The organism is Streptomyces rubellus, assembly GCF_036323805.1.
GTDB lineage: Bacteria > Actinomycetota > Actinomycetes > Streptomycetales > Streptomycetaceae > Streptomyces.
Genome location: NZ_JAZDCX010000027.1, coordinates 1 through 53177, shown reverse-complemented (window position 1 = coordinate 53177; position 53177 = coordinate 1). Strand labels below are relative to the sequence as shown.

The 53177-nt window shown below is 73.8% G+C and carries 61 protein-coding genes (1 of these 61 running past the window's edge); 22 read left to right on the top strand and 39 right to left on the bottom strand.

What is annotated here, in order from left to right; translation table 11 throughout:
* Window positions 1-203 carry the 5' portion of a winged helix-turn-helix domain-containing protein gene (locus V1L54_RS25305; RefSeq protein ID WP_330120440.1) on the bottom strand. It extends 685 nt beyond the left edge of the window, so 203 of the gene's 888 nt are visible here — the first part of the coding sequence; it begins with the start codon at window positions 201-203; its stop codon lies beyond the left edge, outside the window.
* 220 nt (window positions 204-423) lie between these two features.
* Between V1L54_RS25305 and V1L54_RS25300 the strand changes: the two genes are divergently transcribed.
* The gene (locus tag V1L54_RS25300; protein WP_330120439.1) at window positions 424-594 is read left to right on the top strand and encodes a hypothetical protein; all 171 of its coding nucleotides are present in this window, start codon (window positions 424-426) and stop codon (window positions 592-594) included.
* A gap of 71 nt (window positions 595-665) precedes the next feature.
* On the opposite strand, the gene V1L54_RS25295 is transcribed toward V1L54_RS25300, so the two are convergent.
* Genes V1L54_RS25295 through V1L54_RS25285 form a run of 3 tightly spaced genes read right to left on the bottom strand, consistent with a single transcriptional unit; the run spans window position 666 to window position 3648 of the window.
* Window positions 666-1934 carry a GNAT family N-acetyltransferase gene (locus tag V1L54_RS25295; protein ID WP_330120438.1) on the bottom strand — a complete coding sequence of 423 codons (1269 nt, stop codon included), beginning with the start codon at window positions 1932-1934 and terminating at the stop codon, window positions 666-668.
* Window positions 1935-1959: 25 nt separating this feature from the next.
* Entirely contained in the window at window positions 1960-2943 is a 984-nt protein-coding gene (locus V1L54_RS25290) for an asparaginase (RefSeq protein WP_330120437.1), read from the bottom strand.
* A gap of 45 nt (window positions 2944-2988) precedes the next feature.
* Window positions 2989-3648 (bottom strand): RsiG family protein, encoded by a 660-nt coding sequence (locus tag V1L54_RS25285; RefSeq protein WP_330120436.1) that lies wholly within the window; start codon window positions 3646-3648, stop codon window positions 2989-2991.
* Window positions 3649-3911: 263 nt separating this feature from the next.
* Here V1L54_RS25285 and dtd point away from each other — a divergent pair, with 263 nt between their 5' ends.
* Window positions 3912-4355, top strand: coding sequence for a D-aminoacyl-tRNA deacylase (gene dtd, locus V1L54_RS25280; RefSeq protein ID WP_330120435.1), 444 nt, complete (start codon window positions 3912-3914; stop codon window positions 4353-4355).
* Window positions 4356-4451: 96 nt separating this feature from the next.
* On the opposite strand, the gene V1L54_RS25275 is transcribed toward dtd, so the two are convergent.
* From V1L54_RS25275 to V1L54_RS25255, 5 genes are all read right to left on the bottom strand, one after another.
* The gene (locus V1L54_RS25275; protein ID WP_330120434.1) at window positions 4452-5465 is read right to left on the bottom strand and encodes a carbohydrate ABC transporter permease; all 1014 of its coding nucleotides are present in this window, start codon (window positions 5463-5465) and stop codon (window positions 4452-4454) included.
* Window positions 5462-6883, bottom strand: coding sequence for a carbohydrate ABC transporter permease (locus V1L54_RS25270; RefSeq protein ID WP_330120433.1), 1422 nt, complete (start codon window positions 6881-6883; stop codon window positions 5462-5464). Before V1L54_RS25270 ends, V1L54_RS25275 begins: the two co-directional genes overlap by 4 nt.
* A gap of 13 nt (window positions 6884-6896) precedes the next feature.
* Window positions 6897-8297 carry an ABC transporter substrate-binding protein gene (locus tag V1L54_RS25265; RefSeq protein WP_330120432.1) on the bottom strand — a complete coding sequence of 467 codons (1401 nt, stop codon included), beginning with the start codon at window positions 8295-8297 and terminating at the stop codon, window positions 6897-6899.
* Between the two features lie 76 nt (window positions 8298-8373).
* Window positions 8374-10077: a glycoside hydrolase family 13 protein gene (locus V1L54_RS25260; protein ID WP_330120431.1), complete on the bottom strand. Its 1704-nt coding sequence runs from the start codon at window positions 10075-10077 to the stop codon at window positions 8374-8376.
* Between the two features lie 234 nt (window positions 10078-10311).
* Window positions 10312-11589 (bottom strand): ABC transporter substrate-binding protein, encoded by a 1278-nt coding sequence (locus V1L54_RS25255; protein WP_330120430.1) that lies wholly within the window; start codon window positions 11587-11589, stop codon window positions 10312-10314.
* Window positions 11590-11749: 160 nt separating this feature from the next.
* Here V1L54_RS25255 and V1L54_RS25250 point away from each other — a divergent pair, with 160 nt between their 5' ends.
* The 3 genes from V1L54_RS25250 (at window position 11750) to V1L54_RS25240 (ending at window position 15489) form a co-directional block, all read left to right on the top strand.
* Window positions 11750-12256, top strand: a complete 507-nt coding sequence (locus V1L54_RS25250) for a PadR family transcriptional regulator (protein ID WP_330120429.1) — start codon at window positions 11750-11752, stop codon at window positions 12254-12256.
* 83 nt (window positions 12257-12339) lie between these two features.
* Window positions 12340-13107, top strand: coding sequence for an ABC transporter ATP-binding protein (locus tag V1L54_RS25245; RefSeq protein WP_330120480.1), 768 nt, complete (start codon window positions 12340-12342; stop codon window positions 13105-13107).
* A 6-nt stretch (window positions 13108-13113) separates the two neighbouring features.
* A complete protein-coding gene (locus tag V1L54_RS25240) occupies window positions 13114-15489 on the top strand; it encodes an FtsX-like permease family protein (protein ID WP_330120428.1) in 2376 nt (791 codons plus the stop codon).
* 57 nt (window positions 15490-15546) lie between these two features.
* On the opposite strand, the gene V1L54_RS25235 is transcribed toward V1L54_RS25240, so the two are convergent.
* The 6 genes from V1L54_RS25235 to V1L54_RS25210 all read right to left on the bottom strand — a co-directional run bounded on the left by V1L54_RS25235 (window position 15547) and on the right by V1L54_RS25210 (window position 19236).
* The gene (locus V1L54_RS25235; protein ID WP_330120427.1) at window positions 15547-16989 is read right to left on the bottom strand and encodes a TraB/GumN family protein; all 1443 of its coding nucleotides are present in this window, start codon (window positions 16987-16989) and stop codon (window positions 15547-15549) included.
* Between the two features lie 186 nt (window positions 16990-17175).
* On the bottom strand, window positions 17176-17676 hold the full coding sequence (locus tag V1L54_RS25230; protein WP_330120426.1) for a lamin tail domain-containing protein: 501 nt from the start codon (window positions 17674-17676) through the stop codon (window positions 17176-17178).
* A gap of 122 nt (window positions 17677-17798) precedes the next feature.
* Window positions 17799-18317, bottom strand: coding sequence for a DUF6924 domain-containing protein (locus V1L54_RS25225; RefSeq protein WP_330120425.1), 519 nt, complete (start codon window positions 18315-18317; stop codon window positions 17799-17801).
* A 180-nt stretch (window positions 18318-18497) separates the two neighbouring features.
* A complete protein-coding gene (locus tag V1L54_RS25220; RefSeq protein ID WP_330120424.1) occupies window positions 18498-18632 on the bottom strand; it encodes a hypothetical protein in 135 nt (44 codons plus the stop codon).
* Window positions 18629-18958, bottom strand: a complete 330-nt coding sequence (locus V1L54_RS25215; protein WP_330120423.1) for a hypothetical protein — start codon at window positions 18956-18958, stop codon at window positions 18629-18631. Before V1L54_RS25215 ends, V1L54_RS25220 begins: the two co-directional genes overlap by 4 nt.
* Entirely contained in the window at window positions 18955-19236 is a 282-nt protein-coding gene (locus V1L54_RS25210; RefSeq protein WP_330120422.1) for a DUF7848 domain-containing protein, read from the bottom strand. The genes V1L54_RS25215 and V1L54_RS25210 overlap by 4 nt, the downstream gene beginning before the upstream one ends.
* 222 nt (window positions 19237-19458) lie before the next feature.
* Between V1L54_RS25210 and V1L54_RS25205 the strand changes: the two genes are divergently transcribed.
* The gene (locus V1L54_RS25205) at window positions 19459-20289 is read left to right on the top strand and encodes a helix-turn-helix domain-containing protein (RefSeq protein ID WP_330120421.1); all 831 of its coding nucleotides are present in this window, start codon (window positions 19459-19461) and stop codon (window positions 20287-20289) included.
* The gene (locus V1L54_RS25200; RefSeq protein WP_330120420.1) at window positions 20286-20501 is read left to right on the top strand and encodes a DUF397 domain-containing protein; all 216 of its coding nucleotides are present in this window, start codon (window positions 20286-20288) and stop codon (window positions 20499-20501) included. The genes V1L54_RS25205 and V1L54_RS25200 overlap by 4 nt, the downstream gene beginning before the upstream one ends.
* Window positions 20502-20887: 386 nt before the next feature.
* On the opposite strand, the gene V1L54_RS25195 is transcribed toward V1L54_RS25200, so the two are convergent.
* Window positions 20888-21109: a hypothetical protein gene (locus tag V1L54_RS25195; protein ID WP_100202043.1), complete on the bottom strand. Its 222-nt coding sequence runs from the start codon at window positions 21107-21109 to the stop codon at window positions 20888-20890.
* Window positions 21110-21280: 171 nt separating this feature from the next.
* Between V1L54_RS25195 and V1L54_RS25190 the strand changes: the two genes are divergently transcribed.
* Entirely contained in the window at window positions 21281-21988 is a 708-nt protein-coding gene (locus V1L54_RS25190) for an AAA family ATPase (RefSeq protein WP_330120419.1), read from the top strand.
* A 17-nt stretch (window positions 21989-22005) separates the two neighbouring features.
* On the opposite strand, the gene V1L54_RS25185 is transcribed toward V1L54_RS25190, so the two are convergent.
* Entirely contained in the window at window positions 22006-23949 is a 1944-nt protein-coding gene (locus tag V1L54_RS25185; RefSeq protein WP_330120418.1) for a tetratricopeptide repeat protein, read from the bottom strand.
* A gap of 253 nt (window positions 23950-24202) precedes the next feature.
* Here V1L54_RS25185 and V1L54_RS25180 point away from each other — a divergent pair, with 253 nt between their 5' ends.
* From V1L54_RS25180 to V1L54_RS25170, 3 genes are read left to right on the top strand one after another with little or no spacing between them, the layout of a single operon-like run.
* Entirely contained in the window at window positions 24203-24577 is a 375-nt protein-coding gene (locus V1L54_RS25180; protein ID WP_330120417.1) for a PadR family transcriptional regulator, read from the top strand.
* Window positions 24574-25227, top strand: coding sequence for a hypothetical protein (locus tag V1L54_RS25175; protein ID WP_330120416.1), 654 nt, complete (start codon window positions 24574-24576; stop codon window positions 25225-25227). The genes V1L54_RS25180 and V1L54_RS25175 overlap by 4 nt, the downstream gene beginning before the upstream one ends.
* Window positions 25224-25637, top strand: a complete 414-nt coding sequence (locus V1L54_RS25170; protein ID WP_330120415.1) for a hypothetical protein — start codon at window positions 25224-25226, stop codon at window positions 25635-25637. Before V1L54_RS25175 ends, V1L54_RS25170 begins: the two co-directional genes overlap by 4 nt.
* Here V1L54_RS25170 and V1L54_RS29560 read toward each other — a convergent pair.
* The 4 genes from V1L54_RS29560 to V1L54_RS25155 form a co-directional block, all read right to left on the bottom strand.
* Entirely contained in the window at window positions 25564-25839 is a 276-nt protein-coding gene (locus V1L54_RS29560; RefSeq protein WP_443076784.1) for a WCX domain-containing protein, read from the bottom strand. The two genes, V1L54_RS25170 and V1L54_RS29560, sit on opposite strands and share 74 nt — an antisense overlap.
* A gap of 563 nt (window positions 25840-26402) precedes the next feature.
* Window positions 26403-27485, bottom strand: coding sequence for a sporulation-delaying protein SdpB family protein (locus V1L54_RS25165; RefSeq protein WP_330120414.1), 1083 nt, complete (start codon window positions 27483-27485; stop codon window positions 26403-26405).
* Window positions 27482-28027: an SdpA family antimicrobial peptide system protein gene (locus V1L54_RS25160; RefSeq protein WP_330120413.1), complete on the bottom strand. Its 546-nt coding sequence runs from the start codon at window positions 28025-28027 to the stop codon at window positions 27482-27484. Before V1L54_RS25160 ends, V1L54_RS25165 begins: the two co-directional genes overlap by 4 nt.
* 188 nt (window positions 28028-28215) lie before the next feature.
* Window positions 28216-28803, bottom strand: coding sequence for a sporulation delaying protein family toxin (locus tag V1L54_RS25155; RefSeq protein ID WP_330120412.1), 588 nt, complete (start codon window positions 28801-28803; stop codon window positions 28216-28218).
* Between the two features lie 357 nt (window positions 28804-29160).
* On the opposite strand from V1L54_RS25155, the gene V1L54_RS25150 reads away from it, so the two are divergent.
* Genes V1L54_RS25150 through V1L54_RS25140 form a run of 3 tightly spaced genes read left to right on the top strand, consistent with a single transcriptional unit; the run spans window position 29161 to window position 30450 of the window.
* On the top strand, window positions 29161-29598 hold the full coding sequence (locus V1L54_RS25150; protein ID WP_330120411.1) for a DUF1648 domain-containing protein: 438 nt from the start codon (window positions 29161-29163) through the stop codon (window positions 29596-29598).
* Window positions 29595-30098 (top strand): hypothetical protein, encoded by a 504-nt coding sequence (locus tag V1L54_RS25145; RefSeq protein ID WP_330120410.1) that lies wholly within the window; start codon window positions 29595-29597, stop codon window positions 30096-30098. The genes V1L54_RS25150 and V1L54_RS25145 overlap by 4 nt, the downstream gene beginning before the upstream one ends.
* A 1-nt stretch (window position 30099) precedes the next feature.
* The gene (locus tag V1L54_RS25140) at window positions 30100-30450 is read left to right on the top strand and encodes a GntR family transcriptional regulator (RefSeq protein WP_330120409.1); all 351 of its coding nucleotides are present in this window, start codon (window positions 30100-30102) and stop codon (window positions 30448-30450) included.
* 45 nt (window positions 30451-30495) lie between these two features.
* Here the strand turns inward: V1L54_RS25140 and ygfZ are convergent, their stop codons facing one another.
* From ygfZ to V1L54_RS25110, 6 genes are all read right to left on the bottom strand, one after another.
* Window positions 30496-31467 carry a CAF17-like 4Fe-4S cluster assembly/insertion protein YgfZ gene (gene ygfZ, locus V1L54_RS25135; RefSeq protein ID WP_330120408.1) on the bottom strand — a complete coding sequence of 324 codons (972 nt, stop codon included), beginning with the start codon at window positions 31465-31467 and terminating at the stop codon, window positions 30496-30498.
* Window positions 31468-31476: 9 nt separating this feature from the next.
* Window positions 31477-31977: a Fur family transcriptional regulator gene (locus tag V1L54_RS25130; protein WP_330120407.1), complete on the bottom strand. Its 501-nt coding sequence runs from the start codon at window positions 31975-31977 to the stop codon at window positions 31477-31479.
* Between the two features lie 43 nt (window positions 31978-32020).
* Window positions 32021-32584: a heme-binding beta-barrel domain-containing protein gene (locus tag V1L54_RS25125; protein ID WP_100202030.1), complete on the bottom strand. Its 564-nt coding sequence runs from the start codon at window positions 32582-32584 to the stop codon at window positions 32021-32023.
* A 305-nt stretch (window positions 32585-32889) separates the two neighbouring features.
* Entirely contained in the window at window positions 32890-33870 is a 981-nt protein-coding gene (locus tag V1L54_RS25120) for a hypothetical protein (RefSeq protein ID WP_330120406.1), read from the bottom strand.
* Entirely contained in the window at window positions 33867-34640 is a 774-nt protein-coding gene (locus V1L54_RS25115) for a hypothetical protein (RefSeq protein ID WP_330120405.1), read from the bottom strand. Before V1L54_RS25115 ends, V1L54_RS25120 begins: the two co-directional genes overlap by 4 nt.
* Window positions 34637-35470 carry a hypothetical protein gene (locus tag V1L54_RS25110; RefSeq protein ID WP_330120404.1) on the bottom strand — a complete coding sequence of 278 codons (834 nt, stop codon included), beginning with the start codon at window positions 35468-35470 and terminating at the stop codon, window positions 34637-34639. The genes V1L54_RS25115 and V1L54_RS25110 overlap by 4 nt, the downstream gene beginning before the upstream one ends.
* 128 nt (window positions 35471-35598) lie before the next feature.
* On the opposite strand from V1L54_RS25110, the gene V1L54_RS25105 reads away from it, so the two are divergent.
* Entirely contained in the window at window positions 35599-35970 is a 372-nt protein-coding gene (locus V1L54_RS25105; RefSeq protein ID WP_330120479.1) for a DsrE family protein, read from the top strand.
* 114 nt (window positions 35971-36084) lie between these two features.
* On the opposite strand, the gene V1L54_RS25100 is transcribed toward V1L54_RS25105, so the two are convergent.
* The 6 genes from V1L54_RS25100 to V1L54_RS25075 all read right to left on the bottom strand — a co-directional run bounded on the left by V1L54_RS25100 (window position 36085) and on the right by V1L54_RS25075 (window position 40912).
* Window positions 36085-36372: a DUF1416 domain-containing protein gene (locus V1L54_RS25100; RefSeq protein ID WP_330120403.1), complete on the bottom strand. Its 288-nt coding sequence runs from the start codon at window positions 36370-36372 to the stop codon at window positions 36085-36087.
* A 57-nt stretch (window positions 36373-36429) separates the two neighbouring features.
* Window positions 36430-37272, bottom strand: a complete 843-nt coding sequence (locus V1L54_RS25095; protein ID WP_330120402.1) for a sulfurtransferase — start codon at window positions 37270-37272, stop codon at window positions 36430-36432.
* A 495-nt stretch (window positions 37273-37767) separates the two neighbouring features.
* Entirely contained in the window at window positions 37768-38454 is a 687-nt protein-coding gene (locus V1L54_RS25090) for an LmeA family phospholipid-binding protein (protein ID WP_330120401.1), read from the bottom strand.
* Window positions 38455-38608: 154 nt separating this feature from the next.
* Window positions 38609-39634 carry a hypothetical protein gene (locus V1L54_RS25085; RefSeq protein WP_330120400.1) on the bottom strand — a complete coding sequence of 342 codons (1026 nt, stop codon included), beginning with the start codon at window positions 39632-39634 and terminating at the stop codon, window positions 38609-38611.
* The gene (locus V1L54_RS25080; RefSeq protein ID WP_503676906.1) at window positions 39631-39936 is read right to left on the bottom strand and encodes a MoaD/ThiS family protein; all 306 of its coding nucleotides are present in this window, start codon (window positions 39934-39936) and stop codon (window positions 39631-39633) included. Before V1L54_RS25080 ends, V1L54_RS25085 begins: the two co-directional genes overlap by 4 nt.
* Window positions 39911-40912 carry an alpha/beta hydrolase gene (locus V1L54_RS25075; RefSeq protein WP_330120398.1) on the bottom strand — a complete coding sequence of 334 codons (1002 nt, stop codon included), beginning with the start codon at window positions 40910-40912 and terminating at the stop codon, window positions 39911-39913. Before V1L54_RS25075 ends, V1L54_RS25080 begins: the two co-directional genes overlap by 26 nt.
* Before the next feature lie 131 nt (window positions 40913-41043).
* Here V1L54_RS25075 and V1L54_RS25070 point away from each other — a divergent pair, with 131 nt between their 5' ends.
* The 5 genes from V1L54_RS25070 (at window position 41044) to V1L54_RS25050 (ending at window position 46372) form a co-directional block, all read left to right on the top strand.
* Window positions 41044-41886, top strand: a complete 843-nt coding sequence (locus V1L54_RS25070) for a response regulator transcription factor (protein WP_330120397.1) — start codon at window positions 41044-41046, stop codon at window positions 41884-41886.
* 134 nt (window positions 41887-42020) lie between these two features.
* Complete coding sequence (locus V1L54_RS25065; RefSeq protein WP_330120396.1) at window positions 42021-43046, top strand: LacI family DNA-binding transcriptional regulator; 1026 nt, start codon at window positions 42021-42023, stop codon at window positions 43044-43046.
* Between the two features lie 71 nt (window positions 43047-43117).
* Window positions 43118-44122, top strand: coding sequence for a S1C family serine protease (locus tag V1L54_RS25060; protein ID WP_330120395.1), 1005 nt, complete (start codon window positions 43118-43120; stop codon window positions 44120-44122).
* A 22-nt stretch (window positions 44123-44144) separates the two neighbouring features.
* On the top strand, window positions 44145-44882 hold the full coding sequence (locus V1L54_RS25055; protein ID WP_330120394.1) for a response regulator transcription factor: 738 nt from the start codon (window positions 44145-44147) through the stop codon (window positions 44880-44882).
* A 23-nt stretch (window positions 44883-44905) separates the two neighbouring features.
* Complete coding sequence (locus tag V1L54_RS25050; protein ID WP_330120393.1) at window positions 44906-46372, top strand: sensor histidine kinase; 1467 nt, start codon at window positions 44906-44908, stop codon at window positions 46370-46372.
* A gap of 51 nt (window positions 46373-46423) precedes the next feature.
* Here V1L54_RS25050 and V1L54_RS25045 read toward each other — a convergent pair whose 3' ends face one another.
* Window positions 46424-46873, bottom strand: coding sequence for a hypothetical protein (locus tag V1L54_RS25045; RefSeq protein ID WP_330120392.1), 450 nt, complete (start codon window positions 46871-46873; stop codon window positions 46424-46426).
* 68 nt (window positions 46874-46941) lie between these two features.
* Window positions 46942-47484: a hypothetical protein gene (locus tag V1L54_RS25040; protein ID WP_330120391.1), complete on the bottom strand. Its 543-nt coding sequence runs from the start codon at window positions 47482-47484 to the stop codon at window positions 46942-46944.
* A gap of 359 nt (window positions 47485-47843) precedes the next feature.
* Between V1L54_RS25040 and V1L54_RS25035 the strand changes: the two genes are divergently transcribed.
* A complete protein-coding gene (locus V1L54_RS25035; protein WP_330120390.1) occupies window positions 47844-48548 on the top strand; it encodes a hypothetical protein in 705 nt (234 codons plus the stop codon).
* A gap of 12 nt (window positions 48549-48560) precedes the next feature.
* On the opposite strand, the gene V1L54_RS25030 is transcribed toward V1L54_RS25035, so the two are convergent.
* From V1L54_RS25030 to V1L54_RS25020, 3 genes are all read right to left on the bottom strand, one after another.
* On the bottom strand, window positions 48561-49130 hold the full coding sequence (locus V1L54_RS25030) for a hypothetical protein (RefSeq protein ID WP_330120389.1): 570 nt from the start codon (window positions 49128-49130) through the stop codon (window positions 48561-48563).
* Window positions 49131-49260: 130 nt separating this feature from the next.
* Complete coding sequence (locus V1L54_RS25025) at window positions 49261-49833, bottom strand: hypothetical protein (RefSeq protein WP_330120388.1); 573 nt, start codon at window positions 49831-49833, stop codon at window positions 49261-49263.
* Between the two features lie 73 nt (window positions 49834-49906).
* Window positions 49907-51754, bottom strand: a complete 1848-nt coding sequence (locus V1L54_RS25020; protein ID WP_330120387.1) for a bifunctional metallophosphatase/5'-nucleotidase — start codon at window positions 51752-51754, stop codon at window positions 49907-49909.
* Between the two features lie 138 nt (window positions 51755-51892).
* On the opposite strand from V1L54_RS25020, the gene mshD reads away from it, so the two are divergent.
* On the top strand, window positions 51893-52804 hold the full coding sequence (gene mshD, locus V1L54_RS25015) for a mycothiol synthase (RefSeq protein ID WP_330120386.1): 912 nt from the start codon (window positions 51893-51895) through the stop codon (window positions 52802-52804).
* Between the two features lie 24 nt (window positions 52805-52828).
* On the opposite strand, the gene V1L54_RS25010 is transcribed toward mshD, so the two are convergent.
* The gene (locus V1L54_RS25010) at window positions 52829-53074 is read right to left on the bottom strand and encodes a hypothetical protein (RefSeq protein ID WP_330120385.1); all 246 of its coding nucleotides are present in this window, start codon (window positions 53072-53074) and stop codon (window positions 52829-52831) included.
* Between the last annotated feature and the right edge of the window lie 103 nt (window positions 53075-53177).

Sequence of the window (53177 nt, the reverse complement as noted above, 5' to 3'; positions counted from 1 at the left end):
AGCAGGCCCTCGTGGCGGAGGAGGTCCAGGGCCTGCCGGACGGCGGTGCGGTTGGTCCCGAACTCCTCGGCCAGCTCGTGCTGGGTCGGCAGCCGGGCGCCCGGGGGGAGATCGCCGGACAGTATGCGGTCACGCAGCGTGTCGGCCACGTGGTCGCGTGACGGGGGCTGGGTGCCGTGCGGGGCGGAGCTGTCGTGACTCACGGTGGGACCGTACAACTTCTGGCCAATGAGTGGGAGTTGGCGGACATCTGTTTTGGAGTTTGGTTGAACAGGGAAGAACTTAGGCAGAGTTGGAGACCAACTTTATCATGTTGGTTACGGGGGACTGTAGTTGGTAGCAAAGGCTTGGCAACTTGTGCGCCGTCGCACCACCGGTGGCGTACGACTCCGGTCCCCGTGAGCCTGCGAAGGAGGGACTGCCATGCCTGTCTCCGCACTTGCCGCCGCTGCCCTGGAGCAGCTGGTGGAGTCCCGTTTCGGGCTGCTGGGAGTGTTCGGGCTGGTCATGCTGACCGCCGGATACCACAGGAGGAACGCCGACTACGCACTGATCGGCGGGGCGGTGCTGGCCCTGCTGGTCATGTCGGGGTGACGGCGGGAGGCGGGTGCGGGGGCACGCAAGGAGAAGGAGTGCGCGCCCCCGTGCCCGGCCCGCCGCCGTCCTCAGAACGTGTCCGGGCACCAGGGCCGGCGGCCGGTGCGCAGCAGGGCGTCCGCCAGCACCGCCGCGCCGGGGCGCTCCTCGTCGATCCGGCCCAGCGCCCGCAGCCGGGAGGCCGACTCGTCGCCCAGGTACAGCGCGCCCAGCTCGCCCACCCCCAGCACCAGGTCGGCCGCCCGCCCGGTGGGCGCGCAGTCGGCGCCCCCGCCGTCGGCCTCCAGCAGGAGGCGGCCGTCCGCCAGGCCCATCGGGTCGCGCACCTCCAGCACCAGCGCCCCCTCGACGGGGTACGTGCGGGAGGTGAGCAGCGCCGCCACGTCCAGCGGACGCAGCCACAGGAAGTCCGCGTGGTGGACGGTCCGGGCGGCCCGGACGTCCGGCAGCAGCAGCGGCAGCAGGTCGTCGGGGGCGCGCCGGCCGGTGCGGACGGTGGCCACCCAGTCGACGGACAGCAGGTAGTGCCACAGGGCCCGTTCGGCCTCGGGGCCGTCGGCGACCAGATCGCGCACCTCCAGGACCGACTGCGGCAGGTCGGCCTCCCAGCGGCCCTCCACCGTGTACGCCGCCAGGCCCCGCACCCGCCCCGCGGCGTCGCGGTACAGCACGTGGAAGGGGCGCTTCCAGCCGCTGCCGGGCCAGTCCAGCTCGCCGGTGGCCAGCCGCCACCAGCGCGCGGAGCGGTCGACCGTCCCCTGCCGGTCGGGCAGGGCGCGCACCCGCTCGTGCAGGGCGGCGCCCTCGGCGCGCACCTCGGCGGCGCCGGCCAGGTCGATCCGGGCGCCGGGCGGCAGCGGCACCGGGCGGTGCCGGTCCAGACCGGTGCGGTGGACGTCCACCTCCCACTCGGTGGCCCAGGCCGCCGGGCCGTAGCCGTAGCGGCCGTATATCGGGTACTCGGCGGCGTCGAGCGTGGAGCAGGCGTCCCCGCGCTCCTTCGCGGCGGTCAGCGCCTCCGTCATCATCCGGGTCAGCAGCCCGCGGCGGCGGTGGGTGGCGGCGACGGTGATGTTGGTGACGGCGAGGGAGTCCACCGCGGCGCCGCCGGGGACGGTGAGCCGCTGCGCGAAGGTGCGGAAGGTGGCGACGCAGCGGTCCCCGTCGAACGCGCCCAGGGTGCGGTCCAGCTCGATCCCGCCGCGCCGGACCGCCAGCTCCTCCTCGCCGACCTCCCCGGAGCGCAGGAAGCCGGTCCCCAGGGCGCGGACCCATGCCGGGTAGTCGTCCTCGGTCAGGGCGCGGATGTCGGGTGTGTTCGCGGGTGCGGCAGGCATGGGGGTGACGTTAGGGGCACCGGGGTCAGAACGTCGCGCGTATTTCCCCCACCCGCTCCCCGCCCCCGGTCAGGGGCGCGTCGGCGAGCCCGGCCGGTACCGGTACGGCCGTGCCCATCCGCTCCAGGGCGCGGGCCGTGACCGGGCCCAGCGCCCGCGCGGCGCCGTCCTCGATCTTGAACGCCAGGGCGCGGCCGTCCGGCAGCGCCACCGCCTGGACCGCCTCGGCCCCCATCTTCGCCAGCGCGCCCGGCACCCCGCGCATCAGCAGGGTGTCGGCGCGGCGGGTGCCCGCCACGTACTCGGGGTGGGCGCGCATCGCGTCCGCGACCCGGCGCTCGGGGCTGCCGGGTTCGGCCAGCACCAGGGCGCGGAAGGCGCGGGCCAGGCCGGTGAGGGAGAAGGCGAACAGCGGGGCGCCGCAGCCGTCCGTCCCGGTGTGCGCCACCGGCTCGCCCGCCGCGGCCTCGACCGTTTCGCGGACCAGCAGTTGCAGGGGGTGCCCGGGGTCGAGGCAGCCGGCGCGCGGCCAGCCGTTCGCGTCGCAGGCGGCGAGGAACGCGGTGTGCTTGCCCGAGCAGTTCATGGCGGCGCGGGACGGGCGCCCGCCGGCCGCCAGCCACCGCTCGGCCTCCGTCCGGTCCAGCGGCAGATCGGGCGGGCAGGTCAGCTCGTCCTCGGTCAGCCCGTGCTCGGCGAGCAGCTTGCGCACCAGGTCCAGGTGGAAGGGCTCGCCGGAGTGGCTGGCCGCGGCCAGCGCCAGCCGCTCCCCGGACAGTTCCGCACCGGCCCGCAGCACGGCCGCCGCCTGCAGCGGCTTGACGCACGAGCGGGGGAAGACCGGCGCCGCCACCTCGCCCAGCGACCACTCGACCGCGCCGTCCGGACCGAGCACCACCAGCGAGCCGCGGTGCCGGCTCTCGGTGAAGCCGGAGCGGACGGCCTCGGCGAGGACCGGAGGGGCCGGAGAGGCCGGGGACGCGTCGGACACGGACACGGTGGTGCTCATGGGCGGGCCTTCCCTGGGTGCGGGAGGGACGGCCGCCGCCCGGGGTCAGGGCAGCAGGTCGTCCACGTGTGCTTCGCCCTCACGGTACCTGCGGGCGATCTCCGCGCTGCACCCGTTCGCCGTGTCCTGGAGCACCTGGCGGCGGCGGGAGAGCTGCCGCTCGTACTGGCCCAGCCGCGCCATGGCGGCGTGCAGCTCGTCCTCGGTGCGGGCGGCCGGATCGGAGAGCTCCACCTCGGCGAGCACGCTCTCGGCCAGCCGCCGGTACTCCTCGCTGCGCGGGGTGCGCAGGGTCACATGGCGGGCGGACCGCGCCGGGCCGCCCGCCGGGGAGGGGCCGTCGGCGAGGATCTCCGCCAGCCGGTCGACGACCGGCGCCGCCGTGCCGCCGCGGCGGGCCAGTTCGGCGCGCAGCAGGTCGAGCCGGCCCTGGACCAGCCGCCGTACGTAGCCGGTGTCCGCCTCCTCCTGCTGCGCCTGGCGGCGCAGTTCGCGCAGCTGGGGCAGGCGCAGGCCGGTGAGTCTCGGCGGCTCGGTGTCGCGCAGCACCGCCGGGAGCGCCCCGTACGCGTCCGGCGGGCTGCCCGGCGAGGTGCCTGCTGAGGTGTCCGGCGGGCTGCCCGGCGCGGGTGCGCCGCGGGTGTCGGCGGCCGCGCGGGTCGCCGGTACGGTTCCGGGCGTCTGCCCGGTTCCGGCAGTGCTCATGGTCTTATGCCCCTCATCCCCTTCGCCGTGGACCGCGGCGGAGCACCGCGGCCCGCCGCGGATACGCCGCGCCGGCCACCGCGTGTGCCGTACGGCACACGCCGCGCGGTACGCATCGTGCCATCACGGGCACCCTGCGTGCAGCGCGGGGCACCCCTCCGGCGGGTGCCGGGCGGCCGTCCGGCGGGCGCCCGCAGGGGTGCGCCGGGGGCGCGACCGGGCGCGTGCCGCGGCCGGCCCGGGGGCGCGGCATGATGGTCCGCATGCGTGCTGTGGTGCAGAGGGTCGACGGGGCCAGGGTCGTCGTCGGGAGTGGGGACGGGGGCGGCGGGGAGACCGTCGGCGAGATCAAGGGCGAGGGGCTGTGCGTACTGGTCGGGGTGACCCATGACGACACTCCGGAGAAGGCGGACAGGCTCGCGCGCAAACTGTGGGGCCTGCGCGTGCTGGAGGGGGAGCGTTCCTGCTCGGACACCGGGGCGCCGCTGCTGGTGGTGAGCCAGTTCACTCTCTACGGTGACGCCCGCAAGGGGCGCCGCCCCACCTGGCAGGCCGCCGCCCCCGGGCCGGTCGCCGAGCCGCTGGTGGACGAGGTGTGCGCCCGGCTGCGGGCGCTGGGCGCCCGGGTGGAGACGGGCCGGTTCGGGGCGAGGATGGCGGTCTCGCTCACGAACGACGGCCCGTTCACGGTGCTGCTGGAGGTGTGACCCGGCTGCCCGCACGGGGGAGGCGACGGGCAGCCGGGCGTTCGTCGGGGCGGCTCCGGGCGAGGACCGGGACGGCCGGGGGAGCCGCCGGGGCGGTCACTTCACCGAGCCGGCCATCACGCCCTGCACGAAGTGCTTCTGGAAGGCGAAGAACACCACCAGCGGCACGGCCAGGGAGAGGAAGGCGCCGGGCGCCAGGATCTCGATGTTGCTGCCGAACTGCCGCATCTCCGACTGGAGCGCGACGGTCAGCGGCTGCGAGTCGCTGTCCGCGAAGATCAGCGCGACCAGCATGTCGTTCCAGACCCACAGGAACTGGAAGATCGCCAGGCTCGCGATCGCGGGCCGCCCCACCGGCAGGACGAGCCGCGTGAAGATCCGCCACTCCCCGCCGCCGTCCATCCGCGCGGCCTCCAGCATCTCGCGGGGGATCTCCGCGAAGTAGTTGCGCAGCAGGAAGATCGCGAACGGCAGGCCGTAGGCGATGTGGAACAGCACCACCCCGGGGATCGTGCCGAACAGCCCCAGCGCGCCGAACATCTTCGCCACCGGCAGCAGCCCGACCTGGACCGGCACCACCAGCAGGCCGACCACCACCAGGAAGATCCAGTCGCGGCCGGGGAACTCCAGCCAGGCGAACGCGTAGCCCGCCAGGGCCGCGATCACCACCACCGAGACGGTGGTGGGCACCGAGATCAGCACGGTGTTCCAGAAGGCCTCGGTGATGCCGGAGTTCTCCAGCAGCGCCGTGTAGTTGTCGACGGACAGCCCGCCCGGCTCGGCCAGCGCCTCCCACCAGCCGCCGGTGGCGTTGTCCTCCTCCGAGCGCAGCGAGGACAGGAACAGGCCGAGCGCGGGGGTGATCCAGACCAGCGCGGTCACGACGAGGAACACCTGGACCGCGGTCCGGCCCAGCAGGGCCGTGAGCCGGCCGGCGGCCCCCCGCCGGGCGGGGGCGGGGAGCCCGGCGGGGGGCGGGGACCCGGCGACCGCCGCCGCGGACGCCGGGGGCTGTGCGGCCGGTGCCTTCCCGGAGTTCCCGGAGTTCCCGGAGTTCTCGGGGTGCTCCGGGTTCTCCGGCCTCTCCTGGACGGTGCCGTGAGCGGTCATCGGCTGCTCCTGCGGAAGCGTCGGATGTTGAAGATCATGGCCGGAACCACCAGGAGCAGCAGCAGGACGCCGATGGCGCTGCCCAGGCCCTGGTTGTTGCCGCCGCCGAAGGAGACCAGCCACATCTGCATGGCCAGCACGTTGGCGTCCTCGAGCACCGGTCCGGGAGCGATGATGTAGACGAGGTCGAAGACCTTCAGCACATTGATCACCAGGGTCACGAAGACCACGGTCAGCACGGGCGCGAGCAGCGGCACGGTGATCCGCCGGAAGATCTGCCACTCGTTCGCGCCGTCCATCCGGGCGGCCTCCAGCACGTCCCGGGGCATCGCGGCCAGCCCGGCGCCGATGAGGACCATCGAGAAGCCCGTCCAGATCCACAGGTAGGCGCCGATGATCGCCGGGGTGACCAGGGCCGGGCCCAGCCAGGAGACACCGCCGTAGGGCTCGGCGAAGTTGGCCGCGGGCAGCTTCAGGGAGTACGCCCCGCTCCCCGACAGCCCGGTGATGCGGAACGAGCCGTCGGCCGCGGTGGTGGCCTTCCCCGCCACCGCGCCGTCGCGCACCGCCTCGACCGTCATGCCGGGCAGGCCGCGCTCGCCGGAGTCGATCCGGCCCGCCTCGCCGCCCCCGCCGGGGGTGAAGTCCAGGTAGACGGTGCCGGCCAGGACCCCGTCCCCGGCCCCCGGGGCGGTCGCGGCGGGCTCCGCGCCGGCCGGCACCTCCTTCGGCGGGACGCCGACCACGCCCAGGGAGACGGTGCGGCCGCCCGGGGACAGGTCCGCGGCCGTGGCGTACGAGCCGTCCGCCGCCTCGGTGACCCCGCTCTCCTCCCGGACGCGGGCGCCGGGGTAGGGGGGCTCGTCGGCGAAGGTGCCGTGGACGCCGGTGACGACGGCGTTCAGGACGCCGCGCTCGGGGTCCTGCTCGTAGGCGATGCGGAAGATGATGCCCGCGGCGAGGAAGGAGATCGCCATCGGCATGAACATCAGCAGCTTGAACGCGGTGGCCCAGCGCACCTTCTCGGTGAGCACGGCCAGGATCAGCCCGAGGCCGGTCAGCAACGCCGGGGCGACCACGACCCAGATCGCGGTGTTGCGGACCGCCTTGAGGGTGGCCGGGTCGCGGAACATCTCGACGTAGTTCCCGGCGCCCACGAACCGGGTGCCGGAGGCGTCGAAGAGGCTGCGGCCGACGGAGAACAGGATCGGGTACGCGACCAGCGCGCCGAGCAGCAGCAGGGCGGGCAGCAGGAACAGCGCGGCGCTCAGCTGCCGGCGCCGCCGGGCGCTCCGCCGGAGCGCCGCGGCCCGGTCGTCGGGCGCGGGGGCCCCGGCCGGGGAGCCTTCCCGGGCTGCCCGGCCGTCACCGGCCGAGGCGGGCGGTACGGGGACCGCCGCGGGGGGAGAGGAGGTCATGGCCGATTCCCCCTCAGCCCCGCTGCCAGGCCTTGGCCGCGGCGGCCTCCAGCTTCTCCGCGGTGCCCGCCGGGTCGGAGGGATCGCGCAGGAAGTCCTGGAGGAGCTTCCACTCGCCGGCGCCCTGGGTGCCGCCGAAGGCCGCCGGGGCCTGGTCGGACATGTCGAACCGCACGTCGTCACCGGCCGCCACCAGGGACTCGGCGGTCTGCCGGGTGGTCTCGTCCTGGTAGGCGTTCAGGTCCAGGGACTCGTTGGGGGAGAGGAAGCCGCCCGCCTCGGCCCACACCTCGGCCGCCTCGGGGGTGGCCAGGAACTCCACGAACGCCATGCCCGCCTCGGTGTTCTCACCCTTCCTGAGCACCACCGCGGCGTCCCCGCCGCCGACCACCGGCGGCTCGCCGCCGTCCACGGCCGGGAAGGGGAAGAACTTCGCGTCCTCGCCGACCTTCTTGTTGAACTGGCCGGAGATCAGGCCCGCCACGAAGTCGCCCTCGTAGACCATGCCCGCCTTCGGCTCGTTGCCGAAGACCCGCTCGACGGACTCGGGGAAGTCGGTGCGCAGCGCCCCGGTGCCGCCGCCCTCCACCAGTTCGTCGTCACCGAAGAGCTCGCCGAGGGTGGTGAGGGCCTCGACGACGGACGGGTGGGTCCAGGGGATCTCGTGGTGGGCGAGTTTGTCGTACATCCCGGGGCCGGCCTGGGAGAGGTAGATGTTCTCGAACCAGTCGGTGAGCGGCCAGCCGGCCTCGCCGGCGACGGAGAAGGCCGCCAGGCCGGAGTCGGAGAGGGTGCGGCCCGCCGTCAGCAACTGGTCGTAGGTCTCGGGCGGGTTGACGCCGGCCTGCTCGAACGCCTCCGGGCTGTACCAGACGGTCGACTTGTGGGACGCCTTGAAGTACAGGCCGTAGAAGACCCCGTCGACGGTGCCGTAGTCCTTCCACACCGGGGCGAAGTGGTTGTCGGCGAGCTGGTCGGCGTCCCTGGACAGCGGCTTGAGCCAGCCCTTGTCGGCGAACTGCCGGAGCACGCCGACCTGCGGGACCATCACCACGTCGGGTGCGTTGCCGCCCTCGATCTTGCTGCCGATGACGGTGGAGACGTTGTCGCCGGTGGAGACGAACTTCGTCTCGGCGCCGGTCTTCTCGGTGAAGGCGGCCATGACCTTCTTGAAGTTCTCCTGCTCGACGCCGGTCCACACGCCGGCGACCGTGACCGTCTGGCCCTTGAGCTCCTGGCCCGAGGGGTCGGCGGCGCTGTCGCCGCCGCAGGCCGTCGCGGTGAGGGCGAGGACGAGCGAGGCGGCTCCGGCCACCGTGCCGCGCCGGGCGGCGGCGCCCCTCGTGCGCCCGGTGCGTCCGCCGCTCCCCGCACTCCTCGTACTTTCGGTACGCCCTGTACATTCGGTGGTCATGGCTCTCCCCTTCGAGGCCGGGGCCGCGCAGCGGCCGGACGGTGCGGTGCGTGACGTGCGGTGTTCGCGGTAAGGGTCAGCGGGGGCCGGGCGGGGTGTCGGTGACCCACCAGGCCGCGGTGGAACCGGGCAGCGTCCCGTCCGGGCACGGGCCACTGGCCAGCAGCGGGGTGCCGGGCGCCGGGGCGGGTACGGCGGCGGTGCCGAAGTTGACGGCGCAGACCAGCCCTTCGCCGCGCTCGAAGGCCAGCACACCGGGCGGGGCGTCCAGCCAGCGCAGCGTCCCCTCGCCGAGCTGGGGCAGCCCGCGGCGGAGCTGGAGCCCGTCGCGGTACAGGTGCCAGAACGACCGGGTGTCGGCCAGCGCCCGCTCGGTGGCGTGCTCGGCGAACCAGTCGGGCTGCGGCAGCCACGGCCGGGCCTGCCCGGCGTCCGGGGTGAAGCCGAACGGTGAGGCCTGGCCCGACCAGGGCAGCGGCACGCGGCAGCCGTCGCGGATGCGGCTGCGGCTGCCGGTCCGGCGGAAGATGGGATCGGTGAGGACCTCGTCGGGCAGGTCGACCACCTCGGGCAGGCCCAGCTCCTCGCCCTGGTAGACGTAGGCGGCGCCGGGCAGGGCGAGCATCAGCAGCGCGGCGGCCCGCGCCCGGGCGGTGCCCAGGTGGGGGTTCGCGTTCTCCCCGTCGCTCGCGTACCGCGTGACGGTGCGGACCTGGTCGTGGTTGTTGAGCACCCAGGTGACGGTGGAGCCGGTGCCCGCGATGTCGGTCAGGGCCGCGTCGATGATCTCGCGGAACGCTGCCGCGTCCCAGGGGGCGCCCAGCAGGTGGAAGAAGAACGCCTGGTGCAGCTCGTCGGGCCGGACGTACTTCGCGTGCTCGCGGGCGGTGGGCACCGACACCTCGCCGACCAGCAGCCGGTCCTGGCCGTCCCGGGCGGCGTACTCGTCGCACAGCGCCCGCCAGCGGCGCCACACGCCGTGCACCTCGGGCTGGTTCCAGGCCAGTGGGTTGACCGAGTCGCGGGTGCGCTCGTCGGCTTCGGGATCGGGGGAGTCGGGCAGTCCGGGGTGCTTGAACAGCCCGGCGGCGACGTCGACGCGGAAGCCGTCCACGCCCCGGTCCAGCCAGAAGCGCAGCACGTCGTCGAAGTGCTCGGCGACGGCCGGCTCGCGCCAGTTGAGGTCGGGCTGCTCGGGCGTGAACAGGTGCAGGTACCACTGGCCGGGCTCGCCGTCCGGCTCGGTGACGCGGGACCAGGCCGGGCCGCCGAACATGGCGCGCCAGTTGTTGGGCGGCAGCTCCCCGTGCGCGCCGCGTCCGTCGGCGAAGTGGAAGCGGGCCCGGTGCGGGCCTCCCGGTCCCTCCGCCAGCGCGGCGCGGAACCAGGGGTGTTCGCTGGAGCAGTGGTTGGGGACGATGTCGACGATCACCCGCAGGCCCAGCCGGTGGGCGGCGGCCACCAGCCGGTCGAACTCGCCGAGGTCGCCGTAGACCGGGTCCACGTCGCGGTAGTCGGCCACGTCGTAGCCGTGGTCGTGCTGCGGGGAGGGGTAGAAGGGGGTGAGCCAGATGCCGTCCACGCCCAGCTTCTTCAGGTACGGCAGCCCGGCGCGGACCCCGGCCAGATCGCCGATGCCGTCCCCGGTGCTGTCCAGGAAGCTGCGTACGTAGACCTGGTAGACGACCGCGTCCCGCCACCAGCTCCGGGCCGGGCCGGGTACGGCGCCGGCCCGGGAGGAGACGGGCGGGGTCCCCTTCTCGACCGTGGCAGTGAGCATCCGCGCTGATCCCGTTTCCTGTTTCGAGTGAAGGGCACACACAGCTGTGTGAGCCGCCGTTATGCATTCATGTTAAGTAGCGGCGACAGTGAGGTGTCAACGAGTGGTCAGAAAGCTGCCCTGCTATGCCCTGGGATGTCCGCGCGCAAGGGCAGCAGGAAGCTCTTCCGGTACCTAACATGTAAGTAGAAGCAGGAGGGAAACGCCGTTCCCCGCGCCCGGTCTGAGGCCGGGTCAGCCGCCGCGGGCGACCGCCCGCAGCTCCCGCGCCAGCCGCGCCACCGCCGCCTCCGGCGTCTGACGCCCCGCCATCGCGTCGTGCACCACGGCCTGCACCACCAGGCTCACCTGGTCGTAGCGCGGGCTCTTGGGCCGCGGTTCGGCCGCCAGCACACTCTCCCGCAGCGTCGGCAGATAGGGGAAGGCGCGCACCAGCCCCGGATCCGAGTACAGCTCCGCCCGCACCGGCGGCAGCGCCCCCTCGGTGAGCACCCGGCGCTGCACCCGCTCACCGGTGAGGTACGCGATCAGGTCGGCCGCCGTCTCCGGGTGCCGGGAGCGGGCGCTGACCGCCAGGTTGGAGCCGCCCAGCACACTGACGCCCGGACCGTCCGGCCCCGGCAGCGGCACCGCCCCGAACCGCCCGGCGACCTCCGAATCCGGGCCGTTCGCCAGGGAGTGCACATACGGCCAGTTGCGCAGGAACAGCAGCCGCCCCTCCTGGAACGCCCGCCGCGACTCCTCCTCCTTCCAGCCCAGCGACTCCTCCGGTATCCAGCCCTCCCGCACCCCCTCGGTGAGGAAGCGCAGCCCTGCGCGGGCCGCGTCGCTGTCCACGGTCACCGTCGCGCCCTCGTCGCCGAGGAAGGAGCCGCCGGCCGAGCGCACCGCCTCGGTGGCGTTGGCCGTCAGCCCCTCGTACGGCAGGAACTGCCCGGCGTAGCCGTCCAGCCCGTGCTCCGGCGCGACCTCCTTCGCCAGCCGGGCCAGCTCCGCCCAGGTGCGCGGGGGCTCCTCGCCCGCCGCCGCCAGCACGTCCGAGCGGTAGTACAGCAGCCCGGCGTTGGTGACGTACGGCACCGCGTACAGCCGCCCGCCGAAGGTGGTGGTGTCCACCACCGGCGGCAGGAACGTCCCCAGCGGGAAGCGGTCCGGGTCGACGGGCGCGATCCAGCCCGCCGCCGCGAACTCCGACGTCCAGGTCACGTCGATGTTGAGCACGTCGAAGCGGTCGCTGCCGGCGCGCAGGGCGGTGACCAGCTGGGCCCGGGTCTCGTCCGCCGAGTCCGGCAGCTCCACCAGGGTGGCCCGCTCGCCGGGGTGCGCGCGGTTCCAGTCGTCGAGCACCGGGCCGAGGTACTCGGTCAGATCCCCGGCCGTCACCAGGGTGACCGGCCCGCGCCCGCCGTCGTGCGCGTCCGGCCGCGCCGCCGGGGAACCCGTCCCCGCGTGGCCCGCCAGGACGACGGCGGCCGCCAGGAACCACCTGCCCGCGGCCCTCGTCCACCGCATAGGTTCCTCCCCGTGCACCGGTCCCGCCGTCGGGCGCCGAACGGCCCGTACCCACCCGTTGGGCATGGGCGATACTAGACGCCGACCAAACGCCGGCCGACCCGTCGGCATCCAGAAGCGGAACCGGAACCGGAACGAACGGGGAGGAAGGAGAGGGTGCGTGCGTCTGCCGCTCCTGGCCCTCCTCGCGGCCGGTCCCGCCCACGGATACGAGCTGAAGCAGGCCCTCGAGAAGCTCCTGGGCGCCGCCTACCCCCAGCCGAACGTCGGCCAGATCTACGTCACCCTGGGCCGTCTGGAGAAGGCCGGCCTGATCGAGGGCGAGGACGTCACCCAGTCCGCCCGGCCCAACAAGCGGATCTACCGGCTCACCGAGGCGGGCCGCGAGGCGGTGCTGGCCTGGTTCGAGGAGCCGACCGACGAGCCCCGGGTGCGCGACGAGTTCTTCATGAAGCTCGCCCTCGCCCCGCGGACCGGCCTGGCCGACCAGCTCACCCTGATCAACAAGCAGCGCCGCCAGTACCTCAACACCATGCGCGCCCTGTCGAGGCTGGCCGCCGCGGAGGACCGGGACAACCGGGTGGCGCAGCTGCTGATCGAGGGCGCGATACTGCACCTCCAGGCCGACCTCGACTGGCTGGAACGCTGTCAGGAGGAGTTGGATTGACCCGCACCGCCCGCCCCGCCGAGCCCGCCGACCCCGCCGGGCCGCCGTCCGGCACCGACGCGCCGGAGCCCGGCGCGCCCCCCATCGTCCGCGCCGAGGGCCTGGTCAAGACCCACCACGGCGAGGGCGCCCCGGTGACGGCCGTACGGGGCGTGGACCTGACCGTGGAGCGCGGCGAGTTCGTCGCCGTCACCGGCCCCTCCGGCGCGGGCAAGTCCACCCTGCTGCACCTGCTCGGCGGCCTCCAGAAACCCGACAGCGGACGCATCTGGTTCGACGGCACCTGTCTGGACCCCTACGGCGAGGCCCGCTGGGCGGTGCTGCGCCGCCGCCGCATCGGCATCGTCTTCCAGTTCTTCAACCTCGTCTCCAACCTCACCGTCGCCGACAACGTCGAACTCCCCGCCCTGCTGGCCGGCCGCGGCCCGAAGCGGGCCCGCGCCGACCGCGCCGAACTCCTCGCCGAACTCGGCCTGACCGGCAAGGAGCGCAGCATGCCCGGCGAGCTGTCCGGCGGCGAGCAGCAGCGCGTCGCCCTGGCCCGCGCCCTGGTCAACCAACCCGACCTGCTGCTGGCCGACGAACCCGCCGGCAGCCTGGACAGCCGGGGCACCCGCGAGGTGCTGCGGCTGCTCTCCCGCTTCCACGCCCGCGGCCAGACGATCCTGCTGGTCACCCATGACGCCCGGATGGCCAGCGCCGCCGACCGGGTGATCAGCTTCTTCGACGGCCGGATAGCCGACGACGCCGCCCTGGACCCGGGCCCGGGCGCCCCCGGCGCCCCGGACACCGCCGACCGCCCCGGGCGGCGCGGCGACGGCGTGGCCGGCGTACTGGAACTCAGGGACTGAGGACACGTGCGCGCCACTCTGCGCTGGGCCCACGCCGACCTGCGGGCACACCGCGGCGAGGCGCTGCTCACCGTCCTGGCCACGGTCGGGATCACCGCCTCCCTGCTGCTCGCCGGGGCGCTGTTCTCCTACGCCGCCGACCCCTGGCAGCGGACCTTCACCCAGTCCGAGGGCGCCCATGTGTGGCTGCACACCCGGGCCGGCGCCGAGACGGACCGGCTCACCGCCCTGGACGGCGTGGAGGGCGTCTCCGGCCCCTTCCGCACCGTCCGCGCCACCGTCGGACTGGGCGGCGCCCGGGCGGGCGCCGAACTGCGGGCCACCGGCCCCGAACCCCCGGAGATCAGCCGCCCGCGGCTCACCTCGGGCCGCTGGACACGCGCCGGAGCCGGGGACGAGATCGTCCTGGAGTCCTCCCTGGCCCGGGCCCTGTGGGCGGAGACCGGCGACACGCTCACCGTCGGCGGTACGGGCACGGGCACGGGCAGCGGCGCCGTGCCGCGCACCCTGCGCGTGGTGGGCGTCGCCGACACCGCCGAACCCCGCTACACCCCCGGCGAGACCCCCGGCACCGGCTGGCTCTCCCCCCGCGCCCTGCGCGCCCTCGCGCCCGCGCCCGACCGCACCGGCCAGACCGTCGGCCTCCGGCTGGCCGACCCCGGCGACACCGACTACACCGTCCAGCGGGCGGTCACCCTCCTCGGCGCCGACCAGATCACCCAGGTGACCCGCTGGCAGCAGGCCCGCGCCGACGCCGAGAGCGACAACCGGCTCCTCGGCCTGCTCCTCGGCCTGTTCGGGCTCGGGGCGCTGCTCGCCGCCGCGCTGGCGGTCTCCGCCGCGGTCTCCGCCCGCGTCCGCGGCCAGCTGCGGGACATCGCCGTGCTCAAGGCCGTCGGCTTCACCCCCGCCCAGGTGGTACGGGCCTTCCTCGTCCAGCACCTGGGCTTCGCCCTGCTCGGCGTCGCCTGCGGCGCGGCCGTCACCGAGCTGCTGGGCCCGTACGTGCCCGGCCGCATCGGGGAGGCCGTCCAGGTGTGGCGGCAACTGCCCGGCCACACCTGGACGGTGCTGCGCACCACCGGCGCCGCGGTGCTGTTCATCGCCGCCGTCACCTCGCTCGCCGCCTGGCGCGCGGGCCGGGTGCCGCCGGTCCCGGTGGCGCGTACGGCCGCGCCGCGCGGCCTGGGCGCGCTCACCGCCGTGGAACGGCGCCTGCTGGGCGTCCGCCGGCTGCCGACCGCCCTGGTGCTGGGCTGGCGCGGCGCCTTCGCCGGCCGGGCCCGCTTCCTGGCCGACGTGGCACGGCTGGCCGTACCGCTGCTGATGGTCACCGTCGCGCTGGGCACCTGGGCCACCCTGGACCGCTTCGAGAGCCACCCCGGGGAGGTCGGTCTGCCCGCCGCGCTCACCGTGCGCGACACCACCCCCGGCACCCCCGGCACCCCCGGCACCTCAGCCGACTCCGGCGCCGGTCTCGCACCCGAACTGCGCGGACTGCTGGCCGGCCACCCCGACGTCACCGCCGTCCACCCCGGCGCGGAGGTCGAGGCCCTGGTCCCCGGGCAGACCGGCACCATCACCCTGCGCGGCCTGGGCACCGACGCCGACCCCTACCCGTTCGCCCTCGCCGAGGGCCGCGCCCCGCACGGCCCCGACGAGGCGGTCGCCGGACAGGGCCTGCTGGACCTGCTGGACGTACGCGTCGGCGACTGGGTGCGGATGACGGTCCAGGGCCGCCCGCAGATCCTCCACATCACCGGCCGCAGCATCGAACCCGACGACGGCGGCCGGATCATCGCCACCTCCCTGGACAACCTCCGCGAGAACGGCACCGCCGGACCCGGCTTCCACCAGCTCGTGCTGCGCGACGGCGCTGACGCGGCCGAGGTCGGCGCCGGGCTGACGGCCGCCTCCGGCGGGCGGCTGGAGGCCCGCGAGGTCGCCAACCCCGCCGACGGCCTCTCCGCCGTGCGCGGCGTCGTCCTCGGCCTGGTGCTGGTGCTCGCCCTGATCGGCCTCGCCGAACTGTCCACCGTCATCGGCGCCCGGGTCCGCGACCGCCGCCGCGACCTGCTGGCCCTCAAGGCCGCCGGCCTGACGCACCGCCAGATCGCGGGCGTGGTCGTGGCGTCCACCGGCTTCACCGCCCTGGCCGCCGCCCTGCTCGGCACGGCGGTGGGCGTCCCCGCCGCGAACTGGCTGATCGACGCCCAGGGCCGGGCCGGCGGCGTCGGCGCGGGCATCGCCGCGCCCCCGCACCCGGGCGCCCTGGCCCTGGTGGCGGTGGCGGCCGTGCTGGGCGCGGTCGCCGTCTCCGTCCTCCCGGCCGCCCGGCTGGCCCGCCGCCGCATCGCGGACACCCTCAGCGAGACGTTGTGAGGGCGCCCGGCCGTCCGGGCAGGGGCGGCGCAGCCGGGTGCCGGGACCGGCCCGCGGTCAGGAGTTCCCCCGCAGCCGCCGGAAGCGCTCCACGGTCTCCTCCTCTTCCTCCGCCCTCGCCTTGCCCTTCTCCCCCTCCCCTTCCTCTCCCCGGGCCTCCTTCCGCCTCTTCTCCTGGTGGTACTCGACCGCCGGGATGCCCCGCAGGTCGTCCACGCCCGGGAACTCCTCGCCCTGCCGGAACGGCGTGCCGTACACCTGCATGTCCTCCCCCGGGCCCGGGTGCATGCCGGTGTGGGAGCTGCCCAGCTCCATGAGGTAGCGGCCCTCCGCCGAGGGGCGGCGGCGGTCCCGGGTGACGGCCTGGGCGGCGTAGGTGTTCAGGGTGGCGGCCCGCTGGAACAGGTTGTTCGCGGGGATGGCCGTGGCCGGCCGCCGGGCCGGGCGGCCGTCCAGCCCCTTCACCCGCATGCCCTGCGCCTTGGCGGCCGTCAGCAGCGCCCCCAGACCGTTCGTGCCGAGGCTCATGCTGCTGTCGTAGCGGGTGACGAAGGCCTGGAGTTCCGGGGGCATCGGCCCGCCGCCCAGGAACGCGTCGACATGGGCCTGGTAACTGTCCTCCCGGATGCTCTCCAGGTAGACGGTGTTCACACCGGCGGCCTTGATCTCCGCCATGTTGGTGGTGAGGAACCTCCAGATCTCCGCCCCGCTGTGACTGGCCACGCCGATGGCCACGCCCTCGTAGTCCGCCAGCAGCGCGCGCAGGCCGCCCATCGCGCTCTGGGAACCGGCCAGCTTCGCGTCCACGTCCGCATGGCGCTCCCGGCGGTCCTCCTCGGTCTCCGTGTACGCGTCGCGGGCGGCCCGCGCGGCCTGGCCCATCCGCTGGTCGCGGGCGTCCTGTCCGGCCCAGTAGCCGGCCGTGGCCGGATCGTTGCGCCCGAGGCCCTCCACCACGCCGGAGCGGCCCGCCGTCCACGGCACGCCCGGGGTCAGCCGGCTGAGGCCGCCCAGCGTGTAGTGCAGCGCCATGTCCTGTTCCTGGAGGGTCTGCGGGTCCTCGTCGAGCTCCAGACGCTCCTTGTGGGCGCTGTTCCGGACCTCCGCCGGCAGGGAGTTCCACTCGGCCGCGGTCAGCTTGTTGGGGGTACGGCCCTCCTTGCGAGACTTGCGGGGTCCGCGCACCCGGGTGGAGGGTCCCGGCGGATTCCGGCCCAGCTCCTCGTCGTCGTCCATGCGCTGGACCACGGGCGGGCCGGCGGGCGCCTCCGTCGAACGCCGGACGGAAGCCTCCTGGCCGTGGCCGGCCCCGTGCTCGTCCCGCTGCTCCGCCACCATCCGCGACACCGCCGCGTTCCCGGCCTGGCTCTGGAGCGCCAGCACGGCGTCCGCGGCGGTCCCGCCGCCGGGGGCCGGCGCCTGCCGCCCGGCCGCCTCACCGGCCCGGCGCCGCCGCTCGTCCTCGCTCCCGTTCTCGTGCCGGGGCCGATGTGCACGCATGCGCGCCTCCTCCGCAGGGCCGTCCAGCCAGTGGAAGCCACCGCCCGGCCCGGTGGAACGGCCGTCGGGGCACCCGATGGCGCAGTGCCCCTGCCCCGCGCGTCCCCGCCCGTCACGTCCCTGTCGCGCCCGGTCCCCGTCCCGCCCGGGAGGGGAACGGGGACCGGTCGCGGGGACGCGTACGGCTCAGCTGTGGAAGGCGATGTACCCGTTGCCGTCGCGGTCGGAGCCGCTCTTGGTGTACGAGTGGGCGTCCGCACGGCTGCCGGTCGGCTTGACCAGGTAGATCGTGTCGCGGTCGTTGTTCCACAGGAAGTTGCAGTTGTCGCGGTAGACGACGTTCTTCGCGTCGGAGTCGGTGCCGTGGCCGCCGCGCAGCCGGACGTAGTCGCCGGGCTGGAGGTAGTGGTTCGCCCGGAAGACGAAGCGGTTCCCGGCGGCGTCCTTGACCAGGTAGCCCCGGAGGTTCACGGTCTTCGTCCGCGAGTAGTTCTTCACCGTCAGGTACTCCTGGTGTGTGTTGCCGGAGGAGCAGCTGTTGCTGTCCCGGCCGGGCGCGTCGTACTGGACACCGCGGACCTTCAGCGCCGAGACGTACTCGGCGGCCTGGGCCGGCGGAGCGACCAGGAAGCCCAGCACGCCGACGGTGGCGGCGGAGGTGACGGCTATGACGGAGCGCTTGCGCACGGTGAATCCCCCCACAGGATCTCGAACTGGTGCTGCGGGTACATGACTCACGACACCCCGTGATGGTTGCACGGCGAACGACATCGGTTCACCGCCCGTTCACCGGCGCCCCGGCGCCGTCCTTACCCCTCGCCCCGCCGGTACGCCCGGAAGCTCTCCAGCAGCTCCTGGTCCTTCCCGTCACTGAGGGAGGCGGGGACGATGCCGCGGAAGACGCCGTCCTCGCCGGCGCTCTCGGCGAACTCGTCGAAGTCCGTGTTGGCGAGGGAGAGGTTGACCACGACACTGCGGAGCCCGGTCAGGCCGACCCGGAAGCGCTGCCCGTACTCGTCCCCTTCCCCCTCGTCCCCTTCGTCCTCCTCGAAATCCCGGAAGGTGTCGACGGCGAGGAGCGGAGCGTCGTCCTCGTGCGACAGGGTGACGCGGTCGGCGACGAGGATGAACGTCTCCTCCTCGCTGACCAGTTCCAGCAACTCCTCGACGGTGGCGCCCTCATAGGCGCGGTCGTCCACGAAGCACGGTTCGGTCACCTCGGCCAGCCCTTCCCGGCACGTCCTCCTGAGGGCTTCCCACCCCTCCTGGTCGGAGAAGTCGGTCCGCACCAGCAGGGTGCTCTCATCGTCGAAAGGCAGCGGGTCCATGGGGGAGTCCTCCGGAACGCGACGGTGTCCGCGGCCCGCGGCCACGGCGATCACCCGGGAGGACGCACCGGCCGGGGGACCGGTTCAGTGCACCGCCACGCGGCCCGGGCACTTCGGCGGAGCCTGACTCCGCCCGCCCACCGTCGGCACCGTGTCGCTTCCGGCGGGTGGAACCGCCGCTCAGAGGTAGATCTGGCGGTCGCAGGCGCGGCAGTGGGTCTTGCCGTCGCGCTTCTCGGTCTCCAGGTGCTCGCACGCCTCGGTCCCGGCGCTGTTCTCGGTCGGCGTCTCCGGCTCGGCTTCGGTGTCGGTCAACGGGCTCTCCGGGTGGGGGGTGGCAGGCGGTACAGCCTGCGGCGGGGCAGCCGGTGGCGGCCGGGCCGCGGGCGGTCGGCGGGCGCGTCCCGGGTGTGGGACTGGGCGCGGACCATGTGGTCGAGTTCCGCGATGCAGGCGCCGCACGCGTACAGATCCCCGATGGCGCCGGGAACATGTACGGATCCGACCCACAGTACGCGCACGTCCGCGCGCCGGCAGTACAGCCAGCAGTACCCCGTCACCCAGCCGTTGGCGTCGCCCGGCTGCGCGGGGAGCGGCCACCCGTCGCGCCACGGGCGCTCGACGGCCGGGGCGAACGTCATGCCGTACCCCCGCTCCCGTGCCCGGCCCCGCCCTCGGTCCAGTCCTCGGTGGCCCGGAAGACCGCGTAGTCCGCGAAGGTCCGGCGGTAGCGCCGGTGCCCGGTCTCCCGGACGTGCTCGCGCTGCCACTTCTCGACGGGCGCGGGGTGGTGGTGCGTACCGGACTCCGCGCCGCACTCCGTCTCGTCCCCGGAGACGCAGCGGGACGCGTACTCCGGCTCGGCGGTCTCGTCCTGGCCGACGGTGAACGGCACGTACCGGAACACGCGCCGGGTCACCGCGCGGCCTCCCCGGCCTTCTTCTCGTCAACAGTCTGCCGTTCCGTAACCATATGTGGTGCTCCATCCAGGATTTCCCCGCACAAGATGTGATGTGACTACTACTGTGTGTTTCTGGTCGGCTACGAGCATGACCTGAAACGGAGCCCGGAAATCCCTGCCCGGAGCTGATGGCACCGGCTTGCGGGGCCGTTTCCACACCTGCAACGGAGGGAGGTCGCCTTGCCGCCGAGGAGAGTCGTCACCGGGCGCAGCCAGGAGCCGCGTCGGCGGTTCGCGGAGGAGATCCGGCTGCTGCGCACCGAGCGGAAGCTCAGCCTCCGCAAGCTCGGTGAGGCGCTGGGCTGGGACTGGTCGCTGTTCTCCAAGATGGAGAGCGGCCACACGGTCAGCAGCCCGGACGTCGTCCAGGCCCTCGACCACTACTACGGGACGCGGGGGATGCTGCTGGTCCTGTGGGAGCTGGCGGTCGGGGACACCACCCAGTTCCTTGAGCAGTACCGCCGTTACATGTCGCTGGAGGCGGAGGCCACGAGCATCCAGAAGTATTCGCCCGGCGTTGTGCCGGGACTGCTCCAGACCGAGGCGTACGCACGCGAGACGCTCACGCTGGGACGCCCGCCCTCGGACGAGGAACTGGACCAGCAGGTGCGGGCGCGGGTGAGCCGCCGAGATGTCCTGGAGGGCGAGGAACCGCCACCGTTCCGCGCGATTCTCGACGAGGCCGTGCTGCGTCGGCCGCTGGCCGACGGCGGGGAGTGGTGCGAGCAGTTGAAGCACCTGGTCGAGTGGGCGGAGCGGTGGAACATCACGCTTCAGGTGCTCCCGTTCACCGCCGGAGTACGCGAACTGAGCCATACGGACACGTCGCTTCTGCGCCTCCTGGACGGCCGGACGGTCGCATGGGTGGAGACGGCGTACAGCGGGCATCTGATCGAGGAAGCTGCCAAAGTTGAGGAGCTACAAGCCGGTTACGACCGGCTTCGCGATCATGCCCTGTCCCCGCGTGACTCGGTGGAGTTCGTACTCCGACTCCTGGAGGAGCTTTCATGACCGCCTCCCAGCATGGGATAGCCGCCGTACGGTGGCGCAAGTCCAGCTACAGCAACCTCAACGGGGGTGACTGCGTCGAGGTTGCCGACGGCCTCCCCGGTGCCGTTCCGGTACGGGACAGCAAGGACCCGCACGGCCCGGCGCTCGTCTTCGGGCCGGACACCTGGTCGTCGTTCGTGACCGCCGTCCAGGGCGGGCGGCTCACCACCTGAGCCGTCGGGCCGGATCCGGCCCCTGGCATACTTCGACGGCCCTCGCCGCCCGGCGAGGGCCGTCCGCCGTGCCGCTCAGCGGCGCCGGGGCTTCCGGCGCGCGCGAGCCTGCCGGGGCCGTGCCGACGGCGCGCCGGATCGCGCGGAGGACTCGCTCCGCCGCTCCCGGTCGTCGTGGTCGGGGTACTCCGGGTCGGAGTCCTCCGAGTCGGCGTCCACGAGAGTGACGTCAGCGAAGTCGGGAGCCTGGAAGGGATTCCTCGCCGGAGGCCGTGCCTCTGTTGTGGGGGGTGTGGGCGCCGGTTCGGGCGCGGAGAACAGAGAAGCCGTGTCGATGGGAGATCCCTTTCGGAGGGGTGCGCCGAGCGTAGGTGAGGAACGGGGTGTCAGAGGTGGGCCAGTTTGGAGTACGGGCTCTGGATCCATCCCTGACGGGCACCGAAGTCGACGAGGACGGCGACGCCGTCGTCCACGCCGGTGACCCGGCCGAGGCCGTAGGTGTCGTGTGTGACCCGGTCTCCCACGGCGAAGTGCTTGGGGGGCGGTACGACCGGGGCCTTGAAGGGGCTGGTGGGCAAGTGGCGCCGGGCTGCGGCTGGCTTTGTCATTGATGTCAGTATGCACCCGCCGATCCGGTGTGCGCCCGGGCGTACGGTTTCCTCTTGGCCACTCTTTGGGTACCGCGCGGGCACTCCCACCAGGGCGGGACACGTTTGCCGAGGCCACCGGCGGTCTCCGGTGCCGCCTCCGCTGTCGGCGGTCGGTGTGAGACTGGGCACGTGATCGTCGAACGCGCATACGCACACGTGGCCTCGTACGACGAGCGGCGCTGGCCCTGGTCCGTTCCCTGTGTCCGCGAGCTCCTGGCGGACGGGCTGCGCTTCACCGCGCCGGTGACCTTCCTCGTCGGCGAGAACGGCTCGGGGAAGTCGACACTGGTCGAGGCGCTGGCGGAGGGCTTCGGGCTGGATCCCTGGGGCGGCTCACACGACTGGCGCTACGCGAGCTCCCGGGGCAGGTCGGTGCTGGGCGAGCGCATACGGTTCGACGCGGGGCCGCGCGGCCGGCACATGCTGGGGAGCTGGTCCGCCCGCAAGGGGTTCTTCCTGCGCGCCGAGACGGCGGTGAACGCGCTGGACCGGGAGGGCTTCAACCCGGACGCGGTCAGCCACGGCGAGGGCTTCCTCGCGGCCTTCCGGGAGAAGTTCCTCGCCCCGGGGCTGTATGTGATGGACGAGCCGGAGGCGGCGCTGTCGTTCTCCTCCTGCCTCGAACTGCTCGGCCACCTGGACCAGTTGACGAGGAACGGCGGCCAGGTCGTCTGTGCCACCCACTCCCCGCTGCTGACCGCGCTGCCGGGCGCGGACATCGTCGAGGTCGGCGAGCACGGCATGCGCCGGGTGGCCTGGCACGAGCTCGCCCTGGTCGACCACTGGCGCCGCTACCTCGAGAACCCGCGGGCGTACCTGCGGCACATCCTCGGCTGAGGGGCCTGCCCCCTTCGTCAGCCCGCCGAGTCCGGGGCGTCCTCGCCCCGCAGCCAGGCCAGGACGTGCAGCGACCGATCGAGCTCGCTCTGGTGAACGCGCGGCCGTTTCCTGGCGAGCGTGCGTCGGATCCCCACGGCTTCGGTGATGGCGGTCAGTGCTTCTCCCTGTCTTCCCAGCTCTCCCAGGTCGACGGAGAGGTTGTTCAGGCTCGTGGCGAGGCGGGGCAGGAAGGTGTCCGGCTGTTCCCGGGTGAGTTCGCGGTAGGTCTGTACGGCTTCGGTGATCGCCTCCAGCGCTTCCTCTCGTCTTCCCAGTTCCCCCAGCCGGTTGGAGAGGTTGTTCAGGCTCGTGGCGAGGTCGGGCAGGAAGGTGTCCGGCTCTTCCTGGGTGAGTTCGCGGTAGGTCTGTACGGCTTCGGTGATCGCCTCCAGCGCTTCCTCTCGTCTTCCCAGTTCCCCCAGCCGGTTGGAGAGGTTGTTCAACCTCATGGCGAAGTCGGGCGAGAGATAGGCGCTGTCGTAGACGTGGACGCGGTAGTGACTGATGACGAGCCTGGTGAGGTGGAATGCGAAGAGGGCCAGCGTGTGGCCGGCGTCGGGTAGCCGGTCAACGAGGTCCTCCAGTTCGTGCAAGGGGGTGCGGGGGTCGTCGGTGATCTGGTGCAGGGCCTCGATCAGAGGTCGGGGGACTTCGGCCTGGGTGGCGACGTCGACGGCCGGCAGTGCCAGGACGTTCGCGTGGCGGACGCACAGGGCGGTCAGGCGCTCGGCGAGCCGGTGGCCGAAGACGGGATGGGCGGCGGCACGGGTGCAGACGGTCAGGAGCCGGGCGGCCTGGTGTCCGGTGGTACCGGGCACGAGATGGTCGGCGAGGGCGGGATCGTTCTCCAGACGGCGGCCGACGAAGCGCTCGGCCAACCGGTCGGGGCGCAGACTCCCCCAGGGGCGGGTGGCGGACGCGGCGGGGTGGAGGGCGGCGATCCAGTCGCGTACCGCGCCTCGCCGGTCCTCGGGTTGGTCGGCCAGGCCGGGGACGCGGCGCAGGAGTGTGTCGGCCTCGGCCCGGTCCTCCGCCCCCAGCAGGAACGCGGCGGCCAGGGCGTCGGTGAGCGTCTCCATGGTCAGGGCGGGACGCAGTCCACGGGCGGCGGCGGTGGCACTCCAGTAGCGGTGCTCGTGGCGCAGCAGCCGGTCCTCGACGTCCTCCGCGGGCCTGTCACCGACGGCGGCGTCCGGGTCGCGGTCGGTGTCCAGGAGGTCGGCCAGGGCGGTCATGTGCAGGGACAGCGCGGTTTCCAGGCCGGGAAGGTCGGTGCGGGTGGCCGCCAGGCGGTCGGCCAGGGCGAGCCAGTTGTGGTGCCGCCGACCGCACACCCGGGACAGGTGCGCCGCGTAGCCGTACACGGCCCCCCGGTACGCCTCGACGCGGGAGTCGCCCGGGTCGGGTTCCAGCGCGGGCAGCGGGACGGTTCCGGCACCGCCCAGCAGGTCCTCGGCGGCCTGGAGGACCTGCCACCAGTCGCTTGCCGTGCGGGCCAGCATCAGCAGCTTGAGCGGGTACCCGCCGCCGTGCCGGACGACGGCGTTCAGCAGTGCGGTCACCTGGGGGGCACGGGTCTCGGCGTGGTCCGCCACGATCAGGGCCGGCGCGGTGGCGGCCGAAAGTGCCGGCAGGTCGTCCAGGCTGTCCGCGTCGGTGCCCAGCCACAGCGTGGCCCGGCCCTCGGCGGCCAGGGCGTCGGCGAGGTGCTGGGCGAGCCGGGTCTTGCCCTGCCCCCCGGGGCCGTGCAGCAGCAGGGCCCCGAAGCCCGGCTCCCCGGTCCAGGCACGCAGTTCCGCCAGTAGTTCGGTACGTCCCCGGAAGGGCACCACCTGGCGGCGGGCCCGCAGCAGGGCGGCCGGTGAGCCGGCGATGCCCGTGGTGTTCGTGGTCACCGCGTCCGCCGGCTCGATCTCCACTGCGCCCCCACTCTTGACGGTTCGTCGGGCTATGGCCATCAGGTGACCCGCCGTAGTGGAGACAGCGCTGGGGAGTGCCCGGTTCCCGGACCGGTCCGGACGTGGCGGAACGCCGTCGCCCCGGAGCCCGAGGCGGGCGTACCGCCGCCGGTGGCGCTGGGCGCCCGGATGCTACGCGCCGTCGCTCCACGCTTCCACTATTCTGAAAAAGAACTAGTCGCTATAGTGGACTAGAGCGAAGGGGGGAACAGGGATGCCGACGACGGACCCCTCCACGAGCTGGCTGCGCGGAACGCTGCCGCTGGTACTGGCGGCGGTGCTGGCCGAGTCCGACCACCACGGCTACGCACTGGTGCAGCGGCTCGGGGAGCTGGGCTTCGGCAAGGTCCGGGGCGGCGCGCTCTACCCGGTGCTGGGCCGTATGGAGCAGGACGGCCTGGTCACGGCCCGCTGGGAGGCGGGGGAGGGCGGCCCGGGCCGGAAGGTCTACCGGCTGACCGGCGCCGGACGCCTCCGGCTGGACGAGGAGCGAGCCCGCTGGCGGGCGTTCTCCGCCGCCATGGACGGCCTCCTGGAGCAGTCGGAAGAGGCGGAACAGCGGGCGGGACAGGCACGGGAGGAACGATGACGACGGACACGCATCAGAGGTGGACCGCACGGGCCCGGCTCGCCATGGCCGCGCAAGCGGTGGACCGGGAGACCGCCGACACCGCGATCGACGAGGTCGAGCAGCACTGCGCGCTCAGCGGCGAGCACCCGCGCGAGGAGTTCGGCACACCGGAGGAGTTCGCCCGTACCGTCGCCGTCGAACGCGTCCCCGAGCGGGTGCGCGCCGGACGGGACCGGGCGGGGATGACCCCGGCCGACTACCGGCGGGCCGGACTGGCCGGAGTCGGGCTCCTGCTGACGGTGCTCGGCGTGATGCTGTGGCTCGAGCCCGGCAGCACGGTCACGGTCACGGCGCCCGCCCTGGCCGGGACGGTCCTCGTCGCGGCCGTGGTGCTCTGTGTGTTCGCCGCCGTGGCCGCCTCCCGCGTCGCCCGCTGGTGGTGGTGGGGCGGCGCGGCCCTCGCGGTGCTCCTCGCGGGGACGGCCACCGACAGGCTGCCCGCGGACGACCTGTTCGGGATGCCGTCCTTCGCCGTCTGCCTGACCGGGATCATCCTGCTGCTCACCTGGTCGCTGCTGCCCGGCGGCGCACCGGACCACGACTCCGACACCGACCACGACCCCACCCAAGACCACGACTCGATCCACGACCAGAACGGGGCCTCATGAACACCTCGACCGGCAAGCCCGCCGACCCCGCCGCCGACAAGTGGCTGCGCGAACTCGCCGACCTCCTCCGGCAGCGCCACGGCATCACCCGGGACCGCGCCGCCGAACTCACCCGCGAGGCCGGGCGGCACCTCGCCGAGAGCGGTGGCACCCCCGAGGAGGAGTTCGGCCCGGCGCCGCTGTACGCGCTCCGGCTGGCGGACGAGGAGAAGGGCACCCGGGAGCCGTGGTGGATGCGCCGTGAGGTGCAGGCGCTGGTCATGGGCGTCATCGGCGCCAGCTGGCTCGTGGGCGCGATAGCCGCCGGGGTGTGGTGGCAGATCGCGATGACCGCCTTCATCGTCGTGTGGTGCGCCGGGGAGCTGGGCGCCTACGCCCTCCGCAGGCGGCGCGAGGCGCGGGCGGGGTAGCGGCGGCAGCGGCGGTGGACGCCCGGGACGGCGGTTCCCGCCGCCGTCCCGGGCTCGGCAGGTACGCGCCGGTGTTCAGCGGCCGCGGGTACAGGGCGTGGACGCCGGCCGCGGCGCGGGCCAGTTCCGTACGGGCCTCGGGCGGCCCCAGCACCTCCACGTCCGTGCCGAACTGGAGCAGTTGGCGGACCGCGCCGAGCACGGGGTACGCGAACTCGGCCGGCACCCAGCCCCCGTCCCCGCCCTCACCCTCTCCACCGTCCTCCGCCAAGGCCGCCGACACCAGGCAGGGCCCCACGATGCGGGCCACCCACCATGTCCAGCCGCTCGCGCCGCACCCGCGCCGTGACCCGTACGTCGCCGGGCCGCTCCTCCACCTCGCGCCGCAACCGGGCCCACACCTGTGCCAGTTCCGCGCCCGCGCGGCCCCGCTGGGCCGGGCGCTGGGACCGGCGGCGGGGACGGTCGCCCCGGTCGGGCCGTGCTGCTGGTGCTCGGCGCCGCGGTCGTCCTGGCGGCCAGGCCGCCGGACGCCGCGCCGGGCGCGGTGCGGTGGGTGGTCGCCTGCGGGGCGGGCTGGATCGCGCTCAGCGCGGCCGTACTCGCCTTCGAGGCGTTCGGAGCCGGGGTGCTGGACCTGACCGCGGCCGGGACCGTGTGGACCGCGGCCCAGACCGTCCCGGTGGGGGTCTTCGCCGCGCTCCAGTACGCCGCCCGGTGGCGGCGGTGGCGGTACGGGAACGCGGGGGAGGAAGGTGGAGCACTTCAGGGCTCGGCCACGGCTCTCCGGGCCGCCGCCGTGTCGCCCGCGACCGGCTCCGCGTCCGCCGGGACCGGGACGCTCCGCCGTGCCGGCGCCGCCGCGACCGCCTCTTCCTCCCTCTCCGCCTCCGTCTCCCTCCCGTTCTCCTTCTCCCTCCCCTTCTCCGCGCTCCGCGGAGAGGGTTCCCCGTCCGGACCCGTCCGGCGGATGAACCGCAGTCGGAACGACGACCCCAGCGGCGCGCACAGCACGACGATCCCTCCGGCCATGGCCAGGGCGAAGCTCCACAGCCCCATCATCACGGCGATGGACAGGTGGAAGGAGAGGCCCGCGCCCATGACCCACCAGCGCACGCGCTGCGGGAGCAGCAGGGACACCGCCAGGGAGAACTCGATGACCAGGGGCACCCAGGTCAGCAGCGCCACGCCCAGCGGGGCCGTGATGACGGGGGCGACGAGCGTGTCGAGCCAGGGCGCCGGGCCGAACTCGAGATGGCTCCCCCAGTACCACATGGCGGTGCCGTCCTGCCATTCCGCGTGGGGCAGCTTGGCGGCGGCGGCCTGGAAGTAGAGGACGGTCATCTGGACGCGCACCATGACCAGCCCGCTGACGCCGATGAGTGCGGGCAACGCGCCGGAGGACGGTCCGGTCCCCCGGTCCGGGGGCTGCTGCCAGTGCCACCGCCGCCCGTCGCCGAGGGCCGGGAGCACGAAGAGGACCGACAGGACGAGTGCTATCTGGTCTCCGCCGTCGATGATGGAGATCCCGGAGAAGACGCTGTAGTTGACGTAGGCGTGCGGCAGCGCGGTGAGTCGGGGCCGCCAGCCCGAGGCGACGACGAGGAGGACGGCGACACAGCCCCACATGATCCAGGTCAGCCGGGTGTGGTCGTCGGGGGCCAGGCAGAAGACGCCGGCCGCGGCGGTGGAGGTGCACGGGGGGTAGTCGCCGAGCGTGGCGACCGGCCGGAACAGGGTCTCGGCGCTCGATGCCACCAGGGTGCCGGCGGTCCCCAGGGCCACGAGGGTGCGGGCGAGTCCGTAGACGTTGGTCCACGGCAGGACGATGTGCCGGCGGCTGCTCACGGGCACCTCACATCCCAGACGGCGACTCTCTCGGCCGTGTGCCGTTCGGTCGTCAGATGGCGCCAGGCCCAGGGCGTGGGGCGCATCTCCACCACGGCGGCACGGCCGCAGAGGCCGGGCGCCGGCGAGGGGTTCGTCGCCTCGGTCGCTCTCTTCGCCCCCCGTGCCAGGCAGGCGTCCACGGTGGCGGTGGTCTCGCAGCCGGTCCATTCGGTGCTCCGCTGGTGCAGCATCAGGGCCACCTCGATTCCCTGAGAACGCGGGGCGCGGTCGAAACCGAAGAAGTTGGCGGGTCTGGAGTGCGGAGCACGGGATATGTTCTTCCATTCCCCGTCGACCAGGCGGTACGGAACGTGCTGGCGGCTTTTGGCCGACTTCGTGAAGAAGGCCCAGCCCTGGGGAGCCACGGTGGCCGCGGCTTTCCGCGCGGCGTCCTGTGCCGGAAGCGAGACGGCATTACGTGGAAGGAAGCTCTGCGCCACATAGAGGCTCAGTACCACCCAGACCGCGGTGACCGCGGTGATCCACGGGCGGGGCACCATGACGGAGTGTTCCGGTGCGACGGATCTCAGCCGTACTCTTTCGGTGATACGCGTGAACATCTCTTCCTCATACTGATCGGCACCTCATCGGCCGGCGGCCGGGAATTCCGGTGGAGTGGAGGAGCGCGAGGCGGTGGGCCCGGCCGCGAGGCGCACGGCGGCGGGCCCACCACCCCGCACCGGGGCCGTCAGGCGGCCAGCACGCTCGTCAGCTTGGCTATCTGCTGGTCCCTGCTCAGCGGCTCGCCGTTTCTCGGCGGCGCCACCCAGAACTCGATCACGTTGGCCACGGCCGCCGCGTTCGCCGCTGTGGCGGCGGTCGCGACGTTGACCGCGGCGGCGAGGTTCACGGCGACGACCACGTTGACCGTGAGCACGAGGTTGATGCAGTGGCCGGAGTTGGTGCCGAGGTCGGCCTTGGTGGCCGACTCCGAACCGGCCAGCGACTTCAGGACCTCGACGGCCTCGTTTACGCCGCTCTCGACCAGCCGTGGGCTGCCGGAGCGGACCTTCCCGGAGAAGGAGGCGAAGAACCCCGGGTGCATCCTGTGGATCTCGTCGAGAAGGGCGGTGACCGCCTTCCGCTGCTCCGGGGTGCTGTTCTCCTCGCGGATCGCGGCCACGTCGACGAACTCGCCCGAGTCGGCGATTTCCTCGGCCACCCGGCCCTGGGCGAAGGCCAGACCCTCGAAGAGGGCGCGGCCGTCCTGGAGGGTTCCGACGCCTGCCGCCGGAACGCCGACGGCGGGTGCCCCGGGGGCGGCGGGAGTGGCCATGGCCCCCTGGACAACGGAACCGCTTAATCCGATTATGACCGCGGTGGCGATGGTGATTCCTGTGCGTCTGTGCATACGTCACCTCTCGTGCTGTGATCTCCACGCTGAAAGGTCGCCGTGTCGTCCGGCGACGAACGCCAGCGAATGTACAGACGTCCGATGTCATCTCAAATGGTTTGGAAAATGAGGGGATGTGTTCCGGTCACTGTGGTGTGACCGTGCATGGCGCGCGCCGGACGGGGTAGTCGGCAGGAAGCGCGCCCTGCTTGTTATAGGTGAATGCAAACAATTCCGCTTCCCGGTATCGCAGGACGGGGGAAATTCCACGTGACAAAGGAAAATCTGTTATCCAGGCACATGGCTCGCCATATCGCCTCGGCCACTGTTCCCTTCGCGGTCGGAGCGGTCCTCACGGTGATCGCCTTCCTGCTGCTCAGGGACACGTTCCCGGAGCGGATGGCCACCCACTTCTCACTGGACGGCACCGCCGACGGATTCAGCTCGCCACCGGCGGCACTTGGCCAGTACCTACTCCTGTTCGGCATTGAGGCCGTCGGCGGTCTCGCCGTCGCCTTCTCGGTCAGGCCGGGCCGACGCGGTCCGCGGCCGCTGGGCGTCTTCTGCTCCGCGCTGGCGGCCGCCACCGTGTACCTCCTGGTGGCGACCATGTACGCGAGCAGCGGCCTGGAGGACGGGGCCGACGCCCGGCTGCCGGCCTACCAGCTCGCCGTCGCCGCCGGAGTCGGAGTCGGCACGGGACTGCTGGGACGGTGGGTCACCCGGAGGCGGACATGAGCCACCACCCGCGCGAGGACGCGCACGGCCACCAGGCGGAGGTGTGGCACCGCTCCCTCACCAGCGGATGGATGCTCGCCGTGGGCGTGGTGTCGGCGCCGGCGCTGCTGGTCGCCGCCGCGGTCGTGGACGAGTACCGGTCCATCGCCCTGTGGCTGCTCGTCGTGCCCGTCGCCTTCCTGGCCACAGGGGCGATCAGGGTCACCGTCTCCCGCCGCGGCGTCACGGTGGCCTCCCTCCTCCTGCCGTTCCTGCGGCGCCGCTTCGCCCTGGACCGCATACGGCAGGCGTCGGCCCGCTGGACCCGGCCCACCGAGATAGGGGGCTGGGGCTACCGGTGGAGCCCCGGACTCAGCGCGGTCTCCCTCCGCGAGGGGGACGCCCTGTGGCTCACGCTCACCGACGACAACCGGTTCGTCATCACCGTCGACGACGCCGACACCGCCGCACGGCTGGTCAACAGGCTCGGACAGGCCGCCGCGGACTCCGAAGGCCGCTGACATGCTCGTCGAGGTCGACCACTCCTCACGGGTCGCCCTGGCCGAGCAGATCGCCGCCTCGGTGCGGCGCGCCCTGGCCGAGGGGAAACTGCGCAAGGGCGAGCGGCTGCCCTCGGCACGTGCCCTGGCGCAGGCCCTGGAGGTGAACATGCACACGGTGCTGCGCGGCTACCAGATCCTCAGGGAGGAGAAGCTCATCGACCTCCGCCCGGGCAGGGGCGCGGTGGTCAGCGCCGCCACGGCGAACCGGGCCGTGGCCGTCGAGGCGTGCCGGTACTTCGTGAGGCTGGCACGGGAGTCGGGGTTCTCGGACGCCGAGATACTCGGCATGGTCGAGGAGACCATGGAGTGAGACGGCCCGGGACGACGGCCGCCGGGCCGTGCGTCCCGGCGGCCGTCAGGGTTCGACCACGGTCTCCTGGGCCGCCGCCGTGTCGCCCGCGAGCAGTTCGGCGTCCACCGGCACGTTCCGCTTCACCAGCGCCAGCGCGATCGGGCCCAGCTCGTGGTGGCGGGCCGAGGTGGTGACGAAACCCAGCTGACGGCCCTCCGCGCCGTCCTTCGCCAGCCGGACGGGGGTGCCGGGGCCGGGCAGGTGCACCTCGGAGCCGTCCAGGTGCAGGAAGACCAGCCGGCGCGGCGGCTTCCCCAGGTTGTGGACGCGCGCCACCGTCTCCTGGCCCCGGTAGCAGCCCTTCTGCAGATGGACGGCGCTGCCGATCCAGCCCACCTCGTGCGGGATCGTGCGGTGGTCGGTCTCCAGGCCCAGCCGCGGCCGGTGCGCCTCCACGCGCAGCGCCTCCAGGGCCAGTACGCCGACCGCCGGGCCGTGGGCCGCGGCGAAGGACTCCAGCTCGCCGCGCGGCAGGAACACGTCCCGCCCGTACGGCGTCTCGCGCACGACCGCGCCCTGCGGCACCTCGGCGATGGAGCCCGCCGGGAGGTGGACCACCGCGTGGTCGGCCGTCGCGTCGGTGACCTCGACCCGGTAGAAGAACTTCATGCTCTCCAGGTACTCGATCAGCGCCCCCTGGGTGCCCGGCTCGACGTGCGCCCACACCGTGGAGCCGTCGTCGACGAGGTAGAGGGCGTGCTCGACGTGGCCGTGCGCGGAGAGGATCAGCGCCTCGGTGGCGAGGCCGGGCTCCAGCTCGCTGACGTGCTGGGTGAGCAGCAGGTGCAGCCAGCTCAGCCGGTCCTCGCCGGTGACGGTGACCACCCCGCGGTGCGAGAGGTCCACCAGGCCGCCGCCGTCCGCGAGGGTGCGCTGCTCGCGGAAGAGGTCGCCGTAGTGCGCGGCGACGCCTTCGTCCGGCGCCTCGGCGGGGACGGCGCCGGGCAGCGACAGCAGAGGGCTCTTGTACGACATGCGACCAGCCTACGACTCCCCGTCGGCCGCGCTTCCCCCGCCGGCGCCGGCGCCGGCGCCGCCGCCGGGACCGGCACCGGTGTCGTGCGCGCGCTTCTCCGCGCAGTCCCGGCAACGGCCGAAGATCGCGAAGTGCTTCATGTCGGTGTCGAAGCCGAACCTCTCCCGCAGCCGGCCGGTGAACTCGGCGGCCAGCGAGATGTCGGCCTCGATCACCTCCGTGCAGTCCCGGCACACCAGGTGCATGTGGTCGTGCCGGTCGGCGAGGTGGTACGTGGGCGCGCCGTGGCCCAGATGGGCGTGGCTGACCAGCCCCAGCTCCTCCAGCAGTTCCAGGGTGCGGTAGACGGTGGAGATGTTCACGCCGCCCGCGGTGCGCCGCACCTCGGCGAGGATGTCGTCCGGGGTGGAGTGCTCCAGCTTGTCCACGGCCTCCAGCACGAGCTGGCGCTGCGGCGTCAGCCGGTAGCCGCGTCTGCGGAGGTCGCTCTGCCAGTCGGTGCTCACCACACGGCCCAGTGTAAGGAGGGCGCCGCCGGTGCGGCCGGTGCCGTCAGCGGAAGAAGGCGATCCCGTCGTCCGGGAGGTCCTTGAGGTCCCTGGCCCACTCGCTGGGGTCGACGACCTTCTTCAGATGGGCCGACATGTACGGGCGCAGCGGCGTCTCGGGGGTGGCCATCTCGCCGACCCACATCAGGTCGCCCTTGACGTAGCCGTACAGCCGCTTGCCGCCGGTGTACGGGCCGGAGGAGGAGAGCCGGGCGACGGCGTCCGTGGCCAGGTCGATCTGGGGCTTCTGGTCGGCCAGTTCGCCGTACCAGACCTCGGCGACGCCCCGGTCGCGGATCATGACGGCCTCGACCCTGCGCTCGGAGTCGATCCGCCAGTAGCCGCTCTCGGTCTCCAGCGGGCGGACCTTCTCGCCCTTGTCGTCCAGCTCCCAGCTGTGCGAGACGTACTCCAGGAAGTCCCGGCCGTCGTGGGAGAAGGTGACCTCCTGGCCGAAGTTGCACTGCTCGCGCCCGGGGAAGTCGGCGACCCCGGCACCCGCCCAGTCACCCAGGAGGAACGCGAGGGGGACGAGGTCCCGGTGGAGGTCGGACGGAATCTCGATCATGGCTGCTCAGACGATCTGTCGGGGGCGGACGGCGGGGACGGTGCGGGCGGCGGGGACGGGTGGCGGGTCAGCGCTGGCCGTCGAAGAGCTTCTTCACGGTCAGCGCCATGAACCCGGTGACGGCCGCGAAGGCCAGGATCAGCAGGGCGATGAAGAATGCCTCAAGCACGGGAGGGCTCCTCGGTGGCGTCGTACGGGCGGGCGGCCGGTGGGCGGCCCTCCGCCCGAGTCTAGTGGGCCGGTCACGGGCGGCGCTGTGAGGTGTGCCGCCCGCCGGAGCGGGCCGCCGGGCGGGCGGCCGGGTCTCAGCCCAGGAGCTGGGCCTGGAGGACCACCGTCTGCCGGAAGGGCACCTCCGCCGGGGGCGGTTCCCCGGCCCCGGCGCCCCTCGCGGTCTGCACGACGACGCCCACGGTGTCCCCGGCGAGCAGGTACGCCAGGCGCGTCGTCCTGCCGTGCGGCCGCTCGTCGGTGTGGACGCTCACCTCGACCCCGTCCGGCCCGGCGTCGGACGGCCCGCCGCGGTCGGGGGTCAGCCGCGGTCCCCAGTGGAGGGAGGTGCCCGGCGCGGGGGAGCCGGCCAGCAGGTCGGTGTGGAAGGCGGTCGCGATCGCCGCCGTGTTGAACCGCAGCAGGCGGATGTCGGTGCGGGTGCCGTCGGGCATGGTCCAGCCGCGTGCGGCGATGTGCCGGACGGCGTCGTCCAGCAGCCGCCGCCGCAGCCTCTCGCCCGCCGCCGCCGAGTGGATCCGGGTGTGCTCCTCGACGGTGATCCAGTCGCCGTCCGGGTCCGGTGATCCGTCCGCCGTGCCCTCGGGGGCCGGGAGCAGCAGCTCGCGCAGGTCGGCGTGGTGGATCCGGGCCGGGTTGTCCGGTGCGAACGGGGGCAGCGAGCCGGAGGGGAGGGCGGGCAGGGCGAGCGCCGGGAAGTCCCAGCGGCCGTCGTCCTCGGTGGCCAGGCCCGGTACGTCGCCGCGCTCCAGCCGCAGGATGCCGTACGCGGTGCCGGCCAGGAACACGGCGAAGACGGCGGCGACCGCGCCCCAGAGCCGGACGGCCCGCCGCAGCCGGGGCGGGAGGACGAACGTCTCCGGCAGCCCCGGCAGCCCCGGCAGCCCCGGCAGCCCCGGCAGCCGCGGGAGGCGGCGGGGCGGCGGCGCGTCCGGGTCGAGGAGCTCGGGCGCGTGGAAGCCGGTGTCCCGCCCCGGCCCGCCCCACGGGTCCGGCCGCGGCTGCCCGTCCGGGTCCGGGACCCACTCCGGCTCGCCGATCGAGGAGCCCGTCATGCGTCACCGCCCGGGGAGCCCAGCCGTTCGAGCTGGATCACCAGCAGCCCGACGGCCTCCACCAGCGCCGCGGACGGCCCGGTGCCGTCCGCCCGCAGGAACAGCAGCAGATCGCCGTGGTGGGCCGTGCAGACCAGCGCCGGCAGACCGCTTCCGCCGGCCGCGGGCGGTTGCCGGCAACCGGGGCCCTCGGTGCCGACGGTGTACGGGTACTCGGGGAAGTCCGAGAACGCCCCGTCCAGGGCGGACCGGAAGGCGGCGATCCGCCGGGCGGCCCCGTCCCTCTCCAGCCGGGCGAGATGGAGCGTGACGGTGAGGTTGTCCCCCGGCAGGGTGTACGAACGCGCCTCCGCCGCGCGGATGTCCAGCCGCCCCAGGAGGCGGCGGTACGCGCGGCGCTCCCCGGCGGGCAGGCCCGCGCCGCTCTCCGCCATCAGCTCCGGGGCCGTCCCGCCGCTCGCCCGGAGGGTGTGGTGGCGGCCCGCGATGTCCGGGCCCGGGTCGAAGCCGACGAGCTCGGGCTGTATCAGCCAGTTGCCCGGCCCGGGGACGGGCCGGGGTACGGGGCCGTCCGCCCGGTGGTCCTCGTCCGGGCCGTGCCAGATGCGGGTGGGGGCGGCGCGGTCGGCGTCCGCCACCAGGTGCGCGGTGTACGCCAGTGCGCCGCCCGTCGCGCCGAGCACCGCGGCGGCGGCCAGGACACCGGCCCGGCGGCGCGGTCCGCGGCCGGAACCGCGGCCGGAACCACCGCCGGTGCGCGCCGCGTTCACAGTCGCTCCAGCTGCCGCTCGGCCAGCGAGGCGATGTCCCGTTCGCGGACCGGCCCGGTGTCGTGGATCCGGATGTCCAGCACGAGGTCGCCGCGCTGCGCGACGGCCCGGGCCCGGTACCGGGGCTCCCGGCCCGGGGCCCGGAGGGGCTCGTCGAAGATCTGGTAGCGGCCGTTGCCCGAGTTCCGCAGCGCTCCGCCGCCGTCGCCCGTGCCCGCCGCCCCGTGCATCAGGGCCCGCTGGTGCGCGGCGTAGCCGCGGGCCGAGTGCCACCGGACGCCGTGGAACTGCAGCAGGGCGATGTCCACGGTGCGGCGGCCGTCCTCCTCCCAGGAGGCGACCGCGATGCGGCGGATGTCCGCGCCGAGCAGTTCCTGGAGGGCGTCCCCGGGATCCTCGTGGCCGGCGACGTACCCGGGGACGAAGGCCCAGCCGTCCTCGGCGAACGGCGGATCGGCGTCCCGGGCGCCGCCGGGGGTGTCGAGGAGCAGCTCGCGCAGGTCGCCCTCCGTCCGCACCCGCCGGTCCTCCTCGGCGGTGAGCGGCGCGGGTGCGCTCTCCTTCGCCGACGGCTCGCCGGGGTGGGACAGTCCGGCCTGGGAGAGCGGCGGCAGCGGGGTGGGGGCGCGGCCGGCCTGGACGGTGTAGCCGGTGGCGACGCCGCCGGCGGTGCCGAGCAGGGCGGCGCAGCCGAGCAGCAGGAGCGCACGGGGGCCGAGCCCGCCGGGGAATCCGCCGCCGGGTCCGCGGCGGCGGTACGGATACGAGGGCGGGGGCGGGGAGCCGGGCTCCGGGACCCCGGTCCCGTCCTCCGGCGGGAACACCGGCACGGTCGCCTCCTCGCGTCGCCGTCGGTTCGGTGCACCAGTATGCGGCCGGGACGGACGGACCCCACCGCTTCGAACCGGACCGCGTCACGGGCCGCCGGGCCACGGGCTACCGTGGCGGCATGGCAGGTATGGCAGGTACGCCGGGGAAGCTCGTGATCAAGGTGACGGCCGGGGCGGACGCCCCCGAACGCTGCTCGCAGGCGTTCACGGTGGCGGCGGTGGCCGCGGCCAGCGGGGTGGAGGTCTCGCTCTGGCTGACCGGGGAGTCGGCGTGGTTCGCGCTGCCGGGGCGGGCGGCGGAGTTCGAACTGCCGCACGCCGCGCCGCTTCCCGAGCTGATCGAGGGCATCCTGGCGGGCGGGCGGATCACCCTGTGCACGCAGTGCGCGGCGCGGCGCGGCATCGAGGAGAAGGACGTGCTCGAGGGCGTCCGCATCGCCGGGGCGCAGGTCTTCGTCAGCGAGGTCATGGGCGAGGACGTGCGGGCGCTCGTCTACTGAGACGGCAGAACGGCGGAACAGGACGAGGGCCGCGTCCCGGAGGTCGGACACCTCCGGGACGCGGCCCTCACCCGTTCGTTCCCGCGCGCCACCGCCGCGGTCACGGCACGGCGGTCACACCGTGATGGCGACCTCCGCCACGCCGCCCTTCTGGGCGACGACGGTGCGGTCCGCGGTGGCGCCGGGCACCAGGGCGCGCAGCGTCCAGGTGCCCTCGGCGGCGTAGAAGCGGAACTGGCCGGTGGCGGAGGTCGGCACCTCCGCCGTGAACTCGCCGGTGCTGTCCAGGAGGCGGACGTACCCGGTGACGGGCTCGCCGCCGCGGGTCACCTGGCCCTGGATCGTCGTCTCACCCGGCTTGATGGTGGCGGCGTCCGGCCCGCCAGGCTGTGCTCCGCACATGTCTTCGGTCTCTTCTCTGTGAGATCGGTGAGTGGGGGAGTGGACCGGCCGGGCGGCTCAGTTGTCGCCGGGGCCGAGCTCGATCGGCACGCCGACCAGCGAGCCGTACTCGGTCCAGGAGCCGTCGTAGTTCTTGACGTTCTCCTGGCCCAGCAGCTCGCGGAGCACGAACCAGGTGAGGGAGGAGCGCTCACCGATGCGGCACAGGGCGATGGTGTCCCGGGAGAGGTCGACACCCGCCTCCTCGTAGAGGGCCTTCAGCTCCTCGTCGGACTTGAAGGTGCCGTCGTCGTTGGCGTTCTTCGACCACGGGATGTTGCGCGAGGACGGGATGTGGCCGGGGCGCTGCGACTGCTCCTGCGGCAGGTGGGCCGGGGCGAGCAGCTTGCCGCTGAACTCGTCGGGGGAGCGGACGTCCACCAGGTTCTTCTTGCCGATCGCGTCGATGACCTCGTCGCGGAAGGCGCGGATGGAGGTGTCCTGCTCCTTGGCCCTGTACTCGGTCCGCGGGCGGGAGGGCACCTCGGAGACCAGCTCGCGGGCGTCCAGTTCCCACTTCTTGCGGCCGCCGTCGAGGAGCTTCACGTCCTGGTGGCCGTAGAGCTTGAAGTACCAGTAGGCGTAGGCCGCGAACCAGTTGTTGTTGCCGCCGTAGAGGACGACGGTGTCGTCGTTGGAGATGCCCTTCTCGGACAGCAGCTTCTCGAAGCCCGCCTGGTCGACGAAGTCGCGCCGCACCGGGTCCTGGAGCTCGGTCTTCCAGTCGATCCGGACGGCGTTCTTGATGTGGTTCTTCTCGTAGGCCGAGGTGTCCTCGTCGACCTCGACGATGACCACCTTGGGGTCGTCGATGTGGGCCTCGACCCAGTCGGCGTCCACCAGGACGTCACTGCGGCTCATGTGTCTCCTCCGGAGGGCGGGTGCTTCAAGGATGAGCGGTGGATGTGCGGGCGGGCGTGCGCGGCGCGCGGGCGTCCGGGGTGTGTACGGCGCCGGTGGCCGCGGGGCGCGCGGCGGGACGGCGGTGCGGGCCGCGGACCGCGCGCCGGGCGCGGCGGGGGCACCGGGGCAGCCGTCAGAGGACGGTGCGACAGAGCATGGCGGCGACACGGCACAGGTCGACTGCCCGTCGCTTGGTGAGATCCGCCTGTCGCGTCATGGGCCCGATCGTAGGGACGGAAGGGCGGAAGTGCCACCGTCGTTCCGTATCACGAGACGCGATCGTCCGACAGGTGAGATTTCGGCCGAACTCCGAACCCGGTCCGTACGCCTGTGCGGCGCCCCCGTCGGCGCCTCCCCGGTGTCTTCTGTCGTACGGACGCGGCCGTCTCGACTGCTGGACGGCTGCGCCCGGTCCGGCCGGCCCGCTCCGGCCGGCCGCCGCCGGACCCGCCGTCAGCCCGCCAGGTTCACCTCGCTGCCGGAGAGGTGCAGTGTGACGCCGTCCTCCGCCATGGTCAGCTTCTCCAGCCGCAGCCCCTCCGGCAGCCCGGTGATCTTCAGCTCGTGGTCCACCCGGCCCCGTATGAGGTTCTCCGCCACGGGGATCTCGGGGATGTTCTCGGCGCGCAGCGCTATGGTGTCGCCGCCCCGCACGCTCGCCGCGCTGTAGAGGGTGACCTGCGCCACGGGGATGTCCACGTCGATCCTGACCTGGTTCTCGGCGGCCCGCTCCGGCCCGGCGTACGCCGCGGTGACGCCCTCCGTGCCCGCCGCGGTCAGATCCGCGTAGCCGATCCGCGCGGTGCCGGTGGCCCGGCCGGCCACCGCCGTCGAGAGGTTGTTCTCCAGCCGCACGTCGCGCAGCTTCACGTCGACCTCGGTGACCTCCACGGAACGGTCGCCGACCCGGACGGTCAGCCCGTCCATGGAGGCGTCGACCGAGTCCAGTTCCTTGCCCACCACCTGGGTCAGGAAGGGGAAGCCGTTGATCTGCACGGAGGGGTTCTGCTCCAGCCCCCGGGAGGATCTGATCCGCTCCGCGATCTTGTCCTCGGCGAGACCGACCGCGAGCCGGTCGGCGCCGACGAACAGTCCGCCGAGGAGGACCGTGAGTATCAGCAGGACTCGCAGTGCGCGCATCGTGAGGATCCCCCCAGGGGTGGCCGGGCCGGTCGGGGCCGATCGGCCTGGTCGGACTGATGTGGAACGGGTCGACCTGACGGATCGACGCGGGCAGGGGCCGAACGGGTTCCGGGGAGCCTAACCCGGCCCCCCGGCCCCGGGCCGGACGGGGCTATCCCAGCGCCCTGCCGAGCAGGTACACCGCCGGGACGGCGGCGGTCAGCGGCAGCGCCACCCCGGCCGTCATGTGGACGAAGCGGGAGGGGAAGTCGTAGCTGGCCACCCGCAGCCCGATCAGCGCGCACACCCCGGCGGCCAGACCCAGGAGCGCACCCGAGGAGGCGTCCGGCGGGACGAGCCGCGCGGCCGCCGTGCCCGCGCCCGCCGCGGCCAGGAGCGCGGCCACGACGGAGACCGCCGACGGCAGCGGCAGCGCCCGGACGAGCGCGGCGGCGGCCACCCCCAGGGCGCCGACCGTCACCGCGTCGGGCTCGGCGGCCAGCAGACCGGCGCCGAGCACGGCCAGGGCGCTGGAGGCGATGGCGGCGGTGAGGGCGTACAGGCGCTCGTCGGGGGAGCTGGTGTTGCGCAGGTGCGCGGTGACGGCCAGCACGCACCAGACGCCGAGCGTGCCGACGACGGCGGCCGGCCCGTGCTCGCCGCCGGTGGCCAGCAGCGCGACGTCGGCGGTGACACCGCCCAGGAACGCCAGCGCGATGCCCTGCCGGGCGGGCCACATCCCGTTGAGCCGGTACCAGCCCGCGGCGGTGACCGCCTGGAGCAGCAGCACCGGGACGGCCAGCACCGGCCGGGAGGCCGTGGCGGCGAGGGCGAGCAGCACCGCCAGGACGGCGGTCAGGGCGGCGGGCAGCAGGCCCGGCGCGATGATCGGGTCGCCGGTGCGGCGCGGCGCGGCGGCATCCCCGGAGCCGGAGCCGCCCCCGGCTCCGGCTCCGGGGGCGGGGGTACCGCCGGGAGCGCCCGGGGTGGCGGTGGACGCGGCCGGCGGCTCGCCCGGTTCCCCGTACGCGCCGGGGCCGTCGTACGCGCCGGCGGCCGGGGCGTACGGGAAGTCGTCCTCGGGCCGGTACCGCTGCTGGTGCGGCAGCGGGTGCCGCCGGCCGGGGCCGGGGTGCGGCTGCCCCGGGTGTCCGGGGCCGGGGCAGCCGGCGGGGTCGGGATACCACTGGTCGGTCATCGTGAGCCTCCCGCGAAGGGGGGGAGCACCTCGACGGTGCCGCCCTCGGTCAGCCGGACGAGCGCGTGGTCGCGCCTGCCGACCGGTGCGCCGTCCACCAGGAACGAGCAGCGCCGCAGCACCCGGTCGAACTCCGGCCGGTCGGTGTGCCGCTCGCGCGCCGCGGTGAGCGCCTCGGCGAGGGTGTGGGCCTCGTATCTCTCCTCGGTGATCCCGGCGGCGGCCTTGGCCGCGGCCCAGTAGCGGATCATGCCGCTCGGCATGGTGGTGTCCCTCTCAGCCGTCCGTCGTGCCGCCCCCATCATGGCGTGCCGGCCGGCCGGCACGTGCCGTCGCCCAGGAACCGATGCGGTCCAGCAACCCGGGCGGCGCGGCGTTCTCGGCGTGGCCGAAGCCGTGCTCGATCCACAGTTCGGTGTGGGCCGGGTCCGCCGCGGCGGCCAGTGAGCGGGGGTGGTCCAGCGGGAAGTAGGCGTCCCGGTCGCCGTGCACCACCAGCAGCGGCACCGGGGCGATCAGCGGGGCGGCCCGCACCGGGGAGAGCGGCACCGGGTCCCAGTCGCGGTGGTGGACACGGGTGCGCAGCCAGTGGCGGGAGACCAGCCGGCCCAGGGGGTGCTGTATCGCCCAGTGCACCCGGCGCATGGCCGGGGTGCCCCGGTAGTACCAGCGCGCGGGGGCGCTCACGGCGACGACCGCGTCGGTGTGCGCGTCCGCACCACCCGGATACGCCTCATGCGCCGCGTGACCCCCGCCGCCCGTCCCGCCGTCCTCCGCGCCGCCGTCCTCCGCCCGGAACAGTGCCGCGTGCCGCACCGCCACCGAGCCGCCCATGGAGAAGCCCACCGTCGCCACCCGGCGGTACCCCAGTGAACGCGCCCAGCGCACCGCCGCCGCCAAGTCCAGCACCTCCCGGTCGCCGACCGTGGACCGGCCCCCGGAGCGGCCGTGCCCCCGGAAGGAGAACGTGACCACGGCCGCGTGGCGGGCGAGCGCCTGTGACACTCGTCGCACCGCCGGCCGGTCCAGCGAACCGGTGAAGCCATGGGCGACGACGATCGCGAGCCGCGCCGGAGCCGCTTCCTCCGCTTCCGTCCCGCCGCCGGTGATCACCCCTGCGTACGGCCGGTGTTCCGCCTCGATGCCCACCCCGTCGGCGGCCCGCAGCCGGGTCCGCGCGACGGCCCGTGCCGGGGGCCGTTCCGGCGCACCGGAACCACCCACAGTGACGACATCGGTACGGAAAAGCTTTCCGGACCCCTCCGCGTGCTCGACCATGTGGGATATTCTCGATGACCAGAAGGATCCGGGCAGCGACGCCCCCGGGTCCTTTCGTGCTTTCTGGGAGCGCCGTACGAAGCAGTGCCGAGACACGTCCCCACGGGGCCCGGGGAAAGGAACTCGCCGTCATGAGCTCGCTACTCCTACTCACCAACGCACTCCAGCCATCGACCGAGGTCCTGCCCGCGCTCGGCCTGCTCCTGCACAACGTCAGGGTGGCACCGGCCGAGGGCCCCGCCCTGGTGGACACCCCCGGAGCCGACGTCATCCTCGTCGACGGCCGCCGCGACCTGCCGCAGGTGCGGTCCCTGTGCCAGCTGCTGCGCTCCACCGGGCCCGGCTGCCCGCTGATCCTGGTGGTCACCGAGGGCGGCCTGGCCGCCGTCACCGCCGAGTGGGGCGTCGACGACGTCCTGCTGGACACCGCCGGACCGGCGGAGGTCGAGGCCCGGCTGCGGCTGGCCACCGGGCGCCAGCAGATCGCGGGCGAGGACAGCCCGATGGAGATCCGCACCGGCGACCTGTCGGTGGACGAGGCCACCTACAGCGCCAAGCTCAAGGGCCGGGTGCTGGATCTGACCTTCAAGGAGTTCGAGCTGCTGAAGTACCTGGCGCAGCACCCCGGCCGGGTCTTCACCCGCGCCCAGCTCCTCCAGGAGGTGTGGGGCTACGACTACTTCGGCGGCACCCGCACCGTCGACGTCCACGTACGGCGGCTGCGGGCCAAGCTCGGCCCCGAGCACGAGTCGCTGATCGGCACCGTGCGCAACGTCGGCTACCGCTTCGTCCTCCCGGAGAAGGGCCCGGAGAAGAGCCCGGAGAAGAGCACGGAGAGCGCCCCGGGGAAGAAGGGGTCCGCCGAGGCGGGGAAGAAGGCGGACGAGGAGGGCGGAGCGGTCGCGGAGGCCGCCGAGAAGGTGGCCCGGGAAGCGGTGCGGGGCCCGGCGGGCGGCACCGGCGGCCGGCGGTAGCGGGCCCCGGCCGCCCCCGCCGCCCGGGCGGCGGGGGCGGACCAGGCCACCGCCGCTCACCAGGCCGTCAAGCTGGCCGTCCACCGGGCCGCTCACCGGGGAGATAGCCGACACTTCGCGCGTAGACTGCGCCCGTGGCAAAGGTGACGCGGGACGATGTGGCGCGGCTGGCGGGTACGTCGACCGCGGTCGTCAGCTATGTGATCAACAACGGCCCGAGACCGGTCGCCCCGGCGACCCGGGAACGGGTGCTCGCGGCGATCAAGGAGCTGGGGTACCGGCCCGACCGGGTCGCGCAGGCGATGGCCTCGCGGCGCACCGACCTGATAGGGCTGATCGTCCCCGACGCCCGGCAGCCCTTCTTCGCGGAGATGGCGCACGCGGTCGAACAGGCCGCCGCCGACCGCGGCAAGATGGTGCTCGTCGGCAACTCCGACTACCTCGACGAGCGCGAGGTCCACTATCTGCGCGCCTTCCTCGGCATGCGCGTCTCGGGCCTCATCCTGATCAGCCAGGGCCCCAGCGAGCGCGCCGCCGCCGAGATCGACGCCTGGGACGCGCGGGTGGTGCTGCTGCACCGGCGGCCCGAGGCGATCGACGACGTGGCCGTCGTCCTCGACGACGTCGGCGGGGCGCAGATGGTCACCCGCCACCTGCTGGAGCACGGGCACGAGCACGTGGCCTGCCTGGGCGGTGTGGAGACCACCCCCGCCTACGGCGACCCGGTGACCGACCACGTCGAGGGCTGGCGCCGGGCGATGAAGGAGGCGGGCCGCTCCACCGAGGGACTGCTCTTCCAGGCCCCCTACAACCGCTACGACACCTACCGCATCGCGCTCGGCCTGCTCAGCGGCCCCGACCGGCCGTCCGCGCTGGTGTGCGCCACCGACGACCAGGCCATCGGCGTGCTGCGGGCCGCCCGCGAACTGGGCGTCGACGTGCCCGGCGAGCTGGCGGTGGCCGGTTTCGACGACGTCAAGGAGGCGGGCCTGACCGACCCGCCGCTGACCACGGTCGGCTCGGACCGCGAGGCGATGGCGCGGGCCGCGGTGGACCTGGTGCTGGACGACGGGGTGCGGGTGACGGGCTCGCGGCGCGAACGGGTGCGCCAGTTCCCCGCGGGCCTGGTGGTGCGGCGCTCCTGCGGGTGCGGGACGTAAGCGGCGGATTCTTCGGCGGGTCTCAGCCGGTCCTCATGGAGTTCTCATCCCGGGCGCGCACAGTCGCCGGTATGAGCGAACACGAGACGAACCCCGCGACGGATCACGCACCGGAGCCGGCGTACGCGTACCCGCCCCGCCCCTCGTACGAGCCCGCCGCCACCGCCACCGCCGTCCCGCCCGCGCCCCGTGCCCGCGGCCGTGCCCGCCGTCCGGCCGCGCTGCTGACGGCCGTGGCGATCGTCTCCGCGGTGGTCGGCGGCGGTACGGCCACCCTGGTGGGCGAGGCGTACGGCGACGGCTCCGGCACCTCTGCCGCCTCCCCGGCGGTCCCCGGGACGAACACCTCCGCCGACTCCGGCGCGAGCGTCGCGGACGTGGTGAAGGCCGTCGGTCCGAGCGTCGTGGAGATCGGCGCCACCTCCCGCTCCGGCTCCGGGACCGGCTCCGGAGTGGTGATCTCCGAGGAGGGCGAGATCCTCACCAACAACCACGTCGTCTCCGGTGCCACCGGGATCGAGGTGACCTTCGCCGACGGCAGCACCGCCCCCGCCGAGCTCGTCGGCACCGAGCCCGACCTCGACATGGCCCTGCTGAAGGTGGACGGCACGGACCTTCCCGACGGGCTGACGCCCGCCGAACTGGGCGACTCCGACGCGGTCCGCATCGGCGACCGGGTCGTGGCGTTCGGCTCGCCCGAGGGCCTGTCGGGCACGGTCACCAGCGGCATCGTCTCCGCCAAGGACCGCGAGGTCACCGTGGCGCGGGAGGACGGCGACGGCGGCCGGCCGCGCTCCGACGGGGAATGGCCCTTCGAGTTCGACGGCGGCCGGTACAACGGCGAGGTCGGCCCCGAGACCACCACCTACCGGGCCATCCAGACCGACGCCTCCCTCAACCCCGGCAACTCCGGAGGCCCGCTGGTCGCCATGGACGGCACGGTCGTCGGCATCAACTCCGCGATCCACAACAACGCCGCCGCCACCGGGGGCAAGGCGGGCAGCGTCGGCCTGGGCTTCGCGGTGCCGGTCGACGAGGTGAAGAAGATCCTCGACGACCTGCGTGCCGGTGGCTGACGGGAGTGCGACACTCGCGTCCATGGCTCCTCCCCACCACCCGGCCGACCCCGCCCCGCCCGCCCGTGTGCTGATCGTCGACGACGAGCCGGACGTACGGGAGGCCCTGCGCCGCAGCCTGGCCTTCGAGGGCTACGACACCGACCTGGCCGCCGACGGCCTCCAGGCCCTGGAACGGGTGGCGGCGCACCGGCCCGACCTGGTGGTCCTGGACGTGCTGATGCCGCGGATGGACGGGCTGACCGCCGCCCGGCGGCTGCGCGCGAACGGCGAGACGGTGCCCGTCCTGATGCTCACCGCCCGGGACACCGTGGGCGACCGGGTCACCGGTCTGGACGCGGGCGCGGACGACTACCTGGTCAAGCCGTTCGAGCTGGACGAGTTGCTGGCCCGGGTCCGCGCCCTGCTGCGCCGCAGCTCCTACGCCCGGGAGCGGGCCGGTGCCGAGGGCGCGGCGGACCCCGAGGTGCTGACCTTCGCCGATCTGCGGATGGACCTCGCCACCCGCGAGGTGACCCGCGGCGGGCGGCCGGTGGAGCTGACCCGGACGGAGTTCACGCTGCTGGAGATGTTCCTGGCGCATCCGCGCCAGGTGCTGACCCGCGAACAGATCCTCCGGACCGTCTGGGGCTTCGACTTCGAGCCCACCTCCAACTCCCTGGACGTGTACGTGATGTACCTGCGCCGCAAGACCGAGGCCGGCGGCGAGCCGCGGCTGGTGCACACCGTGCGCGGCGTCGGCTACGTGCTGAAGGACTGACGGACGCGAGGAACACGAGGGACATGACGGACGCCAGGGACCCGCACCCCGTACCGGTGACCGGCCGCACGGGCCGCACCGGCCGGCTCAACGCCCTGCCGCTGCGCTCGCGGCTGGCCCTGCTGGTCGCGGTGGCCGTGGCGATAGCGGTGGCGGCCTGCGCCACGGTGGCCTGGTTCCTGGTCCGCGACCAGCTGGTCGACTCCCTGGACGACGCCCTGCGCGCCAACCGGGTCCCCGACAGCCTCGTCGTCGACCTCGTGCAGGCGGGCCAGTGCCGGGCGGTGCCCGAGGAGCGGCGGGAGGAGGTGCCCAACCCCTTCCGCTCCACCGTGCAGCTCGTGGACCGCGACGGCGACAGCTGCATGGTCTTCGGCAACCAGCCGCTGCCGGTCGGCTCCGCCGACGTGGCGGTGGCCGGCGGCGAGCGCGAGGAGGCCCTGCACACCGTCACCGCGGGCGGCGCCGAGTACCGGGTGCTCACCACCCCGCTGCGGGGCACGGACGCCGCCCTGACCGTCTCCCGCCCGCTGGACGAGGTGGACGCCACCCTGGACACCCTCGCCCTCGTCCTCGGCCTGGTCGCCGCCGCCGGGGTGCTCGGCGCGGCGGGCGCCGGCGTCCTGCTCGCCCGCGCCGGGCTGCGGCCGGTGGACCGGCTCACCGAGGCCGTCGAGCACGTCGCCCGCACCGAGGACCTGGCCGTGCGCATCCCGGTGGAGGGGAACGACGAGGTCGCCCGGCTCTCGCGCTCCTTCAACTCCATGACCGCCGCCCTGGCCGTCTCCCGTGACCTCCAGCAGCAGATCGTCGCCGACGCCGGACACGAGCTGCGCACCCCGCTGACCTCCCTGCGCACCAACATCGACCTGCTGGCGCGCAGCGAGCGGACCGGCCGCCCGCTGCCGCCCGAGGACCGCCGGGAGCTGCTGGAGTCCGTACGGGCCCAGCTCACCGAACTCGCCTCCCTCGTCGGCGACCTGCAGGAGCTCTCCCGCCCCGACGCCGCCCCCGCGGGCGGGCAGGCGGAGGTCGTCGGCCTGCACGAGATCGCCGATCGCGCCGTCGAACGCGCCCGGCTGCGCGGCACGGGCCTGACCCTCACCCGCGAACTGTCGCCCTGGTACGTGCGGGCCGAACCCGCCGCCCTGGAACGGGCGGTGGTCAACCTGCTGGACAACGCCGTGAAGTTCTCCCCGCCCGGCGGGACGGTCGAGGTGGTCCTGGCCGACGGCGTCCTGCGGGTGCGCGACGAGGGGCCGGGCATCCCGCAGGACGAACTGCCCTTCGTCTTCGACCGCTTCTGGCGCTCCCCGTCCGCCCGCAGCCTGCCCGGCTCCGGGCTGGGCCTGTCCATCGTGGCCCGCACGGTGCGCCGCAGCGGCGGCGAGATCGCGCTGCGCCCGGCCGAGGGCGGTGGCACCGAGGCCGTCCTGCGCCTGCCCGGCGCCCCCGTGCCCCCGCCGGATCTGCCGGATCTGCCGGACTGAACCGGAGGCCGGAGGCGGGGGCCGGAGCGGCTCCGGACGCAGCTCGGCGGCTCAGTCCAGCTCCACGTCCTCGGCGATGCTCCGGGCCCTGATGTAGGGCTCTCCCTCGTACTGCTCGTACAGCGTGTCCGAAAGCTCCACGCCGAGCTCCTCCTCGACCCCGGCGATCTCGAACTCGCGCACGACGCCCGTGACACGGACCGGGTCGTCCTGGTCCACGGCCGGCATGTCCCCCTCGACGACCAGCAGCGGCTCGATGTCGCTGGGCTCGTTCCCGCCGACGGTGAAGGCCCAGGGCGAGACGACGTCGTGGACCCGGCCCTCGACCGTCCGCTCCTCCCCGACCACGGATTCGGCGTTCCCGTCCTCGAACGCCTCGTGCACCTCGGTGATGCCCTCGGCGCCGTTCCCGCCGCACCCCGCCAGTCCGGGGAGCGCGAGCAGCAGGGCGAGCAGCGCCGCCGACCGGCGCCGGTGCGGAATGCCTGGGGCGTGTCGCATGGGCGTCTCCTGTCGTCCTCTCGCTTCCGGGTTCCGCGGGCGGACCTCGCCGCGCGGGACGCGGCCCCTCATCCCAGCTCGGCGGAGGTGTCGACGGAGGAGGCGACCACGTAGTGCTCCTGCTCCCAGTCGGTGAAGGCGTCCTCGTTCCAGTCCACACCGAGCCCGTCCGCCACCTCCTCGGGAACGAAGCCCTCCCGGACGGTGCCGGTGACCCGTACGGTGTCGCCCTCCGCCACCCGGGTGGTGTCCGCGGAGACGACCAGCAGGCTTCTGACGTCGCCCCTGGTCTCCCTGTTCTCCGGATCGGCGCGGGCGACGGTGAAGGCGTTGCCGCCGAGGACCTCGCCGACCTCGGTCGTGAGAGTGATCCGCCGGCCCGTCCAGGTGGTGACGTCGTTCCAGAACTCGGCCTCCGCCAGGTCCCCGTAGACGAAGTCGTACCCGTCCCCCTCGCCCTGCGCGCCCCCGACGTGCACGGACGCCTCGGGAGCGGGCGACTCGTCCTCGCCGCAGCCGGTCAGCGCGGCGGCACCGGCCACGACGGAGACCAGCACGAACGGCAGAGCCGCGGTTGTCCGCAGCCGGTGGCACCTCCCACTGGAGCGCATGTCCTCAGTTCCTCTCGACGCACGGCGGTCCCGCGCGTCCCGAGTGAGCGGACACCAGGGCCGCTAAACCGGCAACCCGGCGAACCGACGCGAAGAGCATTCCGGACGCGGCGCCCGGCCATGCCGCGGACACGGCCTCCCACTCCGCCGGGGGCCGGATCTCCACCCGGGTGGCGGGCACCCGGCCCGCTGCCCGCCCGGCACCGGAAACAGAGGGAACAGAAAGAGAGAAGGAAGAAAGCGACCGGGTGTACACAGACCGACGAGCCGGTCTGTGCGGGAAAATCCAGTTCCTGTCATCTGCGATGAGATGTGCCTTCTGGTGGGAAGCTCACCTTCCGTTACGGGAGGGAGCTCACATGTCGACACCGAACCCACCGCAGACCACCCGTCCGTCCGGTTCCCCGGGGCGTGTCAGAAGGTTCCTGCGGGTGCTGTGGTCTCCCGAGGCGGCGGCCTGGGCGGGGGTGACCGCCGCGCTGGTCGTGGGATTCCTCGGGGGCTCGGCGGCCACGTCCTACGAGGTCGTCAACGTCTTCCCCGGTGGCAAGGGCGACGCCTCCACCGCGGCGCCGTCGCCGGAGGCCGATCCCGTGGTGGACGGGAAGCCGCCGGCGGAGCCGGTGGAGTCGACGCGACCGTCGGAGCCCGAGCCGACCGCTTCCGCCTCCAACGATCCCGGCTGGGTGGTGACGTGGAACGACGGCTTCACCTTCGGCAGGCACACGGACCTCGACCAGGACGGGGATCCGCACAACTCCAACCTGAGCGGGGGAGCCGAGCTCTCGGTCGTCGGAGCGGGGAGGGCGGGGGCGTACCTCGTGCCCGACTCCACGGCCACCCTGGGCGTGGTGCCCGGCGGGGATGCCGACCCCGGCCCCGAGCGGTGCTCGGAGATCGCCCGGCAGGAGAGCGTGGAGAAGTCGTCGCTCACGGCCGGCGACCGCTACTGCCTGCTGGCCCACCGGGGGACCGCGGCGCTGATCAAGGTCGTCTCGGTCAACGCGCGCGGTGCCGACGACAGCGAGTTCACGGCGACGCTGGTCCGCTGGTCACCGCAGTAGCGCCCGCCGGGGTCAGCCGTCCAGGGCCGCGCAGACGTTCTCCTCCGGGCCCATCCGGACCGAGAAGCCGCGGGTGCCGTCCTCGGCGAACTCCGCCACATGGACGCCGTCGACGATCCAGAAGCCCTTGGGGAAGTCGTCCCCGTCCCGCATCCCGAAGCCCACCGGGCCGACGGCCAGATACCGCTTGAGCCGTCCGTCGGCCCGGTACTCGGGGAAGCCGTGCCCGCCGACGTCGCGGACGACGGTGGCGCCGGTGTCGGTGTTCTCGTACTCGACCACCAGCGGGCCCTTGTACTCCTCGCGCTTGACGGCGCCGCCGGGGTGGCGCTCCAGCACCCGCTTGACCATGTCCTGCTCCAGCGGGGTCGCCTTCAGCGGGAACGCGCAGGTGTAGCCGGCGGGTGCGGTGAACCCCTGGTCGACGTACGGCTCCCACGGCTCCGGGGCCGCTCCCCGGACCGGCGCCGGTGCGGGTGCCGGGCTGTCGGCGGCGGCCGTCGCGGCGGGAATCAGCCCCGCCGCGCACCCGGCGGCCAGTACGGACGCGATCCGCCGCTTCGTACGCTTCGTCGAACCCATCGAATCCTCCCCGGTGGCATGGCACTCGCCCACGACCCAACCGGTCCGCCGATCCGGGTGTCAAGAAGCTTGCGCCATACAGGAGTTGGCCACCCCGGACTTCGGCTCCCCGTGCCGACGGCCGGCCGATTCAGCAGCCGCCCTCGGCGGCCGTGGCCGTCAGGTCGTAGCGCGGGACGGGCCGCTCGCCGGACACCGTGCCGTGCCCGGCGTCGGAGTCCTCCTCCGGGTCGGCGGCGGACAGCTCGACACGCAGGCAGAAGACGGCTCTCGTGTCGGTGGTGGTGATCCGGTGGTGGCCGAACTGCTCCGCGGGCTCGACGCGCAGCCCGGGGGCGACGTTCAGCCCGCCGGCCTCGTCGACGGCCTCCTCGACCCGTTCCTCCAGCCACTCCGCGTGTCCGAGGTGGGAGGGGAAGGAGTGCGGTTCCTCCGCCAGGACACCGGTGGCCTCGTGGGCGGCTTCGCGCAGTTCGTCCTCGGTCCACGCGGAACTGTCGCTCAGGTGGTGGAGGAAACCGGCGGCGAGGCACAGGGAGAGCACGATGAGCGTCATGCCCGCGGGGTTGCGCGGGTTGCAGACGTAGCGGTTCGTCCCCCACGGACTGCGGACGAAGACGGGCTCGTGGTCGTCGGGCGTGCTGCCGGGTGCGTCGCCGGATGGACTGCCGGGCGCGTCACCCGGGGTGTCGTCGTTGCTCATGATCCACGTTCCGGAGGAGCGCCGCGGGCCCGGGGGAAGGGCCCGCGGCGCGGGTGTCAGCCGGTGGCGGGGCTCACCGGACGACGGTGATCCGGTCCGCCGCCGGGGCCTCGATCGGGTCGGCGGCGGAGGAGTTGGCGGTCAGGTAGTCCGACAGGGCCGCCAGGTCGTCACCGCCCACCAGCGGCTCGGTGCCCTCCGCCAGGGTGGCCAGGCCGTCGCCGCCGCCCGCCAGGAAGGAGTTCACCGCGACGCGGTAGGAGGCCGACGGGTCGATCGGCTCGCCGTTCAGCCGCACCGAGTCGGCGACGATCCGGTCGGCGCCCGACCTGGTCAGGTCGAGGGTGTAGGTGAAGCCCCCGGAGACCTGCAGGATCTTCGGGGACGCCTCGTTCGCGCCGCTGACCTGCTCGCGCAGCACCGTCAGCAGCTGCTCGCCGCTGAGGGTGAGGACGTTGACGGTGTTGGAGAACGGCTGGACGGTGAAGCCCTCGGCGTACGTCACCACGCCGTCGCCCTCGCCGCCGGAGGCCGCGTAGGTCAGGTCGGCGCGCACCCCGCCGGGGTTCATCAGGGCCAGGTCGGTCCCCGGGTCCAGCTCCCTGGCGTGGGCGAGCTGCGCGTCGGCGATCAGCTCGCCCAGCGGGAAGACGGGCTCGCCGGTGGCGCGGTTGCTGAGGATGTCCTCGGCGATCCAGCCGATGGGCCGGTTCGCGACGGGCGCGGCCAGTGTCTGCCAGAACTCCAGCAGTTCGGTGATGTCGGCGGCCTTCTTCCGCTCGCGGTCCACGACGCGGTTGGAGCCCTCGACCGAGGCCCGCACGATGTCCCGGGTGCGGCGGTCGTACTCCATGGTCAGCTCGGTGAAGAGCCGGCCGTTGGAGGCGGCGGAGGTGACCAGGCGGTCGTTGCCCCTGGGGTCGGGGACGGAGCAGACGTACGGCTGGTGGGTGTGGCCGGTGATCAGCGCGTCCACGCCCGCGTCGGTGTTGCGGGCGATCTCCGCGATCGGGCCGGAGAGGTTGCCGCCGTCCGCGCCGCAGTCATTGTTGTACGCGGGGGAGGCCGGGAAGCCGCCCTCGTGGACCAGCGCGATGACGGCGTTGACGCCCTTGCGCTTCAGTTCCTTGGTGTACCGGTCGATCGTCTCGACCTCGTCGAGGAACTTCAGGCCCTTGATGCCCTCGGCCGTGACGATGTTCGGGGTGCCCTCCAGGGTCACGCCGATGAAACCGACCTTGACGCCCTTGAACTTCTTGACGGTGTAGGGCGCGAGCAGCGGCCTGCCGGTCTTCTCGTCGACGACGTTGGCCGCGAGGATCGGGTAGTCGGCGCCCTCGAAGACCCGGCCGTCGGCGTAGCAGCCGTCCTCGGGGTGGCAACCGCCCTTCTGGAGCCGCAGCAGCTCGGCCGCGCCCTCGTCGAACTCGTGGTTGCCGACGCCCACGACGTCCATGTCCATCGCGTTCAGCGCCTCGATGGTGGGCTCGTCGTGGAACAGGCCGGACAGCAGCGGGCTGGCGCCCACCATGTCGCCGGCGGCGACCGTCACCGAGCGGGGGTGGCCCTCGCGCGCCTCGCGCAGGGCGGTGGCCAGGTACTCGGCGCCGCCCGCGGTGATGTCCTCGGTGGTGCCGTCCGGGTGCTCGTGGGTGACCCGGCCGCCGGAGCCGGTGGGGGGCTCCAGGTTGCCGTGGAAGTCGTTGAGGGCGAGCACCTGGAGGTCGACGGTGCGGCCGTGGTGCCGGTCGTGCCGGTCGTGCTTGCCGCCGTGCGCCTGCGCCGTCTGCCGGGGCGCCGTCTCCGGCGCGGCCTGCGCGGCGGGCATGGCGGCGGCGAGCGTGCCGACCGTCAGCAGACCCGCCGCGGTGGCGGTGAGTCTGCGGGAGAGGGCGGACCGCCTGGATGGAGTGGACACCATCTGTCCCCTTCTGTTCCCTTGTCAGGACCGAGAGTTGACCTTATCGGCCGCATACGGGCGGCAGCCTAGGTCAACGCGCGTAGCGTGTCACCGTTCCACGGGTAACCAGGAGGTTTCGATGCTGCGTAGGCTGTCCCCATGAGCGACGTGGTGGTTGTGGACGAGTTGTCGGCCGAGGTCGTGCGGGACGCTCAGGCGCTGATCGACGCGGCGGCGGCGGTGGACGGCCAGTCGGCCGTCTCCGAGCAGGGGCGGCTCCAGCTCCGCGGCGCCCGGCGGCCGGGCGTACGGCACCTGCTGCTGTGGGAGCAGGGCGAACTGGTCGGATACGGCCAGTTGGAGGACACCGATCCGGTGGAGGCCCCGGCCGGGGAACTCGTCGTCCACCCCGACCACCGGCGCAAGGGGTACGGCCACGAACTCGGCCGCGCGCTGCTCCAGGCGTCGGGCCGGCGGCTGCGGGTGTGGGCGCACGGCGGCCACCCGGCCGCCCGGCACCTGGCCCGCATGCTCGGCCTGACCCTCTTCCGCGAACTGCGGCAGATGCGCCGCCCGCTGACCGGCGGCCCGGAACTGCCGGAGCCGGTACTGCCGCAGGGGGTGCGGCTGCGCACCTTCGTCCCCGGGCGGGACGAAGCCGCCTGGCTTGCCGCCAACGCCGCCGCCTTCGCCCACCACCCCGAACAGGGCGGCATGACCCGGCGCGACCTGGACGACCGCAAGGCCGAGCCGTGGTTCGACCCCAAGGGCTTCTTCCTCGCCGTGCGGGGGGAGGGGGAGGACGAGCGGATCGTCGGCTTCCACTGGACCAAGGTCCACAGCGCCGAACAGCTCGGCGAGGTCTACGTCGTGGGTGTCGTCCCCGGCGCCCAGGGCGGCGGCCTGGGCCGGGCACTGACCCTGACGGGCCTGCGCTACCTGGATCGGGACCGGGGCCTGCCGACGGCGATGCTGTACGTGGACGCCGACAACAAGGCCGCCGTGACGGTCTACGAGCGGCTCGGCTTCCAGGTTCACGAGGTGGACCTGATGTACCGCACGGAGCTCTGACCGGGCTCCCGCCGGGGTCCGGCGTCACCGGGGGCGCGTCCACCTGCGCCTGACGGCGGGCCAGGCCACCGCGTACCCGGCGGCCACACACGCCGCCGGGCCCGCCGCCCACGGCAGGGCCGTTCCCCGGGACCCGCCGAAGACCCGCCGCAGAGAGAGGAGGACCAGCGCGGCGGTCACGGACATCAGCACGGCGTGCAGCACGCAGGCCCGGCCGCCGCGGACCTCGCTGGGCAGGAACGCGCTCGGCAACTCCGCCAGCAACAGCATGCGGTGGACGCCTCCGGCCCCGCGCGGCGCGCGTCCAGGCCGCCACTCCGGCGCCCCGGAGTACGGCCGGAACGCGCCCGGTCACCTTCCGGCCACCTCCGGC

Excerpts from the sequence above, each read along its gene's own strand:
- V1L54_RS25175 (WP_330120416.1), top strand. The coding sequence starts at position 24,574 with ATGACGACGGACACGCATCAGAGGTGGACCGCACGGGCCCGGCTCGCC.
- V1L54_RS25090 (WP_330120401.1), bottom strand. The coding sequence starts at position 38,454 with ATGCGCGCACTGCGAGTCCTGCTGATACTCACGGTCCTCCTCGGCGGA.
- V1L54_RS25035 (WP_330120390.1), top strand. The coding sequence starts at position 47,844 with ATGTCGACACCGAACCCACCGCAGACCACCCGTCCGTCCGGTTCCCCG.
- V1L54_RS25290 (WP_330120437.1), bottom strand. The coding sequence starts at position 2,943 with ATGAGCACCACCGTGTCCGTGTCCGACGCGTCCCCGGCCTCTCCGGCC.
- V1L54_RS25060 (WP_330120395.1), top strand. The coding sequence starts at position 43,118 with ATGAGCGAACACGAGACGAACCCCGCGACGGATCACGCACCGGAGCCG.
- V1L54_RS25235 (WP_330120427.1), bottom strand. The coding sequence starts at position 16,989 with ATGCGTGCACATCGGCCCCGGCACGAGAACGGGAGCGAGGACGAGCGG.
- V1L54_RS25020 (WP_330120387.1), bottom strand. The coding sequence starts at position 51,754 with ATGGTGTCCACTCCATCCAGGCGGTCCGCCCTCTCCCGCAGACTCACC.
- V1L54_RS25055 (WP_330120394.1), top strand. The coding sequence starts at position 44,145 with ATGGCTCCTCCCCACCACCCGGCCGACCCCGCCCCGCCCGCCCGTGTG.
- V1L54_RS25180 (WP_330120417.1), top strand. The coding sequence starts at position 24,203 with ATGCCGACGACGGACCCCTCCACGAGCTGGCTGCGCGGAACGCTGCCG.
- V1L54_RS25040 (WP_330120391.1), bottom strand. The coding sequence starts at position 47,484 with ATGCGCTCCAGTGGGAGGTGCCACCGGCTGCGGACAACCGCGGCTCTG.
- V1L54_RS25095 (WP_330120402.1), bottom strand. The coding sequence starts at position 37,272 with ATGAGCCGCAGTGACGTCCTGGTGGACGCCGACTGGGTCGAGGCCCAC.
- V1L54_RS25215 (WP_330120423.1), bottom strand. The coding sequence starts at position 18,958 with ATGACGTTCGCCCCGGCCGTCGAGCGCCCGTGGCGCGACGGGTGGCCG.
- dtd (WP_330120435.1), top strand. The coding sequence starts at position 3,912 with ATGCGTGCTGTGGTGCAGAGGGTCGACGGGGCCAGGGTCGTCGTCGGG.
- V1L54_RS25100 (WP_330120403.1), bottom strand. The coding sequence starts at position 36,372 with ATGTGCGGAGCACAGCCTGGCGGGCCGGACGCCGCCACCATCAAGCCG.
- V1L54_RS25120 (WP_330120406.1), bottom strand. The coding sequence starts at position 33,870 with ATGACGGGCTCCTCGATCGGCGAGCCGGAGTGGGTCCCGGACCCGGAC.
- V1L54_RS25010 (WP_330120385.1), bottom strand. The coding sequence starts at position 53,074 with ATGCTGTTGCTGGCGGAGTTGCCGAGCGCGTTCCTGCCCAGCGAGGTC.
- V1L54_RS25145 (WP_330120410.1), top strand. The coding sequence starts at position 29,595 with ATGAGCCACCACCCGCGCGAGGACGCGCACGGCCACCAGGCGGAGGTG.
- V1L54_RS25260 (WP_330120431.1), bottom strand. The coding sequence starts at position 10,077 with ATGCTCACTGCCACGGTCGAGAAGGGGACCCCGCCCGTCTCCTCCCGG.
- V1L54_RS25170 (WP_330120415.1), top strand. The coding sequence starts at position 25,224 with ATGAACACCTCGACCGGCAAGCCCGCCGACCCCGCCGCCGACAAGTGG.
- V1L54_RS25150 (WP_330120411.1), top strand. The coding sequence starts at position 29,161 with ATGGCTCGCCATATCGCCTCGGCCACTGTTCCCTTCGCGGTCGGAGCG.
- V1L54_RS25025 (WP_330120388.1), bottom strand. The coding sequence starts at position 49,833 with ATGAGCAACGACGACACCCCGGGTGACGCGCCCGGCAGTCCATCCGGC.
- V1L54_RS25140 (WP_330120409.1), top strand. The coding sequence starts at position 30,100 with ATGCTCGTCGAGGTCGACCACTCCTCACGGGTCGCCCTGGCCGAGCAG.
- V1L54_RS25160 (WP_330120413.1), bottom strand. The coding sequence starts at position 28,027 with ATGGTGCCCCGCCCGTGGATCACCGCGGTCACCGCGGTCTGGGTGGTA.
- mshD (WP_330120386.1), top strand. The coding sequence starts at position 51,893 with ATGAGCGACGTGGTGGTTGTGGACGAGTTGTCGGCCGAGGTCGTGCGG.
- V1L54_RS25075 (WP_330120398.1), bottom strand. The coding sequence starts at position 40,912 with ATGGTCGAGCACGCGGAGGGGTCCGGAAAGCTTTTCCGTACCGATGTC.
- V1L54_RS25125 (WP_100202030.1), bottom strand. The coding sequence starts at position 32,584 with ATGATCGAGATTCCGTCCGACCTCCACCGGGACCTCGTCCCCCTCGCG.
- V1L54_RS25265 (WP_330120432.1), bottom strand. The coding sequence starts at position 8,297 with ATGACCACCGAATGTACAGGGCGTACCGAAAGTACGAGGAGTGCGGGG.
- V1L54_RS25155 (WP_330120412.1), bottom strand. The coding sequence starts at position 28,803 with ATGGCCACTCCCGCCGCCCCCGGGGCACCCGCCGTCGGCGTTCCGGCG.
- V1L54_RS25085 (WP_330120400.1), bottom strand. The coding sequence starts at position 39,634 with ATGACCGACCAGTGGTATCCCGACCCCGCCGGCTGCCCCGGCCCCGGA.
- V1L54_RS25200 (WP_330120420.1), top strand. The coding sequence starts at position 20,286 with ATGACCGCCTCCCAGCATGGGATAGCCGCCGTACGGTGGCGCAAGTCC.
- V1L54_RS25105 (WP_330120479.1), top strand. The coding sequence starts at position 35,599 with ATGGCAGGTACGCCGGGGAAGCTCGTGATCAAGGTGACGGCCGGGGCG.
- V1L54_RS25030 (WP_330120389.1), bottom strand. The coding sequence starts at position 49,130 with ATGGGTTCGACGAAGCGTACGAAGCGGCGGATCGCGTCCGTACTGGCC.
- V1L54_RS25275 (WP_330120434.1), bottom strand. The coding sequence starts at position 5,465 with ATGACCGCTCACGGCACCGTCCAGGAGAGGCCGGAGAACCCGGAGCAC.
- V1L54_RS25045 (WP_330120392.1), bottom strand. The coding sequence starts at position 46,873 with ATGCGACACGCCCCAGGCATTCCGCACCGGCGCCGGTCGGCGGCGCTG.
- V1L54_RS25270 (WP_330120433.1), bottom strand. The coding sequence starts at position 6,883 with ATGACCTCCTCTCCCCCCGCGGCGGTCCCCGTACCGCCCGCCTCGGCC.
- V1L54_RS25295 (WP_330120438.1), bottom strand. The coding sequence starts at position 1,934 with ATGCCTGCCGCACCCGCGAACACACCCGACATCCGCGCCCTGACCGAG.
- V1L54_RS25225 (WP_330120425.1), bottom strand. The coding sequence starts at position 18,317 with ATGGACCCGCTGCCTTTCGACGATGAGAGCACCCTGCTGGTGCGGACC.
- V1L54_RS25195 (WP_100202043.1), bottom strand. The coding sequence starts at position 21,109 with ATGACAAAGCCAGCCGCAGCCCGGCGCCACTTGCCCACCAGCCCCTTC.
- V1L54_RS25300 (WP_330120439.1), top strand. The coding sequence starts at position 424 with ATGCCTGTCTCCGCACTTGCCGCCGCTGCCCTGGAGCAGCTGGTGGAG.
- V1L54_RS25080 (WP_503676906.1), bottom strand. The coding sequence starts at position 39,936 with ATGGGGGCGGCACGACGGACGGCTGAGAGGGACACCACCATGCCGAGC.
- V1L54_RS25285 (WP_330120436.1), bottom strand. The coding sequence starts at position 3,648 with ATGAGCACTGCCGGAACCGGGCAGACGCCCGGAACCGTACCGGCGACC.
- ygfZ (WP_330120408.1), bottom strand. The coding sequence starts at position 31,467 with ATGTCGTACAAGAGCCCTCTGCTGTCGCTGCCCGGCGCCGTCCCCGCC.
- V1L54_RS25070 (WP_330120397.1), top strand. The coding sequence starts at position 41,044 with ATGAGCTCGCTACTCCTACTCACCAACGCACTCCAGCCATCGACCGAG.
- V1L54_RS25050 (WP_330120393.1), top strand. The coding sequence starts at position 44,906 with ATGACGGACGCCAGGGACCCGCACCCCGTACCGGTGACCGGCCGCACG.
- V1L54_RS25255 (WP_330120430.1), bottom strand. The coding sequence starts at position 11,589 with ATGCGGTGGACGAGGGCCGCGGGCAGGTGGTTCCTGGCGGCCGCCGTC.